This is a genomic window from Symbiopectobacterium sp. (assembly GCF_047692315.1).
Classification (GTDB): domain Bacteria; phylum Pseudomonadota; class Gammaproteobacteria; order Enterobacterales; family Enterobacteriaceae; genus Symbiopectobacterium.
In genome coordinates this window covers 1-43,557 of record NZ_JBLLJS010000022.1, presented here as the reverse complement: position 1 = coordinate 43,557, position 43,557 = coordinate 1, and the positions used below count along the sequence as shown (strand labels likewise).

General features: G+C 52.5%; 33 protein-coding genes and 15 pseudogenes. 30 read left to right on the top strand and 18 right to left on the bottom strand.

Translation table 11 applies throughout. From position 1 onward, the window contains the following. Positions 1-140: 140 nt before the first annotated feature. The 7 genes and pseudogenes from ACMZI0_RS12160 to cysG all read right to left on the bottom strand — a co-directional run. Positions 141-1,447, bottom strand: a pseudogene (locus ACMZI0_RS12160) (M20 family metallopeptidase); the annotation flags it as partial. A 109-nt stretch (positions 1,448-1,556) separates the two neighbouring features. Further along, positions 1,557-2,320: pseudogene (locus ACMZI0_RS12155) on the bottom strand (transporter substrate-binding domain-containing protein). Positions 2,321-2,370: 50 nt separating this feature from the next. After that, positions 2,371-3,132 (bottom strand): ABC transporter ATP-binding protein, encoded by a 762-nt coding sequence (locus tag ACMZI0_RS12150; protein WP_415673148.1) that lies wholly within the window; start codon positions 3,130-3,132, stop codon positions 2,371-2,373. After that, positions 3,129-3,857 (bottom strand): ABC transporter permease, encoded by a 729-nt coding sequence (locus ACMZI0_RS12145; protein WP_415673147.1) that lies wholly within the window; start codon positions 3,855-3,857, stop codon positions 3,129-3,131. The genes ACMZI0_RS12150 and ACMZI0_RS12145 overlap by 4 nt, the downstream gene beginning before the upstream one ends. Then, positions 3,857-4,564, bottom strand: a pseudogene (locus ACMZI0_RS12140) (ABC transporter permease). Before ACMZI0_RS12140 ends, ACMZI0_RS12145 begins: the two are co-directional and overlap by 1 nt. A 343-nt stretch (positions 4,565-4,907) precedes the next feature. After that, positions 4,908-5,138 (bottom strand): hypothetical protein, encoded by a 231-nt coding sequence (locus tag ACMZI0_RS12135; RefSeq protein ID WP_415673146.1) that lies wholly within the window; start codon positions 5,136-5,138, stop codon positions 4,908-4,910. Next, on the bottom strand, positions 5,104-6,318 hold the full coding sequence (gene cysG / locus ACMZI0_RS12130; protein WP_415673145.1) for a siroheme synthase CysG: 1,215 nt from the start codon (positions 6,316-6,318) through the stop codon (positions 5,104-5,106). The genes ACMZI0_RS12135 and cysG overlap by 35 nt, the downstream gene beginning before the upstream one ends. A 47-nt stretch (positions 6,319-6,365) precedes the next feature. Between cysG and ACMZI0_RS12125 the strand changes: the two genes are divergently transcribed. The 9 genes and pseudogenes from ACMZI0_RS12125 to ACMZI0_RS12085 all read left to right on the top strand — a co-directional run bounded on the left by ACMZI0_RS12125 (position 6,366) and on the right by ACMZI0_RS12085 (position 15,284). Further along, entirely contained in the window at positions 6,366-6,611 is a 246-nt protein-coding gene (locus tag ACMZI0_RS12125) for a hypothetical protein (protein ID WP_415673144.1), read from the top strand. A 138-nt stretch (positions 6,612-6,749) separates the two neighbouring features. Beyond that, a pseudogene (locus ACMZI0_RS12120) lies at positions 6,750-7,783 on the top strand (mandelate racemase family protein); the annotation flags it as partial. Between the two features lie 49 nt (positions 7,784-7,832). Then, positions 7,833-9,443 (top strand): ABC transporter substrate-binding protein, encoded by a 1,611-nt coding sequence (locus tag ACMZI0_RS12115; protein WP_415673143.1) that lies wholly within the window; start codon positions 7,833-7,835, stop codon positions 9,441-9,443. Positions 9,444-9,544: 101 nt separating this feature from the next. Beyond that, positions 9,545-10,586: pseudogene (locus tag ACMZI0_RS12110) on the top strand (ABC transporter permease). Beyond that, the gene (locus ACMZI0_RS12105) at positions 10,583-11,488 is read left to right on the top strand and encodes an ABC transporter permease (protein ID WP_415673142.1); all 906 of its coding nucleotides are present in this window, start codon (positions 10,583-10,585) and stop codon (positions 11,486-11,488) included. Before ACMZI0_RS12110 ends, ACMZI0_RS12105 begins: the two are co-directional and overlap by 4 nt. After that, positions 11,460-12,339: pseudogene (locus ACMZI0_RS12100) on the top strand (ABC transporter ATP-binding protein). Before ACMZI0_RS12105 ends, ACMZI0_RS12100 begins: the two are co-directional and overlap by 29 nt. A gap of 33 nt (positions 12,340-12,372) precedes the next feature. After that, a complete protein-coding gene (locus tag ACMZI0_RS12095) occupies positions 12,373-13,155 on the top strand; it encodes an ABC transporter ATP-binding protein (RefSeq protein WP_415673150.1) in 783 nt (260 codons plus the stop codon). Positions 13,156-13,372: 217 nt separating this feature from the next. Further along, complete coding sequence (gene ppiA, locus ACMZI0_RS12090; protein WP_415673141.1) at positions 13,373-13,966, top strand: peptidylprolyl isomerase A; 594 nt, start codon at positions 13,373-13,375, stop codon at positions 13,964-13,966. Between the two features lie 667 nt (positions 13,967-14,633). Further along, the gene (locus ACMZI0_RS12085) at positions 14,634-15,284 is read left to right on the top strand and encodes a lytic polysaccharide monooxygenase (protein WP_415673140.1); all 651 of its coding nucleotides are present in this window, start codon (positions 14,634-14,636) and stop codon (positions 15,282-15,284) included. 58 nt (positions 15,285-15,342) lie between these two features. Here the strand turns inward: ACMZI0_RS12085 and ACMZI0_RS12080 are convergent. After that, positions 15,343-16,444: pseudogene (locus tag ACMZI0_RS12080) on the bottom strand (polysaccharide lyase). A gap of 1,432 nt (positions 16,445-17,876) precedes the next feature. Between ACMZI0_RS12080 and ACMZI0_RS12075 the strand changes: the two are divergent. From ACMZI0_RS12075 to argD, 4 genes and pseudogenes are all read left to right on the top strand, one after another. After that, positions 17,877-18,494, top strand: a pseudogene (locus ACMZI0_RS12075) (lytic polysaccharide monooxygenase auxiliary activity family 9 protein); the annotation flags it as partial. After that, a complete protein-coding gene (locus ACMZI0_RS12070) occupies positions 18,473-18,721 on the top strand; it encodes a carbohydrate-binding protein (RefSeq protein WP_415673139.1) in 249 nt (82 codons plus the stop codon). The pseudogene ACMZI0_RS12075 and the gene ACMZI0_RS12070, both read left to right, overlap by 22 nt. 172 nt (positions 18,722-18,893) lie before the next feature. After that, positions 18,894-19,469, top strand: a complete 576-nt coding sequence (locus tag ACMZI0_RS12065; RefSeq protein ID WP_415673138.1) for an aminodeoxychorismate synthase component II — start codon at positions 18,894-18,896, stop codon at positions 19,467-19,469. 125 nt (positions 19,470-19,594) lie between these two features. Beyond that, entirely contained in the window at positions 19,595-20,818 is a 1,224-nt protein-coding gene (gene argD, locus ACMZI0_RS12060; protein ID WP_415673137.1) for a bifunctional acetylornithine/succinyldiaminopimelate transaminase, read from the top strand. Between the two features lie 65 nt (positions 20,819-20,883). On the opposite strand, the gene crp is transcribed toward argD, so the two are convergent. Beyond that, positions 20,884-21,516 (bottom strand): cAMP-activated global transcriptional regulator CRP, encoded by a 633-nt coding sequence (gene crp / locus ACMZI0_RS12055; protein ID WP_012764006.1) that lies wholly within the window; start codon positions 21,514-21,516, stop codon positions 20,884-20,886. Between the two features lie 316 nt (positions 21,517-21,832). Here crp and ACMZI0_RS12050 point away from each other — a divergent pair, with 316 nt between their 5' ends. Next, on the top strand, positions 21,833-22,240 hold the full coding sequence (locus ACMZI0_RS12050; protein ID WP_415673136.1) for an OsmC family protein: 408 nt from the start codon (positions 21,833-21,835) through the stop codon (positions 22,238-22,240). A gap of 28 nt (positions 22,241-22,268) precedes the next feature. Here ACMZI0_RS12050 and ACMZI0_RS12045 read toward each other — a convergent pair whose 3' ends face one another. The 3 genes and pseudogenes from ACMZI0_RS12045 to ACMZI0_RS12035 all read right to left on the bottom strand — a co-directional run bounded on the left by ACMZI0_RS12045 (position 22,269) and on the right by ACMZI0_RS12035 (position 24,465). After that, a complete protein-coding gene (locus ACMZI0_RS12045) occupies positions 22,269-23,135 on the bottom strand; it encodes a phosphoribulokinase (RefSeq protein WP_415673135.1) in 867 nt (288 codons plus the stop codon). 110 nt (positions 23,136-23,245) lie between these two features. Further along, positions 23,246-23,473, bottom strand: coding sequence for a YheU family protein (locus ACMZI0_RS12040; protein WP_415673134.1), 228 nt, complete (start codon positions 23,471-23,473; stop codon positions 23,246-23,248). Continuing rightward, positions 23,470-24,465: pseudogene (locus ACMZI0_RS12035) on the bottom strand (hydrolase). The gene ACMZI0_RS12040 and the pseudogene ACMZI0_RS12035 overlap by 4 nt, the downstream one beginning before the upstream one ends. Before the next feature lie 32 nt (positions 24,466-24,497). On the opposite strand from ACMZI0_RS12035, the gene ACMZI0_RS12030 reads away from it, so the two are divergent. Together ACMZI0_RS12030 and ACMZI0_RS12025 are read left to right on the top strand one after the other, a co-directional pair. Next, on the top strand, positions 24,498-24,698 hold the full coding sequence (locus tag ACMZI0_RS12030; protein WP_415673133.1) for a hypothetical protein: 201 nt from the start codon (positions 24,498-24,500) through the stop codon (positions 24,696-24,698). A gap of 1 nt (position 24,699) precedes the next feature. After that, a pseudogene (locus ACMZI0_RS12025) lies at positions 24,700-25,230 on the top strand (LysE family translocator). 290 nt (positions 25,231-25,520) lie between these two features. Here the strand turns inward: ACMZI0_RS12025 and ACMZI0_RS12020 are convergent. After that, positions 25,521-27,415: pseudogene (locus ACMZI0_RS12020) on the bottom strand (ABC transporter ATP-binding protein). A gap of 257 nt (positions 27,416-27,672) precedes the next feature. Between ACMZI0_RS12020 and kefG the strand changes: the two are divergent. The 5 genes and pseudogenes from kefG to ACMZI0_RS11995 all read left to right on the top strand — a co-directional run. Then, on the top strand, positions 27,673-28,230 hold the full coding sequence (gene kefG, locus ACMZI0_RS12015) for a glutathione-regulated potassium-efflux system ancillary protein KefG (protein ID WP_415673149.1): 558 nt from the start codon (positions 27,673-27,675) through the stop codon (positions 28,228-28,230). Continuing rightward, on the top strand, positions 28,230-30,044 hold the full coding sequence (gene kefB, locus ACMZI0_RS12010) for a glutathione-regulated potassium-efflux system protein KefB (protein WP_415673132.1): 1,815 nt from the start codon (positions 28,230-28,232) through the stop codon (positions 30,042-30,044). Before kefG ends, kefB begins: the two co-directional genes overlap by 1 nt. A gap of 29 nt (positions 30,045-30,073) precedes the next feature. Continuing rightward, a pseudogene (locus tag ACMZI0_RS12005) lies at positions 30,074-30,272 on the top strand (YheV family putative zinc ribbon protein). Positions 30,273-30,363: 91 nt separating this feature from the next. Next, positions 30,364-30,933: a peptidylprolyl isomerase gene (slyD, locus tag ACMZI0_RS12000; RefSeq protein ID WP_415673131.1), complete on the top strand. Its 570-nt coding sequence runs from the start codon at positions 30,364-30,366 to the stop codon at positions 30,931-30,933. Next, a pseudogene (locus ACMZI0_RS11995) lies at positions 30,833-31,610 on the top strand (methyl-accepting chemotaxis protein); the annotation flags it as partial. The gene slyD and the pseudogene ACMZI0_RS11995, both read left to right, overlap by 101 nt. A gap of 57 nt (positions 31,611-31,667) precedes the next feature. On the opposite strand, the pseudogene ACMZI0_RS11990 reads toward ACMZI0_RS11995, so the two are convergent. The 3 genes and pseudogenes from ACMZI0_RS11990 to ACMZI0_RS11980 all read right to left on the bottom strand — a co-directional run bounded on the left by ACMZI0_RS11990 (position 31,668) and on the right by ACMZI0_RS11980 (position 34,438). Continuing rightward, positions 31,668-32,707 (bottom strand): annotated as a pseudogene (locus ACMZI0_RS11990) (LacI family DNA-binding transcriptional regulator). A gap of 292 nt (positions 32,708-32,999) precedes the next feature. Continuing rightward, positions 33,000-33,935, bottom strand: coding sequence for a dihydrodipicolinate synthase family protein (locus ACMZI0_RS11985; RefSeq protein WP_415673130.1), 936 nt, complete (start codon positions 33,933-33,935; stop codon positions 33,000-33,002). A 284-nt stretch (positions 33,936-34,219) separates the two neighbouring features. Beyond that, positions 34,220-34,438 carry a protein SlyX gene (locus tag ACMZI0_RS11980; protein WP_415673129.1) on the bottom strand — a complete coding sequence of 73 codons (219 nt, stop codon included), beginning with the start codon at positions 34,436-34,438 and terminating at the stop codon, positions 34,220-34,222. A gap of 212 nt (positions 34,439-34,650) precedes the next feature. On the opposite strand from ACMZI0_RS11980, the gene fkpA reads away from it, so the two are divergent. After that, entirely contained in the window at positions 34,651-35,460 is an 810-nt protein-coding gene (fkpA, locus tag ACMZI0_RS11975; protein ID WP_415673128.1) for an FKBP-type peptidyl-prolyl cis-trans isomerase, read from the top strand. Between the two features lie 67 nt (positions 35,461-35,527). Here fkpA and ACMZI0_RS11970 read toward each other — a convergent pair whose 3' ends face one another. Continuing rightward, the gene (locus ACMZI0_RS11970) at positions 35,528-36,160 is read right to left on the bottom strand and encodes a response regulator (RefSeq protein WP_415673127.1); all 633 of its coding nucleotides are present in this window, start codon (positions 36,158-36,160) and stop codon (positions 35,528-35,530) included. Further along, positions 36,157-37,822 (bottom strand): annotated as a pseudogene (eptA, locus tag ACMZI0_RS11965) (phosphoethanolamine transferase EptA). Before eptA ends, ACMZI0_RS11970 begins: the two are co-directional and overlap by 4 nt. A gap of 423 nt (positions 37,823-38,245) precedes the next feature. On the opposite strand from eptA, the gene ACMZI0_RS11960 reads away from it, so the two are divergent. The 8 genes from ACMZI0_RS11960 to ACMZI0_RS11925 all read left to right on the top strand — a co-directional run. Continuing rightward, entirely contained in the window at positions 38,246-38,968 is a 723-nt protein-coding gene (locus ACMZI0_RS11960; RefSeq protein ID WP_415673126.1) for a helix-turn-helix transcriptional regulator, read from the top strand. After that, positions 38,968-39,357, top strand: a complete 390-nt coding sequence (gene tusD, locus ACMZI0_RS11955; protein ID WP_415673125.1) for a sulfurtransferase complex subunit TusD — start codon at positions 38,968-38,970, stop codon at positions 39,355-39,357. Before ACMZI0_RS11960 ends, tusD begins: the two co-directional genes overlap by 1 nt. 9 nt (positions 39,358-39,366) lie before the next feature. Further along, a complete protein-coding gene (tusC, locus tag ACMZI0_RS11950; protein WP_415673124.1) occupies positions 39,367-39,726 on the top strand; it encodes a sulfurtransferase complex subunit TusC in 360 nt (119 codons plus the stop codon). Between the two features lie 18 nt (positions 39,727-39,744). Further along, positions 39,745-40,062, top strand: a complete 318-nt coding sequence (gene tusB, locus ACMZI0_RS11945) for a sulfurtransferase complex subunit TusB (protein WP_415673123.1) — start codon at positions 39,745-39,747, stop codon at positions 40,060-40,062. A 130-nt stretch (positions 40,063-40,192) separates the two neighbouring features. Continuing rightward, positions 40,193-40,567, top strand: coding sequence for a 30S ribosomal protein S12 (gene rpsL, locus ACMZI0_RS11940; protein WP_195315730.1), 375 nt, complete (start codon positions 40,193-40,195; stop codon positions 40,565-40,567). A gap of 96 nt (positions 40,568-40,663) precedes the next feature. Next, a complete protein-coding gene (gene rpsG / locus ACMZI0_RS11935) occupies positions 40,664-41,134 on the top strand; it encodes a 30S ribosomal protein S7 (protein WP_012768096.1) in 471 nt (156 codons plus the stop codon). Between the two features lie 97 nt (positions 41,135-41,231). Then, a complete protein-coding gene (gene fusA, locus ACMZI0_RS11930; protein ID WP_415673122.1) occupies positions 41,232-43,346 on the top strand; it encodes an elongation factor G in 2,115 nt (704 codons plus the stop codon). Between the two features lie 69 nt (positions 43,347-43,415). Continuing rightward, on the top strand, positions 43,416-43,557 hold a 142-nt coding region (locus ACMZI0_RS11925; RefSeq protein ID WP_072161945.1), incomplete at its 3' end, for a GTP-binding protein.

Below are 43,557 nucleotides of genomic sequence, written 5' to 3'. Positions count from 1 at the left end.
ACCTCCAAGCCCATTTTTGTTTATTTTTTATCCATTGATATCAAATCGATAAATTAGCATTAACTCTATGAAATCCCATGAGTTCCCGCTAGATCCCGCCAATTCCCGGAAGTATCAAATAAATCACCTCTCTATACATTGTGCGCTGCTGGCGCTTTGCCCTGCGCGACCAACTGCCAGGAGTGGGCGGGTGTGCCGATGGCGTAGGTGGCGGCACGAATTTGTACGGTAGGTACTACCCAGCTTACCGTGCCGACATCGGTGGAGCCGATAAAGCTAGCGTCCGGGCCGTAAAGCGGATAGATACCTTCATACAGCGATTCATCGGCTTTGGGTTTCATACCAAAGCGCGCGTAGGAGTTGGCTATATCCTCTGCACTCATGGCTGTTTGGAATTTGGCGGCAAAAGCGCGGTCCGCATTATCGAACTGAATGGGGCTCAGCACCAACAGATGTTCGTGCATGCGCTGTTCCAGCGGTGCGTTACCCAGCAAGTTGGCATCGCCGCTGATCACTTCCCAACTCACTTCTGTTTCGGTCATCAGCGCCACACCCTGTGCGATCTTCTTCACGCGTTTAACCAACTGATGCAATTCTGGTAACTGACGTGCTCGTACCAGATAGCGCACGGTGGCGTTGGTCTGAACCACGTTCGGCGCATGGCCGCCGCTGTCGGTAATGGCGTAGTGTACGCGCGCCGATGACGGCATGTGTTCGCGCATATAGTTGACGCCAACGTTCTCAATTCGACCGCATCAAGCGCGCTGCGTCCCAGATGCGGGCTGCTGGCGGCGTGCGAAGCGCGGCCTTTGAAGTAAAAGCTCAGTTCGTTGCAGGCCAGAGAATCCGGGCTGTTGACGCCGGTAAAGGTGGCTGGACGCCAGCAGATAGCAATATCCACATCATCAAACACGCCTGCTTTAACCATAAAGCCTTTGGAGGATCCGCCCTCTTCTGCCGGGCAACCATAGAAACGCACGGTGCCGGGCAGGTGGTGCTGTTGCTGGTAATTTTTTACCGCGGTGGCCGCTTGCAATGCGGCGGTGCCAAGCAAATTGTGCCCACAGCCGTGACCATTGCCGCCCGCATCGATGGGGCAAGGCTCAGCCACGCCCGCTTGCTGGCTCAGACCCGGCAGCGCGTCGTATTCACCCAGCAGGGCAATCACGGGTTTACCGGAACCGAATTCACCCAATAAGGCGGTTGGCATCCCAGCGATGCCGGTTGTCAGGCGAAAGCCTTCCTGCTTGAGCACGGCTTCATGCAGCGCAGCGGAGCGGATTTCTTCATAGTTGAGTTCCGGCACATCCCAGATGCTGTCGCTCAGCGCGGTGAACTGTGGATTTTTGGCGGCAATAAGCTCGCGCAGGGCGGCGACGGTATGCGTATCTATCGATGGCAAGGTGTGTTGTTCTGATGGCGTATGTTGTTCAGATGGCGAAGTCATGAATCAGGCGCTCCTGCTGTTATGGCGATGACTGCGGCGGGGAATGAAGGGAGCGTGGCGTTATTCCGACGCCACGCTCGTGGTTCACGTTAGGTTCGCGAGAGGGCGATCAGAGCGGGGTGGTGTCTATGCCGAACCATTTTTCACTCAGCTTCTTGATGGTACCGTCTGCTTTGGCTTGATCGATGGCTTTATCGAACATGGCCTTCAGATCAGGATCGCTTTTACGCAGTCCGATGGACGAGCCGCTGCCCAAAATGCCGCCGATAAATTGCGGGCCGGCCATAACGATTTCGCCGTTTGATTTATCAGCGGTATTTTTCATGTAAGGCGCAGAACCGATAACCAGATCGACGCAGACTGTACGCCAATGGTTTTGCCTTTCAGCAGCGGGCGCAGTTTTTCCACTTCAGCGATAGCGGCAGCTTCGTCTTTCTCATTGAGCGAGAAGCGGGTGCCCAGATCCGGCAGTGACGCCAGCGGGCTGGATTTCAGAACGGCAAAGGTTTGGCCCGCCTGCGTGTAAGGCTGGCTGAAATCGATCACTTCACGGCGCTTCGGTGTGGCGGACATGCCGGAGATGATGGCGTCAAACTTACCGGCGTTCAGCGCCGGAATGCTGCTGGCAAACGGCTGCACCATGATTTCATATTTGACCTTCATGTTGTCCACAGCACTTTGTACAACTCAATTTCCATGCCATCCAAGCGTGCCATCCGGCTTGGTGAAGTTATACGGGTGGTAAGCCCCTTCAGTGGCGATGCGCACGGTGCTCCAGGTTTTACCGGCTTCTGCGGCAGCGTTGAATGACGTAGAGAGTGCGCCAGCCAGCCAGACAGAGCGCATAGGCGGCGAGAGTTTGGTTTTTATCATCTAGGTATCTCCTGGTGGTTGCCTGTTGTGTTGTTAAGCGTAGCGTTCAGTTACCAACTGGCAATAAACTGACGGAAACGGGCGGATTGGCTGGCGGTAAACATTTGCTCCGGCGTGCCTTGTTCTTCGATCTCGCCCTGATGCAGAAACACCACGCGATTGGATACTTTACGCGCAAAGTCTATTTCATGGGTCACAACCAGCATGGTCATGCCTTCATCGGCCAACTGGCGCATCACGCGCAGTACTTCCCCGGCCAACTCCGGGTCCAGTGCCGACGTGGGTTCATCAAACAACATCACTTTGGGTGACATGGCCAGTGCACGCGCAATGGCGGCACGCTGTTGCTGCCCGCCGGAAAGGTGAGAAGGATAGTAGTGACGTTTATCCGCCAGCCCAACTTTCTGCAGCTGCTCTGCATGTTCTTTGGCATCCTGCGGTGCGCGTTTCAGTACGTGGATCGGCGCTTCAATCACGTTTTCCAGCACAGTTTTGTGCGACCACAGGTTGAAGTTTTGAAACACCATGCCGAGCTGGGTACGGATACGGTCGATCTGTTTCGGGCTGGCCGGACGGTTTTGTCCCTGACGATTCACTTTCATCGCGATGGTTTCGCCGCCCACAATAATCTCGCCCTGATCGGGGATCTCAAGCAAGTTGGTGCAGCGCAGCAGGGTGGATTTGCCTGAGCCGGAGGAACCCAGAATCGAGACAACCTCGCCCTGACTGGCTTCAAACGAGATCCCTTTCAGGACTTCCAGTGAGCTGAAACGCTTGTGAATGTTGCGCAGGCTGATAGCGGCGGTACTCATGATGGGTTTCCTTTCATATTCTTAACTTCAGCCAGCGACTGCGGCGCGCGCAGGTACGGCTTCATACGGTGTTCGACAAAGGCCAGCAAGCGGGTGAGCACCAGATTGATCAGCAGGTAAATCGCCCCCGCCAACAGAAACACTTCCAACGCGCGATAGGTTTCCGCAATCAAGCGTGCTGCAATACCGGTGATTTCCATCAGCGTGATGATGGACGCGAGCGAGGTGGATTTGATCATGGAGATCAGCTCGTTGCCATAGGCGGGCAGCGCCTGGCGGATGGCAAGCGGAAACACGATGCGGGTAAATATTTTCCAGGATGGCATGCCACAGGCGCGTGCCGTTTCAATCTGTCCCGCGGGCACCGATTGCAGGCCACCACGAATGATTTCGCTGGCGTAAGCGCCGGTGCAAAGTGTTAATGACAGCAGCGCGCACCAGTAGGGTTCACGCAGCAGCGGCCACAGGACGCTTTCACGTACCCAACTAAATTGCCCCAGACCATAGTAAATCAGGAACAACTGTACCAGCAGCGGCGTGCCACGGAAGAACAGCACATACAGGCGGGCGACAGATTGCAACAGTCGGTTGCCAGAAAGCTGCATGGCGGCCAGCGTCAAGGCCAAAAAGAAGCCAAGCAGCACCGAGCCCACTGCGAGCTGGGGCGTCAGGGGGACGCCGGGCAGAATTTCCCAAAAGGTTTCGTAGAAAAAATTGGCGTCCATTACCGTCTTACACCTCGCGAATAGTGTGCCTCCGCGCGGCGCATCAGCCAGCCGGAAAAAATCGAAATCACCAGATAAATCATGGCGGCAGCCATGTAGAAATCAAAGGGTTTGCCCGTGGAGCCTGCGCCCGTTTGTGACTGGGTCAGCAGTTCTGCCACGCCAGTTACCGACACGAGCGCCGAGGCTTTCAACACCAGTTGCCAGACGTTACCGAGCGCAGGCATGGCGCAGCAGCAGCGGGATAATAATGCGGCGCAAGCGCAGCAGTGTCGGCATGCCGCAGGCTTTGGCGGCTTCTATCTCACCTTTGGCCACGGGGCGTAGAATTCACCGCGAAACACTTCTGTTTGCTGTGCGCCTGAAGAGATACCGACGGCAATTACCCCGGCGATATAACCGGCAAAGCCGATAAAGCCGTTATGCCCGAACAGGCTTGCCAGCAGCGTCAGTGCAGAGCTGCCGCCAAAGTAGAGCAGGAAAATAATCAGCAGATCGGGAATGCCGCGTGTTACGGTGGTGTAGCACTCCGCCACAACGCGAAGTGGCCGATTGCCGCAAATTTTTGACTAGGCACCGATTGTGCCGATGAGCGCACCTAATAAAAAACCGCCTACTGCCAATGCCATTCCCCTCCCCATCAGCAGCAATCTTCCCCAGCCATTCTCACCAAAACTGATGAGCTGCCAAAATGTCATTTGTTCCACGTATTACTCCAATTTTCTTTTTGCAGGCATAGCTCCGCGCGTGGCCTGAACGCTGCGGGTGGCCCTTGGCTGGGCCCCTTCGCATTGAGCAGAGTACTTAGGATGCAAAGCAATATTCAGGCCATGTTTTTATTATTGTTGAAACGATTAATTATGCATATAAATTGCTTATTAATCAATATTTCATTTTATTGTTTTGGTGACGACTCACAATTTATGGGCAGGGGGCGGCGAAAAATGCCGTAATGGCACTAAATTGGTGCGTTGCGATGCATTAATTTAGTGCAATGATCTGTTTTAGTGCGGGGTGACAGCCAGAATATGTGAGATCACCGGATGCCTGTCACAGTGACTGAAACCAGTTAAGCTTCTCGCGCAGGCCGACAGCCTCACCAATGATTATCAAACTGGGGCTGTCGGCCTGCTGTGCCAGCGAATTTAAGGCAGAGAGCTGACCCGTAAACACTTTTTGCTCTGTTGTGGTGCCTTTTTCTATCAGGGCGACGGGCGTCGTGCCGGGCAGCCCCTGCTCCAGCAATTTATGCTGAATGTGCTCGCCCTGAATCAGCCCCATGCTGAATGTGCTCGCCCTGAATCAGCCCCATATAGAACACCAGCGTCTGTTTTTCTTGCGCCAGACTGACCCAGTCCAAATCACCGTTATGTGTAACGTGCCCGGTAACTAAACGTACCTCTTGCGCGTAGTCTCGATGAGTTAACGGGATACCGCTGTAGGCGGCACAGCCCGAGGCCGCGGTGATACCGGGTACGACCGAAAAGGGGATGCCAGCCTGTTGTAAATGTTCCAGCTCTTCGCCGCCCCGCCCAAAGATCATCGGGTCGCCGCCTTTCAGCCTGACCACACGCTTTCCTTCCGCCGCTTTGTTCTGCAACAACTGGTTGATTTGTTCCTGCGGCAGCGAGTGATAGCCGGATTGTTTACCGACATAGATGCATTCGGCATCGCGCCGTACCAGGTTAAGCATCTCTTCTGATACCAGTCGATCGTAGACCACGACATCCGCCTGCTGAAGCTGTTGCAGTCCTTTTAATGTCATCAACCCAGCGTCGCCCGGCCCAGCCCCCACCAGTGTGACTTCGCTACGATCGTTAAGTGGCGTATTGAACAACGCGTCAGTCAGCGTTTCAGTCTGCATCACGTCATTATTGGCCAGCGATTGCACCAGGCGATCGTGGGAAAACAGTTTTTCCCAAAAACGCCGCCGCTCGCTGCCGTTGGCGTAGTGCCGTTTCACCCGATCGCGCAGCGTACCGGCTAATGTCGCCAGCTTGCCCAGATGCAGTGGTAGCAGGCTTTCCAACTTTTCACGCATCATGCGGGCCAGCACCGGTGCTTTACCGCCGGAAGAGACGGCAATCATCATCAGAGGAGAACGATCGACGGCATGACGGCATAATGAAGCTGGCCAGCACGGGGGTATCGACCACATTGCAAAAGATACGCCGCCCGTGTGGCGCTGTCGTAAATCAACTGGTTCACTACCGCATTGTCGGTCGCGGCGATCACCAGCCAGACATCGTCCAGCAACGAGGGGGGTAAATGGCCGCATCAGCAGCGTCACTTTGCTGTCCCTACCCCATTCGAGGAAACTCGGGCTGAACGTCAGCGCATTGACGGTCAACCTGGCACCCGCATCCAGCAGCAGGCGAGCTTTGTGCTCGGCAACGTCACCGCCCCCCACCAGCAGGCAATGTTTGTCACGTAGCTGGTAGAACAAGGGTAGGTAGTCCATCTCGAATCTCTCTCAGCGTCTTTGATACTTTGCCCAAAGGAAATAGCGTGAGTATGCAAATCGTGTTCCAACCTCCGACCTTTGGCGGTTATGCAGCAAACCAAAAAGCAGCGGCATTATCCTCGCTCATTGTGCGGTTAATCCCAACCGTTGGTGATGTTGTTCACAGGTTTATGGGCATTTGCACAAATATTTGCGCCGGATTTTCTGCATTTGAAAGAAATTGCCTAATGATTCACCAGGTTGTAACACCAATAATTACAAATAATAAAACTATATTTTTATTTAATTAATACATCATTTCTTTTGTGATCGCAGTCTCAGTCTCAGTCTCACTAGCCGAGCAGCGATAGTACAAACCGGGCTCGCCGCTTGCCGTCGAACCGGACGTTTTTTTATCTATGTTATTGAATTTCAAGGTAGGTATTCGCGTGAAAATAGAATCTATTGATGTCACCGTTTTTACGTATCCCACTCGTCGCGTGTCCGACAGTGCGGGACATTCGCATCCAGGAGAAGAGAATCAGGCCAAGATGGCCCTCTTGACGCTCACCACCGACGATGGACATCAGGGCTATGCATTTGCACCACCCGAAGTGGTTCGTCCCCATATCATTAACGCCTTCTTCCGCAAGGTGCTGATCGGGCAGAACCCGTTTGACAGAGAACGCCTGTGGCAAGATCTGGTGCATTGGCAACGCGGCAGCTCTAACCAACTGACCAACTGACCGACCGTGCCATCTCTATCGTGGAATCCGCGCTGTGGGATCTACAAGGTCGCTTCCTTAACATGCCGGTGCACAAACTGCTGGGAGGTTTTCGTGACAAAGTGTCTGCTTACGGCAGCACCATGTGTGGCGATGAGCTGGAAGGCGGCCTCTCAACGCCGGAAGAGTACGGCCAGTTTGCCGAGAAACTGGTGGCGCGCGGCTATAAGGCGATCAAGCTGCATACCTGGATGCCGCCGGTATCCTTCGCCCCCAGCCCACAGATGGATGTTAAAGCCTGCGCTGCCGTGCGTGAAGCAGTAGGTCCGGATATTTGTCTGATGCTGGATGGTTACCACTGGTACAGCCGCAGCGATGCGCTTTACATTGGCCGTGAACTGCAAAAGCTGGACTTCACCTGGTTTGAAGAGCCGATGGAAGAGCAGAGTATGGCCTCCTATAGCTGGCTGACCAAGAGTCTGGATATCGACGTCATCGGTCCTGAAAGCCTGTCAGGCAAATACTTCAGCCGTGCCGACTGGGTGAAAGAGGGTGCCTGTGACATTCTGTGCGCGGGTGTGCAGGGCGTGGGCGGTCTTTCTCCAACCATGAAAGTAGCCGCATTGGCCGAAGCCTTTGGTATGGATTGCGAAATCCACGGTAACGGTGCACCGAATCTGAACGTGGTTGGTGCGATCAAAAACTGCCGCTGGTATGAACGCGGCCTGCTGCATCCCTTCCTGAACTATGAAGAACCCTTACAAAATATACGTTTCATCTTCCATTCTTCACACCTGGAGAAGTCTAATGAAAGCACGAGCAATAATCCGTACCCTGCTACTGAGCTGTTTCTGTATGGCCGCAACACCGGCCTTGCTGTCTGCAAAAACCCCCGACGATCAGCTGATCGTCGGGATGAACATGAATAACATGCTGTCCCTCGATCCCGCCGCCATGACCGGCAACGGGGTCGTCGGCATTATCGTTAACCTTTACGACTCGCTGGTCGAACTCGATCCTGAAAACCTGAGCCGCGTGCTGCCCTCGCTGGCAAAAAGCTGGGAGATCAGTCCAGACAACAACCTGATTACGTTCCATTTGGTGGATAACGCCAAATTCCACTCCGGCAACCCGGTCACTGCCCATGATTTTGCCTGGTCGATGAAGCGGTTGCTGACCTTGAATATGGCGCAGGCCACCACCTGGAAATCCTACGGCTTTACGGCGGAGAACGTCGAAAAACTGATCCGCGCCAAAGATGACAAAACGGTGGAGATCGAACTGCCCAAACCGAACGATCCTAAACTGGTTATCTATTCCCTTGCCACACTCGGCAGCGGATCGGTGCTGGATAGCAAGACCGTGATGAAGCATGAGAAAAACGGTGACTGGGGTAACGGCTGGTTGACCACCAACGAAGCCGGTTCAGGTCCGTTCAAGCTTGACGTGTGGCAGGCGAAAGACGTGTTGCGCGTTAACCGTGCCGATGGCTACTGGCGTGGTGATGCCAAAATGCGCCGGGTGATCTTCCGTCATATGACCGAATCTCAGGCGCTGCGTCTGATGATTGAAAAAGGGGATATCGATGTGGCGACCGGTATGTCAGTGCCGGACATCAATGCCCTGAAAGCAAACCCGGATGTGAAAGTCGAAGAGGTGAAGAAAGGCACGCTCTACTACGTTGCCATGAGTCTGAAGAACCCTGAATTTGCCAAACCAAAAGTGCGGGAAGCGGTGCGCTATCTCATTGACTATGATGGTATCAATAACACGGTAATGCCGGGCTACGGCTTCTATCACCAGCGCCCGATTCAGGCGGAAATGGACGCCACGTTGCCAAACCCCGGTTACAAGCTGGACGTGCCGAAGGCGAAGGCGCTGCTGGCGGAAGCGGGCTATCCGAACGGTTTTGAAACCACGCTGCGCGTACTGTCCGATCAGCCTTTCCTCAACCTGGCTACCTCGGTGCAATCCACACTGGCGCAGGCCGGTATTCGCTCCAAGATCATTTCCGGCACCGGCAATCAGGTTTACGGCGCGATGCGCGATCGTAAATTCGACATGCTGGTCGTGCGTGGCGGCGGTGGGGTCGATCCTCATCCGCATTCCAGCCTGCGCTCCGTGGTGTACAACCCGGATAACAGCGATGAAGCCAAACTCACCAACTTCCAGGGGTGGAGAACCTCTTTCTACGATGCGCGGCTGAACGAGATGATCGATCAGGCGCTGCTGGAGAAAGATCCCGCCAGACAGAAGCAACGCTATGCCGAGATACAGGACCGCTATGAAGCACTCTATCCCGCCATCATTCCGGTTTCGCAGATGGTTGATTCCGTGGTGCAACGCAAAGATGTTGTCGACTTTGTGTCACATCCATCATCGACCACCCGTTTGTATCTGGTGCACAAGCAACGCTGAAGCCTGAGTAAAGCGTGAGTGGCGCCTTCATCCTACGAGGTAAGTCACGGCATCAGCGGCGCTGAAAGTGGCGGTGCAGGTGCCGGACGGGGAGAAAGAACATGGTTTTCTCTGATTGGCTCAAACCGGGGGCGTTACCCTATCGCGTGGCAAAGCGGTTGTTACAGGTTGCCTTCACGCTGTTTGGGTTATTGATTCTGACCTTCATCATCGGTCGGGTGATGCCGATCGATCCGGTATTGGCAATTGTGGGTCAGGATGCTGACCAAAGTACCTATCAGCAGGTCTATCAGCAGTTAGGCTTGGATAAGCCGCTGTATGTTCAATTCGGTATCTACTTCAATTCACTGCTGCACGGCGATTTGGGCAACGCGATGCTCACTGGTCGGCCGGTAGTGGATGACATTATCCGCGTGTTCCCTGCTACGGTTGAACTGGCAACGATGGCGATTATCGTCGGTGCCGGGCTGGGCGTGCCGCTCGGCGTGATGGCGGCGGCACGGTGCGGCAAGCTGGCAGACTATATCGTGCGCTTTATCAGTCTGGCGGGTTACTCCACGCCGATTTTCTGGGTCGGCATGATGGGCCTGTTGGTGTTTTACGCCTGGCTCAACTGGGTCGGTGGCGCGGGGCGCGTTGATATGGCGTGGGACGGCATGGTGGAGAACCGCACCGGCTTACTGCTGGTGGGATTCCTTGCTGGCGTGCGAGTGGGCGGTGTTCTTCAGTGCGTTGAATCACCTGGTGCTGCCTGCCACCATTCTTGGCTTCCATTCACTGGCGTACATCAGTCGTATGACGCGCAGCTTTATGCTGGCGCAACTGTCGCAAGAGTACATCATCACTGCTCGGGTCAAGGGATTGTCAGAGTTTCGGGTGATTTGGGCGCACGCGTTTCGCAATATTCTGGTGCAACTGCTGACGGTGGTGGCGCTGGCGTATGGCTCACTGCTGGAAGGTGCGGTGTTGATAGAAACTGTGTTCTCCTGGCCGGGTTTCGGCTCCTATCTGACGGGCAGCCTGCTGCTGGGGGATATGAATGCAGTGATGGGCTGTGTGCTGTTGGTTGGGTTGATTTTTGTCACCCTTAACCTGCTCTCCGACATGTTGTATCAAATCTTCGATCCGAGGACCCGCGCATGAGTATGTCTTCTGAACCGGTAATAGGCTCGTCGCCGGAAGCAAAAAATGGGCGAGTGCAGTTGCGTGGTGCGCGCCTGTTCAATTTCCTGCGCCTGCTCGCGAAAAACCCACTGACGACCATTGGCTCGCTGATTGTGCTGTCGCTGATTGTCATTGCCATTTTTGCCCCCTGGCTAGCAACGCATGATCCATTGGCACAAGATCTGGCGAATGCTCTGCAAGCGCCGGGGGTAGCCCATTGGTTCGGCACCGATGAATTCGGGCGCGATGTGTATAGTCGTCTGGTATATGGCTCGCGCATCACGCTTTACATTGTGGCGCTGGTGTCGGTGACCGTTGGCCCCATTGGATTGATGCTCGGCGTGGTTGCCGATTACTACGGCGGCATTGTCGATACCATCCTGATGCGTATCACTGATATCTTTATCTCTTTTCCCAGCCTGGTGCTGGCGCTGGCGTTTGTTGCTGCATTGGGGCCGGGATTAGAGCATGTGGTGATTGCCATTACCCTCACGGCCTGGCCACCTATCGCGCGTCTGGCCCGCGCTGAAACGCTGTCGTTACGTCAGGAGGATTTTGTCTCTGCCGTGAAGCTGCAAGGCGCATCGTCGCTGCGCATTCTGGTGCATCACATTGTGCCGCTTTGTCTGCCTTCGGTGATCATCCGTATCACCATGAACATGGCGGGCATTATTCTGACGGCCGCGGGGCTTGGATTCCTTGGGCTTGGCGCGCAGCCGACCGATCCAGAATGGGGAGCCATGATCTCTGCCGGTCGTCGCTACATGATGGAATGTTGGTGGTTAGTCACCATCCCTGGGTTGGCTATTCTGATGAACAGCCTGGCGTTTAACTTTCTCGGAGACGGCCTACGTGACATCCTCGATCCCCGCACAGAATAAGGGTGCAACTCAGAGCGCGCCGCTGCTGGAGGTGGAAAACCTCAAGGTGAGCTATCGTTAACCACGGCGCAGTGACGGATGCTGTGCGCGGCGTCTCCTTTAACCTGGGTTGTGAAAAGCTGGCAATCGTGGGTGAATCCGGCTCGGGTAAATCAACGGTCGGGCGTGAGCTGCTGCATCTGCACCCGCGCAGCGTACGGGTGACCGCCGACAGGCTGCGCTTCGGCCAGACCGATCTGCTCAATGTGTCTGAAGCGCAGATGCGCCAGATCCGCGGTAAGCGAATTTCCATGATCATGCAGGATCCAAAATATTCGCTGAATCCGGTGGTGTGCGTCGGCAATCTGATTGCCGAAGCCTATCTGGCGCACCACAAAGTGCCACCGCGCGTGGCGAAAGAAAAAGTCATGGCCATGCTGGAGGTCGTGCGTATTCGCCAGCCGGAGCGCGTGTACGCACTCTATCCGCATGAAGTATCCGGCGGGCAGGGACAGCGCATCATGATCACCATGATGTTGATCACTGAGCCGGAGATCGTGATCGCCGACGAGCCGACCTCGGCGCTCGATGTGTCGGTGTGTTTGCAGGTGCTGTCGATGCTGGATGATTTGGTGTCGGAGAGTGGATTGGGGCTGATCTTTATCAGCCATGATATCAATTTGGTGCGCAGCTTCTGCGACCGGGTGCTGGTGATGTACGCCGGACGTGTCGTGGAATCCATTGCGGCGAGGGATCTGGATAACGCGCAGCATCCCTACACGCGCGGACTGCTGAATGCGTTGCCGGACATCGATCATCCTCGTGTGCGACTGCCGGTAATGCAGCGCGATCCCGCCTGGCTGAGTGAATAAGGAGCGACAATGGGCACACAAAATACGGCCGCGATGATCGAGGTGAAAAACCTCAACCTCTCCTTTGGTCAGGGCAGCCAGCACAATCAGGTGCTGTTTGATGTCAATCTGGCGGTACGCGGCGGGGAGATCTTTGGCTTGGTGGGGGAATCCGGCTCGGGCAAAACCACGGTTCTGAAATGCCTGGCGGGGTTGTTCAATCACTGTCAGGGGGAATTGCACATTGATGGCCAGCCGCTGGCGCACCGTATCGATCGCGCGCGCTCGCGCTGTAGTCAGGTGCAGATGGTGTTTCAGGATCCTTACGGATCGCTGCACCCACGCCATACGGTTGAGACCATATTGGAAGAACCGCTGCTGATCCACCGCTTTGAACAGCGCGACCGGCGTATTAATGCCTTATTGGAGAAAGTGGGGCTAGGGCCGCAGTTTCGCCGCCGCTACCCGCACCAGCTCTCCGGCGGGCAGCGGCAACGTGTCGCCATCGCGCGCGCGCTAATTCTTGAGCCGCGGGTGCTGTTGCTGGATGAACCCACTTCGGCACTGGATGTGTCGGTACAGGCAGAAATCCTCAACTTGCTGGCAGAGCTGCAACAACAGGACAACCTGACCTACCTGATGGTGACGCACGATCTGGGGGTGATTGCTCATTTATGTCATCGAGTGGCGGTGATGCAGTATGGCCGCATACTAGAAACACTGGATACGGCGGAACTGACGCGTTCGACGGAGAAAACGACCTATACCACTATGTTGATGGATGCCAGTCGACAATATAGCCGTGATTTGGCCGTGCGTTCGGAGAGAATGGGCTAGCACCTAAGGTAATAACCGCATGATGTGCTGACAAGACGGGTAATTTACCCGTCTTTTTTTACGATCGTCGCCGATACCGCAATGGTATACTATACCTAATGGTCGTGACTTTGTGGGATACCCGTACGTAAAAAAAAAGTAAAAGGGTAGCGTTAAGGAGTGCGGGTATTTACAATCGTTACGCTTTCTTGTAGCCCCCGATCAAAAAGGAATTCTCATGTTCAAACGTACTCTGGTTGCTGCGGCGGCCCTGGTTTCACTGACAATGTTTTCATCTTCGGTCATGATGTCATCAGCGATCGCGGCCCCGGCAGCCACCACCACGCGCGTATTGTTGACCACGTCTGAAGGCAACATCGAGTTAGCGCTGGATAATCAAAAGGCTCCGGTGTCAGTGAAGAATTTTGTCGAGTACGTTAATAGTGGCTTTTACAATGGCACCACTTTTCACCGAGTGATTCCGGGCTTTATGGTTCAGGGTGGCGGCTTTGTGGATGAAATGAAGCAAAAAGCCACCAATCCGCCGATCAAAAACGAAGCGGACAACGGCTTGCGTAACCTGCGCGGCACCATCGCTATGGCGCGTACCGCTGAAAAAGACAGCGCCACCAGCCAGTTCTTTATTAACGTGGCGGACAATGCCTTCCTCGATCACGGCCAGCGCGATTTTGGTTATGCGGTATTCGGTAAAGTGGTGAAGGGGATGGACGTCGCCGACAAAATCTCTCAGGTGCAAACCACCAACGTTGGCCCCTACCAGAATGTGCCGAGCAAACCGATTGTGATTAAATCGGCGAAAGTGCTGCCGTAAACCTCGTTGAGAATTTCTGGTGATAACATCAAGGCCACATTGCGTGGCCTTGATGGTTTCTACAGGGATATACGTTATATTATTAATTTGGTGCTATGGCTGATTATTATTTGTCGTGATAATGATTTTCATGCTTTCTTATTTCTATGTGGATTAGGAAATGTCGCACACACATTTCGAATGCCTGTTAATGGCTTTATTAATTGATAATCATGATGTTATGTATTTTTTTATATAATGTGTACATTTTAAAGACATCAGTTATGCTTAATCAAGAAAATGATGTCTGAGTCAGTAGCCCACTATTGGCTGATTTACTATAATTAATATACGATGTCTTTATTATCTTTTTCACACCACGAAAATCCTTATCATTCACCAGCTAATATTATTATTTTATATGTGTTTAATGCTAATTTTAAGGTAAAGAATTGTTTGTGACTTAAGGCGCTTCGCCTGTAAATTGTATTTTATATTAATGGCTAATAGCGGCTTATTAAGCCATCTTGGCTGAGTGGTATTGTTTTAAATAAACACGGATTTTAGATGTCCTATTGATGTAATTCATCTATGGAGCGGTAAACTGAGCCATAAAGTATTGTTATTTACATATGGCTACATACTTATTCTCACTCAGTTATTTATCATGATGAAAATGGAGTAAGAAATGAAAAGATACCTACTTCTGCTCAGTATGTTGCTTGGTTGTGCTCAAGTAATGGCTGAAGCACAAAATACAAATTTTGATAATAATCCACCACCGCCGCCTTTAGAAATTATGCCAGCATATGGTTTCACTGATACGCTGCCGAGTCGTGCCAACTTATGTCGTAGTATCATTCCGGCTGCACAGAGAAATACGGGATGTGGCGCTGTACAATGGGAACCTCAATCTATCGAAGGTCCCCAGGGTTTCCCAGGGCAGGGCCCCGCAGATGGTCAGATTGCCAGTGGGGGAAATCCCAGATTCCCTGAAATGAATCAACAAACGGCCACTCGTTGGGTTCGAACCCCTGTGCGGGCAGGCAATGCGACATTCAGATGGACATTGACGCAAACGCATCTCACGCGCGCATGGCAGGTATTTATCACTCATCAAAACTGGAACCCAAACGCTCCCTTGACTCGTGCCAGCTTCGATTTGGTGCCATTCTGCCAGCAGGTATTTGTGCCGCCTTTACCTCGACCAACGAGCCCGTTTGATATGAATTGTGTTATTCCTCCCCGTACGGGCTATCAGGTCTTGTTAGCTGTGTGGACCATTGGCGATACGCCTAATGCTTTCTATCAGGTACTGGATGTGAATTTTGGTTCTTGAGATAGCGTCAAGAGTAGAAATCAAGGCCACGCAATGTGGCCTTGATTTTGTTTATTGGTTAGTTACAGGCTGCCTCCGTCAGCACAGCCAGACCTTTGCCCTGGCCCGCGAACTGTGCCAGTTTCGCTTTCACGCATTGTGCGCTGACCGGGCAGTGACGGGAAGGTGCCGGTAGACGTCCAATCCTCAGCGTTAACGTAAGCTTTGGAATCGCTGGTCCAAGTGATGTTATAGGTGGCGTTCTGAGAAGCACTGGTGACGTTGTTGTCACGCAGAACCCAGGTACCGAAATTGGAACCGTCATAGCGCGATGTCACTGGGTTAACGGCATTTTCGAACCAGTTGTGTTCGATCAGCGCGAGCCCTTTCTGGCGCACATTTATCCCTGAACTGGTAATACCGGAATAGAGGTTGTTGTAGGCGTGCACTTGCCCCCCTCGTTGCAACGGCAAGCGGGCGTTCACATCGCTGTAGACGTTGTGGTGGTAGGTCAGGTTACGACCCGTATCGCTGCTGCTAGAGCCGCTTAATCCCACTTTTTTGATACCGTGAATGTAGTTATAGGAAACGGTAACGTTAGTCGATGCTTTCTTGATATCGACGGCCGACTCAAATGTGGTATCGCCATCCGGTGTGCCGGGACACTCGTAGTTCTTGGCATAGATCTCGTTATGGTCAACCCAGACGTTCGGCGTGTTATCTACGCGGATAGCATCGCCGTCACTCGCACCGCCCGGCATGTAGCCGAAACGCATATTACGAATCACCACATCGGAAGATTTCACTAACCAGATACCAAAGTTGGCTGAAGAGCCGTTGGTGCCAAGGATAGTTATCCCTTTGGTAAACTCCTTGATTTCTACACCGCGTACGGGCTTGCTCCATTGGCTGCAAATATCGGCAGCGGCAGCGTTAATCAGTTTATCTTCGTTGCCGTCATAGGTGATAACCAGCGGATACGCACCGGTTTTCACCTTCTTTGCTGTTGCTGTCCACGCGAGCGGCTTCAATAATATCCTGCATGGAATGTGCGGTTTTTTTACGGCACCAGAGATATCGCCGCCGTCGGTGGTCGCATAGCCACCGGTATTCGCGGCAAATGCGCCTTGTACGGTTAATGTCAGCAGTCCTGCGGTAAGTGAGAGTAAAACGTGTTTCATTCCTGTCGTCTCCTAGGGGAGGTATGGTTTTGCTCCGGCATAATGATCCCTATGCCGATGGTAGGGCATATAGTCGTTTCAATAAAAATGAAAAGAAATTTTACTATGTTGCGATGTCATTTAAGAAAAAAATCAGGGAAAAAAAATAAAAGGTAATTATTGAAGGTGAAATGATCACTCGCTATTTTAATTATTTTTACAGGATGTTCTGATTTTAATGAAAAATAAAAATTAATTATGATTCCTGAGGTTATTTTTTATGGCGTGTTCGTACCCTGATATAGGGCTAATGGCTTCGTTTAATTTGGCTACTGGCACAATACTCAATAAATTTTTATCAATATGTCTGCAATTTTAACTCTAAAAATTCAATGTAAGTCACATTTTCATGTATGTTAATGGATATTAGAAATAGAGGTATAAAACATTAATAATTAGTGCGATCATTAATTTTATTGCTAAGTGATTTTTATTGCATTATTCTCTTTTAAAATTGAATTATTAACTCACTGTTTTTTTGAAAAATAAATTTTTTTCTTTAGGATTTTGATGACATGGAATGATTTATTTTTTCTTTTATTAAAAACAATTGCTTATGGATGATTTCATGGTCCGAGTTAATGTGTTTTCCCGCAGGCTTACAATACCGAAAAGAAAAATAAATCATTTTTAAAAAAATGAGCTAATATTATCATTGTGCTTTTCTATTAATGTTTTTTACTAAAGATACTAATTGTTAGTCAGCCAGCCATTATCAACACTTAGTGTTTTTGTTAATGGTTACTTGTCTGCAAACTTTGTTCCGCTTTGAATTTTTTAATCCCACCAGAGTGCATTCGTTAATTTTTTATATACCTTCTGATTTACTATTTTTTCTGTAGGAAAAAGGAGGTCTTATGTATTGTATTGTATTGTATTGTTTTTGAAGGTTAATTCTTAGCTGAATAATTTGATCTCGGATTATATTTGAGCTTGAGTGCTTTTGTACTTTTCGCTTTGTTCTCAATATGCTTTCGAATTTTCTATTCTATTTATTTGGTTTAAATTGATCTGAATAATGACGCGAATAAAAATACATGCATCGCTATAGTTAGCTATAGCGTTTAGTGAATTTTATTTATCAATATATCGTTATTTTATAAATAATGAGAGGTGAGTTATGGATAAAAAGAATCCGCATGGCCATCACGGTCCTGAAAAAGAGGGTTGTAGCGATCACACGCCGCCTAATGAACATCACTGTCCCCCAGACGATGGTTGCGGTTATCATACGCCTCCTGATGAATATCACGAGCCCAAAAAGGACTGCTGCGATTATTATCTGTCGCCTAATGGGTATCTTGGCCCTGTTGTTGATCCTTGTGATCTGCACTAGCCGCCTGACAGCCATTATTGTGAACCTGTCGGTGCTCCTTGCTACCAGGGGCCAGTAATAACGCCTGTCCATGGCTGGCTTTCCTCTCCACAAAGCCGAACCGCTTTCGCCGAAAGCCGAACCGCTTTCGCCGTAAGCAGGGGTTGGTTACCCAATGGGTGGCCTGCAAGTGAAATGGAAGGGATGAAGAACTTCCCTCGTTTTACTAACGGAAACAGCTCTGCAGACATTCTATGGTTCCCCGGTGAAGGGGGCCCGTATCCGGATTCAATCCACATATTCCCGGGGGTCGCATCGCCAGTACCGGATGGTCTCATCTTTAGTGGGGGCCAAACGCAGACTAATCGTGACATCGTAAACCTCACCGATTCTGAGTTGCAGATGAGGCACGGGGTGACTTGGCCCAGAACCCAAGTCCAGAATGGCCAATATTTGTCGATTAGTTGGAATCATACGGTGGTGCATGCCACCCGCGGTTACCGTTATTTCATTACCAGAAATGGCTGGAATCCAAATCGAAGGGCTATACGAGCGGATTTTGAAGAGGTGCCTTTTGCCAGCATTATAAATCGGAATCTGCCTTTTAACGTTATGCCAACGCAAACGATTAGGTTACCGACAGGTAGAACGGGTCATCATATCATTCTCTCGGTATGGCTGGTGGCAGACACTGGCGCTGGTTTTATTCTGCCTTTGATGTTAATTTCGGTGGCAGTAATGAAGGCGGTGGTGGTACACAGAACCCGGCACCGTGGTCTCCTAATAGCGTATTCTATCCTGTGGGTGTTTATGTGACACATAATGGGGGCATCTATCGTTGCAGGAGTGCCCACACATCCAATAGCGGTTGGGCTCCTGGTGTGGCTTTCACTCTCTGGACTTATGTCAGGCCAATCAGTTAAATAGCGTTATTCCAACCTAAACCTTCAAATCGGGCACATAGGTGCCCGGTTTTTTTCTGATAAAATCATTGAGGTAATTTACTGAAAAATAATAGAAAAAAGTTATCCATTGCCTAACCACATACAAGCACAGTAGCCTATAGCATATCTTTTTGGCTTAGATGCGTCCCTCATGCTCCTACTTATCGATAACTACGACTCCTTCACCTACAACCTCTACCAGTATTTTTGTGAACTGGGCACGGAGGTGCTAGTTAAACGCAACGATGCACTGACGCTGGTGGAGATTGAAATGCTGGCACCGACACATCTGGTGATCTCTCCTGGCCCCCACACGCCGGATGACGCGGGCATTTCTCTGGCGGCGATTCGCCATTTTGCTGGTAAGTTGCCCATTCTTGGCGTGTGCCTCGGCCATCAGGCGATGGGGCAGGCGTTTGGTGCGCGCGTGGTGCGGGCGCGGCAGGTGATGCACGGTAAAACCTCACTGATACAGCATACCGGAAACGGCGTTTTTAGCGGGCTGGCGCTGCCTTTAACCGTGACGCGCTACCACTCTCTGGTGATCGACCCCGCCTCTTTGCCCGCCGAGTTCGACGTCACGGCCTGGACGGAGCGCGAAGGTGAGCATGATGAAATCATGGGAATACGTCATCGTACCTTGCCACTCGAAGGGGTGCAGTTTCATCCTGAAAGTATTCTGAGTGAGCAAGGGCATCAACTGTTGCAGAACTTCCTTAATACCTGAAGTTATCAGCACCGGTTGCGATAAAACGGACTGTCATAACGCGCTATTTTGTAACCCTGTGTATTGATTTTTTATGCATATTTGATGATTATATTTTCACTTTAAGCGGTGTGGATGGGAAGCAAATGACAACAGATTCAAAGGCGGTAACGCGGGCGACGCATGACAAGGTGATTCTACCAGTTTACGCACCGGCGCAATTTGTGCCTGTTAAAGGCAAGGGCAGCCGGGTGTGGGATCAGCAAGGCCGCGAATATATCGACTTTTCGGGTGGCATTGCAGTAACTGCGTTGGGCCATTGCCACCCGGCACTGGTGGCGGCGCTGAAACAGCAGGGCGAAACGCTGTGGCACACCAGCAATATCTTCACGAATGAGCCTGCGCTGCGTTTGGCCAGCAAACTGATTGACGCCACCTTTGCTGAGCGCGTGTTCTTTGTCAACTCAGGGGCGGAAGCCAACGAAGCCGCTTTCAAGCTGGCTCGTCACTATGCCATTAAACGTCATAGCCCGTATAAAACCAAAATCATTGCGTTCTACAATGCGTTTCACGGCCGCACATTGTTCACTGCCTCGGTCGGTGGTCAGGCGAAATACGCCGATGGCTTCGGGCCAAAACCGGCAGATATCGTGCATGTGCCGTTCAACGATCTGGCAGCGGTAAAAGCGGTGATGGATGACCATACCTGCGCCGTAGTGCTGGAACCGATTCAGGGCGAGGGCGGTATTACGCCTGCCACCCCCGAGTTCCTGAAAGGCGTGCGTGAGCTATGCAATCAGCATCATGCATTGCTGGTGTTTGATGAAGTGCAAAGTGGTATGGGGCGTTCCGGCAAGCTGTTTACCTATATGCACTATGGCGTAACGCCGGATATTCTCACCACGGCAAAAGCACTGGGTGGCGGCTTCCCCATCAGCGCGATGCTCACTACCGAAGAGGTCGCCTCTGTGATGACCGTCGGTGTGCACGGCACCACCTACGGTGGTAATCCGCTGGCCTGTGCGGTGGCCGGGGCTGCGTTGGACACGATCAACACGCCACAAGTGCTTTCCGGTGTACAAGCGCGCCATGAGCGCTTTGTCTCCATTCTTCAGGCAATTAATGAAGAACACGGCATTTTTGAGCAGATTCGCGGTATGGGCCTGCTGATTGGTGCGGAACTGAAGCCGAAATGGCACGGCCAGGCTGGCAAGTTCCTCGCCGCAGCGGCGGAGCAAGGCGTGATGGTGTTGGTCGCCGGGCCTAACGCGATTCGTTTTGTGCCGTCGCTGGTGATTGAACTGGAAGATATCGATCAGGGCATGGCGCGGTTCGCGCGGGCGGTCGAAGCCGTGGTGAAAGCAGAGTAGTGTAGACTCGTCAAAGCACGTTGCGCAGCGCGCAACGTGCTTTGATCAGAACCGCAGTGGTGAAATCAGCGCGTACCGTATACCACGATGGTTTTGCCGTGCGCCGAGATCAGATTCTGATCTTCCAGCATTTTCAAAATACGGCCTACCGTTTCGCGGGAACAGCCAACAATCTGACCGATCTCCTGACGCGTGATCTTGATTTGCATCCCATCCGGGTGCGTCATGGCATCGGGCTGCTTCGCCAAGTTCAACAGCGTCTGCGCGATACGGCCCGTTACATCCAGGAAGGCCAGGTTGCCCACTTTCTGAGACGTCACCTGGAGGCGACGCGCCATCTGCGAGGAGAGACGCATCAGAATATCCGGGTTGACCTGGATCAGCTGACGGAATTTTTTATAGGAGATTTCAGCGACTTCGCAGGCAGTTTTTGCCCGCACCCATGCGCTGCGTTCCTGACCCTCTTCGAACAGGCCCAGTTCTCCAATAAAATCCCCCTGGTTGAGGTAGGAGAGGATCATTTCCTTGCCTTCTTCATCCTTGATCAGCACAGCAACGGAGCCTTTCACGATGTAGTAAAGCGTTTCTGCCTTTTCACCTTGGTGAATTAGTGTGCTCTTCGATGGATACTTGTGAATATGACAATGAGAAAGGAACCATTCGAGAGTCGGGTCTGTCTGCGGTTTGCCGAGAACCATTCGCTGTTATCCTCTGTTGTAATTCACTGCGCAAATTACAGGGTTCAGAGCTCCCTGTACGGCGTATTAACGTGCTAGTAGTAAAAATTCCGTGTTGGCGGACTGACGTCAGGGAATATACTGGCCTCTGTATGGCGACGTCACGACCCGTTCTGACCGTCAGTATAAAACTGATGGAACGGATTCTATTCCTGTTTGTAACACAGCTTGACGAGCCTGTCTCGTGTTGTCTCGCTTCAGCATGATTAAGCTCTAGTTATCGGCGATTTTTATATATAACAGTGAGTAGTTCTCAAATAAATTTGAGGAGTTGTGGATGCAAGTGCGCGTAAAATGGGTCGAAGACCTGACCTTTCTCGGTGAGTCGTCATCAGGATATCAGATTCTGATGGATGGTAATGCCGGAGACAAAGCTCCCAGCCCGATGGAGATGGTTTTAATGGCGGCGGGAGGCTGTAGCGCCATTGATGTGGTATCTATTTTGCGAAAAGGTCACAATAACATCACAGGGTGTGAAGTCAAACTCTCCTCCACGCGCCGTGAAGAAGCGCCGCGTCTGTTTACGCATATCAACCTGCACTTTGTCGTCACGGGTGTGGGGTTGACGGATAAGGTGATTGAGCGAGCGGTGTCGCTGTCGGCGGAAAAGTATCGTTCAGTGGCGCTAATGTTAGAAAAGGCGGTTAAGGTAACCCACAGCCACGAAATCATCACCAGCGCATAACGTTTCTGGCGGGCTGTACTTCCTGTTCTCAGCCCGCGCTACGTCCTTCTGCCAGCCGTTTTACCAACGGTGCCATGATCAGTTCCATGGCCAACCTCATTTTCCCACCCGGCACGACCAACGTATTGATATGTGAAATAAACGAGCCTTGCAGCATGGCCAGCAGGTAAGGATAGTCAATATCCTCGACGCCCTGAAAATGGATCACCACAAAGCTTTCATCCGGCGAGGGTATTGCTTTGGCCGCAAAAGGGTTGGAGGTATCGATGGTTGGCACGCGCTGGAAGTTGATATGCGTGCGAGAAAACTGTGGCGTAATGTAGGTGATGTAATCTTCCATGGAGCGCACCACGGAATCCATCACGGCTTCACGCGAGTGACCACGTTCGTTGATATCGCGGACCAGCTTTTGAATCCATTCCAGATTGACAATAGGTACCACGCCGACCAGCAGGTCAACGTGCTGGGCCACATCGTGCTGAGCGGTAACGACCGCACCGTGCAGCCCCTCATAAAACAGCATGTCGGTGGGATGCTGCATCGGCTCCCACGGAGTAAAGGTGCCGGGTACCTGGTTGTAAGGGATGGCTTCATCATAGGTATGCAGATATTTGCGCATTTTCCCCGTGCCGTTGCGGCCATATTCGATAAATGACTGCTCAAGCAGGCTGAAGTCGTTGGCCTCGGGACCGAAGTAGCTGATATGACGGCCCAGATCTTTTGCTTTGCGGATCGCCATGTCCATTTCAGGTCGGGTATAACGGTGAAAGCTGTCGCCTTCCAGCGAAGCGGCTTTTATCTGTAGCTGCTGGAAGATCTTTCTGAATGCCAGGCTGGTGGTGGTGCCTGCTCCACTGGAGCCTGTAACGGCAATGATCGGGTGTTGTTGCGACATGCGGTTTCACTCCGTCGGATTAGGCGTTTGAGTAACACGGATCTCACTGTATAGCAGACCCTGTGACGCAAGACGACCCCCTACTCATCAGGAAACGGCGATTTATCACGTTACGAGGCGTTTTCGTGAAACTGCGTGCGCGGCATAATATTCAGCGTTTCATGCAGTTCGGACCACACCAGAACCACGTCGCCGGAGGCGAGCTGGCGGCGTATATCCCCGACTTTCTCCTCAAGTGAGCGCTCCTGCTCGCCATAGTCAGTGCCTTCGCGCAGCACAAACGATTCGATAATATTTTGCAGCGTATCGGTATCAAGCTGCTGCCAGGGAATAATCATGTTGTTGCCTCCGCGGTACTCGCAGATAAAAAGGGGGCGAACCAGGCCGGGATACGTTGTTCCAGCCACATTTCCGGTTTCAGTAATGAACCGCCGACAAACCCAACGTGCCCGCCGTGCGGCGTCAGTTGGTATTCCATGGTTGCGGGCAGGAGTGTGATATCCGGGATCACTTCTGGCGTCATGAAAGGATCGTCTTGTGCATGGATGATTAATGTCGGTGTGCGGATCGTGGGCAGTAACGTCAGCGCACTGCATTGATGGTAGTAGTCGGCAGCATCCTGAAAATCATGAATACGGGCGGTGATCGCATCATCAAACTTACGCAACCCCTTGATGCGTTGCAACTGAGCCGGGGCAATCGGTAACGAACCTAGATAGCGCGCCAGCTTGCGTCGGGCATTCTGCTTCAGTTGTTCCACCAGATAGCGCTGATAAATACGGGAAAACCCTTGCTCAAGCCTGCGGCTACAGGCGTCGAGATGAAACGGCGCGGAGACAATGGCGGCGGCGGATAACAGCCGGGCTTCTTCCCGTTTAGCCAGCAGGCAAGCCAGCATATTGCCGCCCAGAGAGATGCCGATGGCAGCGGTCGGCGCTGCGCCTAACGTATCCTGCATCCAGCGCAGCAGATAGCTGCCGTCGTCCGTCTCACCAGAATGGTAGATGCGATTAAGGCGGTTGGGGCGGCCGCTACAGCCGCGAAAATGCATAATCACGGCCAGCCAGCCTTGCTCACGGCACGCTTACAACAAGCCATGCGCATAGGGGCTGTGAAAGCTGCCTTCCAGACCGTGAAACAGCACCACACGGGGTTTGTGGCGCGCTCCTTGCGGCGCTTCACTCCATGCCAGATCGACAAAGTCGCCGTCAGGCAGATCGAGTTGTTGCCACACTGGCTACAAGCACGCGTGACGGCGAATCAGGCGCGGCAACAGCGTTTGCACATGCGGGTTATCAGCCTCGCGTAACGGGCGAAATGTTGAGGACAGCATGGGAATCAAAACGACCTCGGGAAATAGTTGTGCGATATTCATCACACTGCGCTAACCTGCTTGCGCCGCTCAGCGAGCAGCGCTTTGCAACAGACAGGTTAACGTTCAGTCAGGTCAATAAATCATACCGTAACGGTGGGGACAAGGGGCAGTCAAAACGTGGAACAGGGCTTATTTTTATCGATGTTGGGTTTTCTCTGAGTGGCGGCGATTACGCCTGGCCCCAATAACATGCTGCTGACGATATCCGGTGCCAACTTCGGCTTTATGCGATCGCTGTGACTGATGGTAGGCATTATGCTCGGTATGCAGAGCATAATGCTGCTGGTGGCATTTGGCGTAGGCGGCATGATTCTGCTCTATCCTTCGTTGCACCTGATACTTAAAGTACTTGGCAGTCTCTACTTGCTGTGGCTGGCGTGGAAAATTGCGACTGCAGCCTATGAGCGGCTGGAAACCAGCGCGCCGCCGTCGCAACCGCTGCGATTGTATCAAGGCTGGTTGCTTCAATTCCTGAATCCCAAGGCCTGGCTGATGGCGCTGGGCTCGGTAGCGAGTTTCAGTCTGACGGGCAGCGGCTATAACCACTCGGTGTTGCTGATAAGTTTTGGCATTGTGCTGGTTAATCTAATTTCTGGTGTTATCTGGCTGGGCTTCGGCACGGCGATTGGCCGCTTGTTGCGTAGCCGCAGAGCATGGGTGATTTTTAACGTCTCCATGGGCGTGCTTACGGCAGCCTGTGTGCTGCTGATTTGGCATTAGCGGGCTTCTTTTTCTTTGTGAGTATTGCGAAGGTTTCGTGCGCGCAAACCATCATCTTTATCTGCAACTGTTGCAGTGTGCGCCCGACACGGGGCGGCTCAATCGCCGTCGCCCCGTGTCCCCTGGCTTGTCGCGAGAAATCACGCCGCTGCGCAGGCTTTCGCGACATCCATGTCGCTCATCCGGCGGCCACGCCCACCTCAGCGTAATTTTTTACGCGCAGGAAATGCAAAAAACCAAAAGACGAAAACTAAACCAGTGTCATCGTTTTTTTTCTGAGAATCTCCCCGCTATACCTCATTCGGCATCTGTTCTAGTTGCTCCTGCGCCTCCAGCCAGGCCATTTCCGCTTCTTCCTGTTCGCCCTTGAGTTTGGCCTGCAGTTGCAGGCATTCCGTCAGTTCGGCTTTGCGGCTTTGATCGTACAGTTCGCTGTCAGATAAACGCGTTTCGACTTTCGCCAACGCTTCGGAAAGTTTCTCCATCTGCTGCTAATACTGAGCGATCTTTTTACGCAACGGTTGGGTTTGGGTGCGCAGTTCCGCTTCACGCCGTTTTTGATCTTTACGTGCCTGAGCATTGTTGGCTGATGCGGGCTTATCGGTGGATTCAGCCGCGCTGTTTTGGCGCTGTACGTCCGTCAGCCATTGCTGGTAATCCTCCAGATCGCCATCAAACGGCTCCACTTTGCGATCGTGTACCAGGTAGAGATCGTCCGTGGTCGATCGGATCAGATGCCGATCGTGTGAGACCACCACCAGTGCGCCTTCGAAGTCGATCAGCGCTTCTGTCAACGCCTGACGCATATCCAGATCGAGGTGGTTAGTCGGTTCATCGAGCAGCAGGTTGGGGCTCTGCCAGACGATCAGTGCCAGTACCAAACGGGCTTTTTCACCGCCCGAGAAACGCTCGGTTACTTCTGTCACCTTGTCGCCCTGAAAACCAAAGCCGCCGAGATAATCGCGTAGCTGCTGCTCGGTTTCCCGTTCTGCCAGGCGTGTCAGATGTTGCAGTGGTGATTCATCCGCACGCAGAAACTCAAGCTGATGCTGGGCGAAATAGCCGGGCTTAACGCCCTTTGCCAGCCCAATTTCACCGTGCAACGGGGCCAGTTAACCCGCTAACATATTGATCGTAATAGATTTACCGGCGCCATTGTGTCCCAGCAGGCCAATGCGTGAGCCCGGCACCAGATTGAGCTTGATGGATTCCAGAATCAGCTTGTCACCGTAACCCGCGCTGACCTTCTCCATGCGCAGCAGCGGGTTTGGCAAAGATTCCGGCGCTCGGAAACTGAAGCGAAATGGGTTATCGACGTGTGTCGGGGCAATAAGCTCCATGCGCTCCAGCATCTTGATGCGACTTTGCGCCTGCTTGGCTTTGGTGGCTTGTGCGCGAAAAGTGTTGCAAGTGCGCCACGCGCTCTTGCTGATGTTCATACAGCGCTTGTTGCTGCGCCAAACGCGTGGCGCGCTGACGTTCAAACGACGAGTAGTTGCCGGTGTATTCGAACAGCGTCTCTTGCTCGATGTGCAGGATCTTGTTGACGATAGGATCGAGAAAGTCGCGATCGTGCGAGATCAGCACCAGCGTGCCCGGATAGCTTTTCAGCCACTTTTCCAGCCAGATCACTACATCCAGATCGAGGTGGTTGGTCGGTTCATCGAGCAGCAGCAGATCGGATCGGCAAATCAGCGCCTGTGCCAGGTTAAGGCGCATACGCCATCCCCCGGAAAAATCACGTACCGGCTGCTGCAATTGGGTCTGGGTAAAGCCAAGACCATCTAGCAGGCTGGCGGCGCGCGCAGGAATGCTCCAGGCTTGAATGGCATCCAGCTTACCGTGCGCGCGGGCGATGGCGTTACCATCGTTAATATCATTTGCGTGCTGAAGTTCAGCTTCTAACTGGCGAAATTCACGATCGCCGTCAATAACATAGTCAATGGCAGGCACATCCAGCGCAGGCGTTTCCTGATTGACCCAGGCCAACGCCCAGTTACTCGGAAACTTGGCGCTACCGCCGTCGGCGCCGATCTCGCCCTTTAGCAACGAGAGCAGCGTAGACCTTGCCGCAGCCATTTTTACCGACTAACCCGACCTTCTGGCCAGGGTTGATGGTGGCGGTGGCGTTATCAAGCAAGACGCGCACGCCGCGCCGAATTTGCAAAGCGGAGAAAACAATCATAAAGCGTCACATGTTCAGAGTATGTTAAATTATACCCGTCATACTTCACGTTACAGGTGTGCTGGCTGCCTTGTTCACCAGAATTACTTACCGGAGTAAGCGTATCGGGGGAGACTCTATTGCCGCCTTCCTGCAACGCGCATTATTTAGGGTGTTTCGCGAGTATCTCGGGACAGCGAACGTCCTGTTTGTCGTATCGTTATCGCGCAGCATGTTAGCGGAAAACCTCGCTCATGACGACGCTTTGGAGGGGAATGATGTCGCAGCCACCGAAGATTTTGCTGCTGTATGCCCATCCGGAATCGCAAGACTCGGTGGCAAACCGCGTATTGTTACAACCGGCGCACCAGTTAGCTCATGTTACCGTACACGATCTGTACGCCCACTATCCGGACTTTTTTCTTGATATTCATTACGAGCAACAACTGCTGCGCGAACATCAGGTGATTGTGTTTCAGCATCCGCTCTATACCTACAGTTGCCCAGCGCTGCTAAAGGAGTGGTTTGACCGCGTGCTGTCGAGCGGGTTTGCCAATGGGATTGGCGGCAACGCGCTGGCTGGCAAATATTGGCATTCGGTAATCACCACCGGTGAACCGGAGGAGAGTTATCACCTGGAGGGGAATAACCATTACACCATGGAGGAAGTGCTGCGTCCGTTTGAAATGACGGCGGCCATGTGTCGTATGCATTGGTTGCCACCACTGATGGTGTATTGGGCTCGTCGATTACCCGCCGATGTGCTGGCAAGCTATGCCGAGGCGTATGGCGAATGGCTTGCTTCCCCGTTACCCAACGTAGTAGAGGGTGAGTGATGGAGAGTTCCCCTCTGTTGAGTGCTGGCATTCTGTTTTTGTTTGTCGCCGTGCTGATGGTGCCCATCGCCAGCCGGTTGGGTATTGGTGCGGTATTGGGGTATTTGATTGCCGGGATCGCCATTGGCCCTTGGGGACTGGGCTTTATCCGCGATGTTGATGCCATCCTGCACTTCTCCGAATTGGGCGTGGTGTTCCTGATGTTTATCATCGGGCTGGAACTGAATCCGCAAAAATTGTGGACATTGCGGCGTTCCATTTTCGGTATCGGTGCCGCACAGGTTGGGCTTAGCGCCGCGGCCCTTGGTAGTGTGCTCTATCTGACTGGCTTTTCCTGGCAGTCGGCGCTGATTGGTGGCATTGGGCTGGCGATGTCTTCCACTGCGATGGCATTGCAACTGATGCGTGAGAAAGGCATGAACCGCAGTGAATCCGGTCAGTTGGGTTTCTCGGTGCTGCTGTTTCAGGATTTGGCGATCATCCCCGCCTTGGCGCTGGTGCCTGTGCTGGCCGGTGTGCAGGGTGAAGTGACGGACTGGAAAGACGTTGCCATCAAGGTTGCTGCGTTTATCGGGATGTTGATCGGCGGGCGTTATCTGGTGCGCCCGTTGTTTCGCTTTATCGCGGCCTCGGGGGTGCGCGAGGTGTTTACCGCAGCAGCGCTGCTGCTGGTACTCGGCTCCGCGGTCTTTATGGATGCGCTGGGATTCTCCATGGCGTTGGGCACCTTTATCGCAGGCGTGTTGCTGGCGGAGAGTGAATATCGCCACGAACTGGAAATCTCCATCGAACCTTTTAAGGGGCTGCTGCTCGGGCTGTTTTTTATCTCCGTCGGTATGGCGCTCGATCTTGGCGTACTGTTTACCCATATCTACGAGGTACTGCTGGGGGTACTGCTCCTGGTCGTGGTGAAAGGGGCTGTGCTGTATGTGCTGGCGCGCGTGAACCGGATGCGACGCTCTGAACGGCTTCAGTTCGCTGGGGTGCTGAGCCAAGGCGGGGAATTTGCGTTTGTGCTGTTTTCTGCGGCAGCGGCGCACAAGGTATTACAGGGCGAACAGCTTCCGTTACTGCTGGTAACGGTCACGCTTTCCATGATGACCACACCACTGCTTATGCAGGGCATCGACCGTATTCTGGAACGCCGTTATAACGCCACCGAGGAGCCGGACGAAAAACCCTATGTGGAAGATGATGAACCGCAGGTGATTGTGATTGGGTTTGGCCGTTTCGGGCAGGTAATCGGACGTTTGCTGATGGCGAATAAAATGCGCATCACGGTACTGGAGCGTGATATCAGCGCCGTCAGCCTGATGCGTAGCTATGGCTACAAAGTATACTATGGGGATGCCACTGAGTTGGAACTGCTGCGAGCGGCGGGGGCTGAGCAGGCGCGCGCGATTGTCATTACCTGTAATGAGCCGGAAGATACCATGGCTATCGTGCACCTGTGCCAAAAGCATTTTCCCAATCTGGAAATTCTGGCGCGGGCGCGCGGGCGTGTAGAAGCCCATGAGTTGTTGCAGTCTGGTGTGAAACATTTCTCGCGTGAAACCTTCTCCAGTGCGTTGGATCTGGGGCGCAAGACGTTGATGTCGGTGGGGATGCATCCTCATCAGGCGTATCGCGCACAGCAGCATTTTCGGCGTTTGGACATGCGCATGCTGCGCGAATTGATGCCGATACGTCAGGGGGATGGCGATGTGGCGCAGATTTCACGCGTCAAGGAAGCGCGACGTGAACTGGAAGACATTTTCCAACGCGAAATGCAGCATGAACGCCGCCGTCTGGATGACTGGGATGAATACGAATAGCACGTGTCGCGTGCAGCGAGGAAGGCAAGATGCAACGTAAACGGTTTATCGCGGGTGCCGTGTGTCCCCAATGCCAGGCGCAGGATACGCTGGCCGTGGGGCAGGAAGAGCAGGTGGATGTGGTCATCTGCATCAAGTGCGGTTATCACCAGCGCCAGTCAGACCCCCCCACCCGCTGCGCTGGAACGGCAAGGTGAGAACATCATCGGTATCTTTGATCCGGATTGATCGTTGGGTCATTTTTTTATCCCAGACGGTACATAGGGATTTTTTTCAGCTACAATTTGCGCCAGTTTGCTTTCCAACGGTTGGAGATGTCATGAAAAAAGTAGCAAAAAATCTGGTGGTCAGCCTGGCCTACCAGGTACGTACAGAAGAAGATGGTGTATTGGTTGATGAGTCTCCGGTGAGTGCGCCGTTGGACTACCTGCACGGTCACGGTTCTCTGATTTCTGGTCTGGAAAAAGCGCTTGAAGGCCGCGAAATCGGTGAGAAATTTGACGTTAGCGTTGCTTCTAACGACGCTTATGGCGAATACGATGAAAACCTGGTGCAACGCGTGCCGAAAGACGTCTTTATGGGCGTTGATGAGCTGCAAGTGGGCATGCGTTTTCTGGCTGACACCGATCAAGGTCAGGTACCGGTTGAAATCACCGAAGTGGAAGATGACCACGTGGTGGTTGACGGTAACCACATGCTGGCAGGCCAAAATCTGAAGTTCAATGTGGAAGTGGTTGCTATCCGTGAAGCGACGGAAGAAGAGATTGCCCACGGCCACGTTCACGGCGAACACGATCACCACCATGAGCACGGTAAAGGCGGCCGCGATGGTGGAAACCTCCTCCAGCATGGAGGAGTTGACCGCCACCGTGACCAACAACGCACATAACGCGCGGCATGCCGGACAACTAGCGCGTCAGGCATCGGGGAACGCTAACCGCGGCGGTGAGATCATTAAGCAGGTGGTGACAACGATGTCGGACATTACCGGCAGCTCGCGGAAAATCGCGGATATCACGTCGGTCATCAACAGCATTGCTTTTCAAACCAACATACTGGCGTTAAACGCTGCGGTGGAAGCCGCGCGTGCCGGAGAGCAAGGGCGCGGGTTTGCCGTCGTCGCCAGCGAAGTGCGTAATTTGGCACAGCGCAGTTCACAAGCGGCCAGAGAAATTGAAGCCCTGATTACAGAATCAGTGACTCGGGTGGATGAAGGTTCTGTGCTGGTAGAGAAAGCGGGTAGCGCCAATTGACATTGTGATGTCAATTGGCGCCGTTGATCACATCATGAACGATATTTCAGTAGTGTCGGACGAGCAAAGTCGTGGCATTGCGCAAATTGGTGATGCGGTGACGGACATGGATCGTACCATTCAGGAAAATGCGGCAATGGTCAGTGATTCCACGGCGGCGGCATTATCCTTGGAAGCGCAGGTTGCGCGTCTTGCCTCGCTGATTGCGGTATTCCGTTTGCCAGGAAACGAGGTGTGTGAGCCGAGGGTTGTACAACGGCCAAGCGGTCTTGCTGCTTTGCCGGTAACGGTGGCACAAGGGGGATGGGTGTAGCGTAGCGTTAAAAGAGTATATTAGCGGGCTGGTCAGGCCCGCTAATGCATAAGATGCTTACCGGAGTGGCGCGCTGGAACTGCGTGGAATAAGGCTTGGCATAACGCGCCGAATGGTATCGACAGGTTCGGTGCCAGCCAGCAGCAATTCAACAGCAATAGATGCGACGTGGTCGAACGGAATATGTACCGAAGAGAGCGGAACCGGCAAACGGGCGGACAGTGGAATATCGTTATAGCCTACCAGTGATAAATCCTGACCTATCGCCAGCCCCAGTCGATGGGCCGCCGCCATAACGCCGAAGGCCAAATCGTCGTTGATGGCGAAAATGGCCGTTGGCCTGCGTGCTCCGCTCAGCAGCGCCATCCCTTCACTTTCCCCTGACTCAATGCTAAAACCGGATTCCCGAATCCAGGCGGGATTGGGGGTTAGCCCGGCTTCACGCATCGCGCGTTGAAAACCTTCCCGGCGATAAGTCGCCCCGGAGGAAAAGCTGGGGCCCGCTACCATACCGATATCACGGTGGCCGAGATCAATTAGGTGGCGGGTTGCCAGATATCCGCCCTGTTCATCGTCACCAATTGCGGAGCGGCTTACACCGTCGGTACGTAGCGCCAGAACGTGCGCTACATTTTGCTGACGCAACTCCGCCGGTAAATGGTCGTCCAGTCGGCTGGTGGCCAGGATCAGTCCGTCGACGCGCCGATCGAGCAGGGAGGCTGCCGCCTGCTTTTCTTGTACCGGATCGTCGCCACAGGTGGCAACAATGGCGAAATAACCGTAGCGCTCAGCTGCACGACAGATGGCTTCATACAGCAATGCCATTACCATATCGCTCAGGCGCGGCACCAGCACGCCGATGGTGCCTGTGCCGCCACGGCGCAGGCTCGAGGCCATAATGTCGCGTCGGTAATCCAATTCGCAACCTGACGTACGCGTTCGGCGGCTTTGCTGCGTGAAGGGGGTAACCGTTCATCCAGTACGCGGGAAACGGTGGAAACGCTCACCCCGGCTGCCGTGGCGACATCCTGCAAGGTGATGGGTTTGCTTCCCAACTTACGGCTTGGGCCGTTGGGCGGAAAGGTATTCTGGTCCATGTAATCCCTTGATTTTTATTTTTAAAAAAAAGGCACAGTGTGTTGCCAATGGCATCCGTGCGGCGTTTACGAATTTATTATGTAATGGTTCCAGGGCTTTGGCTACACCTCGGAATTTTAAATCTGCACCGCGGCAGGAAAATCAGGGATTACCGTGCGAAAGCAGGCAATAAAGCACAATATGAGAGCTTAACACGTGAGAAAAGACGGACGCAATTCTGATCGCGAATACGCCCGCCTTTCATACAGTGAGGGCGGGCGTACGGATCATGTCGGTGTCGGCGTGCGGCCATTAGCCAACGAATGGCAGCTCAGCAGCGCGAATAGCCGCTTTGATTTCCTCTTCTGCACCGGGTTCTAGTGGCAGCAGCGGGGAACGTACCGTCGCATGTTCCAGAATGCCGCGTGCAACCAGTGCGTGCTTTAGCGCCACCGTACCTTCCATGTGTGAACCACGGTGGTACACGCTCTTAGTTACAGGCAGCAGGCGGTCATGGATCTCACGGGCCTTTTTATAATCCTTCGCCTTGCCTGCTTTGATCATTTCCACCAGCAATTCCGGCGCAATGTTGCCGTAGCCTACTAGGAAACCGTCTACGTCAAAGGCGGTCGACAGCAGATATTCGTCGTGGCAGCTCAGGATTTGCAGATCCGGGCGCTCACGGCGGATTACCGGGATCTCAGTGTCCCAGCGACGCATATTACGCACGCCGTTCTTCATGGCAAACACGCCGGGCTGAGCAGAAATTTCCAGCAACGTTTCCAGGTTATAGGTGCACTTGGTGGCATCCGGGTACTGGAACAGGATCAGCGGCAGACCGCTTTCTTCGTACACCTGACGGTATTTATCCTGCGGTGCCCCTTTCTGATAGCCAAAACGCAACCAGCCATGAGAAGGATACAACAGGCCCGCAGATGCCCCGGCGCTGACGGCACGTTTGGCTTCTTCGGCTGCTACCTCGGTACCTTCGAGCGTGATGCCTGCGATGATAGGAATAGCACCGTTCACGGATTCCGCGAAGGCTTCAATCACTTTCATCTGCTCACTTTGAGACATAAATGTGCCTTCCCCAGCGTGGCCCAATACGGTCAGACTTTTGACACCGTCGATGCTGGCAAGCCAGGCCCCCAGTTTTTTACAAGCGGCGTAATCCACGGAACCATCGCGGTTGAACGGAGTGATGGGGGCAGGATTCAGGCCACGTAAATCGATATTAATTTTGGTCATGATGTTCTCTTTTTAATGTCATCGGGAAGAATGAAAGAACGAATAATAATGTTATCATTATCATTATCATTATCATTATCATTTTTGGTTTTTCTTAACGGACTGTCAAGAGAGATTTGTTATGAGCGATTTTGGCTAACGGCGTAAGGTGGGTTGGTTATATTATTAAAATCAATTTGTTGGTTGGGTTTTATGCGCATGGGCAATCATTAAAACGGCCTGATGTGATGTGAAAAATGTGATCTGACGCAACCGTAGAGCCACGGATGCGCCAGTGTTGTCGGCTAATAATGTGGCGGTGGCGTCTCTTCGGATTGTGAGGCGACAAGAGAAGGGGAGGTTGCTTTCAGCTTTTCCACCAGCAGGCGCAGGTGCTCGCGTATCTTTGCCATTTCCAACTCATGCTGGACGACCGTCTGATTCAACTCATCGATGGTGAGCTCCTGAAAAGCCAGTTTGCTTTCAAGCATTTCAATGCGTTGCTCGAGATGCGAATGGGGCATTGCGATTCCTCTGTATTTTGTCTTGTCTAGCCGAATATTCGGAACCTCCGGACATCGACGAGGTCGGAGAATGGGCCTATGAATAATTCAGGGAATTTTATCAAAGGATTGTTGTGTGTGTCGTTGTGTTGTCTCGATACGCACAGTTATAGTAGTCGTGCATTTACGATTAATATTTCTGGAGCCTGTCGTTCCAGACCGGGAGATAATAGATGAGATCACTATTTAAAGTAACGCTGTTAGCGACGACGATGGCACTGACGCTGAATGCCAACCTGGTAATGGCAGCAGATGCGGCCAAAGCGTCCGATGCGGCCCCAGCGGCAAAATTCAAGAGCGATGAGGATGCCGCCGCTTATGCGCTGGGTGCTTCCTTGGGCCGTTACATGGATAATTCCCTGAAAGAGCAGGAAAAGCTGGGCATCACGCTGAATAAAGATCAACTGATTGCCGGCGTTCAGGACGCGTTCGCTGATAAGAGCAAACTGAGCGACGAAGAGATTGAGAAAACCCTGCAAGGTTTCGAAACGCGCGTGAAAACGGCAGTAGAAGCGAAAATGAAGCAGGATGCCAAAGAGAGCGCTGAAAAAGGCACCAAATTCCGTGATGCGTTTGCCAAAGAAAAAGGCGTGAAGAAAACGGAATCTGGCCTGCTGTATCTGGTAGAAAAAGAGGGTACGGGCGCAGCACCGAAAGAGAGCGATACCGTTGTCGTTAACTACAAAGGCACGCTGGTTGACGGTAGCGAGTTCGATAACTCTTACAAACGTGGCGAACCGCTCTCCTTCCGTCTTGACGGCGTTATCCCGGGCTGGACCGAAGGGCTGAAGCAGGTCAAAAAAGGTGGGAAAATCAAATTGGTTATTCCGCCTGAGTTAGCTTACGGCGAAAACGGCGTTCCGGGCATTCCGGCGAACTCTACGCTGGTGTTTGAAGTGGAACTGCTGGATATCAAGGCGGACGCTGATGTTAAACCGGCTGCCAAAGCAGAAAAACCTGCAGCAGAAAAAAGCGCTAAATAATTAGCGTTATATTGCTTCAGTAGTCATTCAGCCGTGGGGTAACCTGCGGCTTTTTTATGGCGCCTATTCAGGAAAGCAGAGGCGGGAAGGTGACCTCCGCCAGTGCGCCGCTGCCGTCACGCAAGTTGCTGAGCTGCAATGTGCCATGATGCAACTGCGCCACGCGGGTGACGATGCTCAATTCAAGTCCAATGCCGCCGTAGCGGGTGTCCATGCGAACAAATGCTTTGCTTAATTCGCCAACTTTGCTTTCATCAATGCCCGGTCCCTGGTCGCGTATCTGCAAGGTGATTTGCGGATTGGCGGTAAGCCGCACGGTAATGATGCTCGCGGGCGGGTTGTAGCGGTGAGCGTTTTCGATCAGATTACGCAGCAGCAGTTCCGTCAGTGCAAACGGTTTGACCAGATAGTCATCGGCACCGGAATCCAATCCGCTGACGCGATCGTCGATGGTATCGCGGGCCGTCAGGATCAACACCGGTATGTGCTGATGGTGTTTGCGCCAGCGAGCCAGCAGTTGCAGGCCATCACCATCGGGCAAGCCTAAATCCAAAACCACCAGACTGTACTGTGCGCTGTTTAACAGCGCATCCGCTTGTTTGGCTCCGCCCGCGCAATCACAGGCGTATCCCTCCTGGCTGAGCGCCAGTAACAATCCTTCTTGCAATAAGGCATCATCTTCTACAATCAACAATCTCATGCAGTTCGATCCCGGCATCCCTTGAGGATATCCAATTCAGGCTGATATTCGCTGGTAGTAACATTAAGAATTCCCAGTATGGTGTGAAACAGATTGTCTTGCGAATAACTTTGCGTTTGCGCACGTTGTCGCAAACACGTCTCCTGCACAGCGAATTGTTGTTCGTAGCCGTGCGACAGCCACATCAGCATCGGGATATGTGTTTGCTGTGAAGGGGCGACGGCATAGGGCATGCTGTGCAGGTAAACGCCATCTTCTCCCAATGATTCTCCATGATCGGAGAGATAAACCAATGCGGTGTTGAACTTATCCTTATGGGTTTTCAGAAGATCGATGGCTTTGTTTAACGTGTTATCCAGATACAGTAGCGTGTTGTCATAGGTGTTGGTTAACGCTTCCCGAGAACAGTTCTGAATCTGGTTGGTATCGCAGGTCGGTGTAAAGTGTTTGAACGCATCCGGGTAGCGTTTGTAATAGGCCGGTCCGTGGCTGCCAATCATATGCAGGACGATAATGGCATCGCCACTCAATTGATTAATATGATCTTCTACCTCGGTAAACAGTGCCTCATCGTAACATTCTCCCCCGTTGCACAAACCGGGCGCTGCGATTTTGGGAATGTCTGTGTTAGGGATGCGATCGCAGACGCCTTTGCATCCGCCGTCGTTTTCCTGCCACAGAACATTGATGCCCGAACGTTGAACAATATCCAACAGCCCTTCCTGATGGCTGGCCAGTGCGGCATCGTATTGCGTGCGCGGCATATTAGAAAACATGCAGGGAACTGAAACGCCCGTTGAGGTCCCGCACGACCGCGTGTTGGGGAAATAGATGAAGTTGGCTTTTTTCAACTGCGGATTGGTTTCTTTGCTGTATCCTCCCAGCGAGAAGTTTTCGGCGCGAGCGGTTTCCCCTACCACTAGAATAACCAGGTTTTTCTTATCATTAGCGCCGGCAGTGCGTGGCCCTTGATGCGCATCCAGACCGATCTGCACCAGCGGCTGGTTAGCCAGCGCCTGATGTTTAAAGTAGGAAAGATTCGCTGCGATCACATTGCTGGGGGTAATAGATTTAACCAACCCCTTGTTATTTCGCATTAATAACGCGTAATCTTTGTAAAATACGGCGGCGACGAGCAGTATTGTCAGCAGTGACAGTGCGATAATCAGAAATCGCTGACCAAGACTGATTATCGTAAATGCCGTAGGTTTTATTTTTACCCACAAAGCGAACCCGGCAGGCAAGATGCCGAGCAGCAATATCCAAAGCGCAAGCTGCGGCGTTAACAGATCGACAGATTCCGACACATTGGTTTCCATCAGATTCTGTATCATGGTGCGATCGATAATAATGCTGTAGTTCAGCATGAAATATTGCACTATTGCACTATTGCACTGAAGCGCCCGCGACCAGCAGTGCAGCAATGGCCCATTGCCGCAGATAGGGAATCGCGAACAGTGTAAAGACGATATTCAGCACGGCGAAAATGGCCAACGGCATGCTAAGGAAAAAAGGCAGCGTTGCGCGCTGGCTGAAATCCAGCAGATGCAGCGTTTGACGATAGTAGGCAACATTTTGTACCAGCGTGACAAAGGCGGAGAAAAACAGCACGTAGCCGATGCTTGTCCACTGGGGGCGAGAAAGGGTAAAGCGAATTTTCATGGCTATCTCAATGAATAAATACAAAATGAGTGATAGCGCGTGACGGTAAGATAATAAAATTAAGCCAACCTTAAGACGGCGTTCAGATGTCGTGTAAAAGGGAGCCACACCGTGAAATGCGGGGACGGGAGAAGGGACATTTGGTAGACTATGCCCAAAATAATTCGAGTTGCAGGAAGGCGGCAAGAGAGTGAGTCCCGATGAGCTTACTCCGGTAAGTGATTCGGGTGACAAATCTGCCGGGAGCAGATTTGAACGCCGCTTGCGGCGGCCTCGTTAGAGCTGAGGCCCAGAAATGGGCCGAATAACGAGCGCAGCCAACACACCTGCGACTTGAAGTATGACGGGTAATGTCCTGTTAATACTGAGCGCCTAAACCATTAGGGCTATTAAAAATAGATGATGTCGAGGATGGTGTCAGCCATGTCAAATTCGCTTGTGTCTGGCGAATCATATGAACTTGATTTGCTGGAGGAACGGCCGTTTAACCCAACGGACCATGAGATCCTGAAATCGTACGAAGCGGTGGTGGATGGTCTGGCAATGCTGATCGGTGAGCATTGTGAAATCGTTCTGCACTCGTTGGAAGATCTCAAATGTTCGGCAGTGCGCATTGCTAACGGTGAACATACCGGGCGCAAAATCGGTTCGCCGATTACCGATCTGGCACTGCGCATGCTGCATGACATGGCGGGAGAGGACAGTAGCGTTTCCAAGGCCTACTTCACGCGTGCCAAGAGCGGTGTGCTGATGAAATCGGTCACCATTGCTATTTGTAATCGCGAGCAGCGTGTGATTGGCCTGCTGTGCATCAACATGAACCTTGATGTGCCTTTTTCCCAGATTGTACAGACCTTTATTCCGCCGGAAACCCATGAAGTGGCCTCCTCGGTCAACTTTGCTTCCTCCGTGGACGACCTCGTTGCGCAGACGCTCGAGTTTTCTATCGAAGAGGTGAATGCGGATCGCAACGTTTCTAACAATGCCAAGAACCGGCAAATTGTGCTGAACCTCTATGAAAAAGGCATTTTCGATATCAAGGATGCGATCAATCAGGTGGCTGAACGTTTGAATATTTCCAAGCACACCGTTTATCTCTACATCCGCCAGTTCAAGAACGGTGATTTCAGCGGGCACGATCGCTGATGTTGCGCTATTGCCTCTTGGTGACAGGCCCGGCATACGGTACGCAGCAGGCGAGTAGCGCACTGCTGTTTGCCCGGGTGCTGATTGCGCAAGGGCACTGTCTTGAAAGCGTCTTTTTTTATCGGGAAGGGGTGTTAAACGCCAATCAGTTGACCTCCCCGGCCAATGACGAGTTTGATTTGACGCGCGCCTGGCAGCAACTAGGCACAACGCACCAGGTGGCGCTGAATGTCTGTGTGGCTGCCGCGCTGCGTCGTGGGGTCACGGATAGCGAACAGGCGACACTGCTCAAATTGCCTGCATCCAATCTGCAACCCGGATTTTCACTGAGCGGCTTGGGTGAACTGGCCCAAGCCGTGTTGACGTGCGATCGCGTCGTTCAATTTTAAGGAGCGATAATGAAACGTGTCGCTTTCTTGTTTACCCATGCGCCGCACGGTGATGCCTCCGGGCGAGAAGGGCTGGATGCATTGCTGGCAACGTCTGCGCTGACCGATGATATTGGCGTCTTTTTTATCGGTGACGGCGTGCTGCAACTGTTGCCCGGTCAGCAGCCTGACAACATCCTGATGCGTAACTATATTGCCACGTTTGGCGTGTTGCCGTTGTACGATATCGAGCGTTGCTATCTATGTGCAGCGTCTGCCGAGCAGCGTGGCCTGGCCGCAGACACTGCATGGGTGATCGATGTTGAACCGCTCACGCCGGATGTCCTGCGTACTACACTTGCCCACTATGATACTGTCATCACGTTTTAATCGGAGAGTGTTACGCTTATGCAGCCTGTAACCCAGCCTACGAAAACCCGCTTGCATGCGCTTTCCCGTTCGCCGTATCAAACCGATATTGATGCCATGCTGCGTTGCGTTATGCCACAGGATGCGCTGCTGCTCTTGCAAGACGGTGTCATTGCGGCGCTGGGACAGGGGAATGTGGCGACGCGCCTGCTGGCGTTGGGCATTCCTGTCTATGCTTTGCGAGAAGATGTGGAGGCTCGCGGGTTGGTTGAACAAATTTCGACCGCTATTCCGCTGGTCGACTATACTGAATTTGTCCGGCTGACCGCCCAACACGCAGTGCAACTGGCGTGGTGATGCTGAAATTTTGACTATTTCTTGACTCCTTTCACCGCCAGCCCTAAAATTCTGCGTTCCCATATTTTACTCTGTCGAATATGGGGTGATTTATCATGTGTTTACGAAGCAAAAAAACCAGGAGTTTTTAATGGCAACAATTAACCAGCTGGTTCGCAAGCCGCGCTCACTGAAGGTTGCAAAAAGCAACGTTCCTGCGCTGGAAGCGTGCCCGCAAAAACGTGGTGTATGTACTCGCGTATATACCACCACTCCGAAAAAACCAAACTCTGCACTGCGTAAAGTATGCCGTGTGCGTTTGACTAACGGTTTTGAAGTGACTTCCTACATCGGTGGTGAAGGTCACAACCTGCAGGAGCACTCCGTGATCCTGATCCGTGGCGGTCGTGTTAAAGACCTCCCGGGTGTGCGTTACCATACCGTACGTGGTGCACTGGACTGCTCTGGTGTTAAAGATCGTAAGCAGAGCCGTTCCAAGTACGGCGTTAAGCGTCCCAAGGCTTAATGGTTCTCCGTTAAGTAAGGCCAAACGTTTTAACTTAAATGTCAAACTAAACTCGTAGAGTTTTGGACAATCCTGAATTAACAACGGAGTATTTCCATGCCACGTCGTCGCGTCATTGGTCAACGTAAAATTCTGCCGGATCCTAAGTTCGGATCTGAATTACTGGCCAAATTTGTAAACATTCTGATGGTAGACGGTAAAAAATCTACTGCAGAAGCAATCGTCTATACCGCGCTGGAAACCCTGGCTCAGCGTTCTGGTAAAAGCGAACTGGAAGCTTTCGAAGTCGCTCTGGACAACGTTCGTCCGACTGTCGAAGTTAAGTCCCGCCGTGTAGGTGGTTCAACTTATCAGGTTCCGGTTGAAGTCCGTCCGGTCCGTCGTAATGCTCTGGCAATGCGTTGGATCGTAGAAGCTGCTCGTAAACGCGGTGATAAATCGATGGCTCTGCGCCTGGCGAACGAACTTTCTGATGCAGCAGACAACAAAGGTACTGCTGTTAAGAAACGTGAAGACGTTCACCGCATGGCCGAAGCCAACAAGGCGTTCGCTCACTACCGCTGGTAATCCCCGCGGGCTAACCAGGCGGGCGTGCTTTGCGGCCCGCCCGTTTGTGTTAACTAATGATTTGAACGTCCGAAGATATAGAAGATAGAGGAAACAGATGGCTCGTACAACACCCATTGCACGCTACCGTAATATCGGTATCAGTGCACACATCGACGCCGGTAAAACCACCACCACAGAACGTATTCTGTTCTACACAGGTGTAAACCACAAAATCGGTGAAGTTCACGACGGCGCCGCCACGATGGACTGGATGGAGCAGGAGCAAGAGCGTGGGATTACCATCACCTCCGCTGCGACTACTGCGTTCTGGTCTGGTATGGCGAAGCAGTTTGAGCCGCACCGCGTAAACATCATCGACACCCCGGGACACGTTGACTTCACTATCGAAGTAGAACGTTCCATGCGTGTTCTTGATGGTGCTGTCATGGTTTACTGTGCTGTTGGTGGTGTTCAGCCGCAGTCTGAAACCGTATGGCGTCAGGCTAACAAATACAAGGTTCCACGCATCGCGTTCGTTAACAAAATGGACCGTATGGGCGCGAACTTCCTGAAGGTCGTTGGTCAGATCAAAACCCGTCTGGGCGCGAACCCGGTTCCGTTGCAGTTGGCGATTGGTGCTGAAGAAGGTTTCACCGGTGTTGTTGACCTGGTGAAAATGAAAGCGATCAACTGGAACGAAGCCGATCAGGGCGTCACCTTCGAATACGAAGATATCCCGGCTGACATGCAGGAACTGGCTGACGAATGGCACCAGAACCTGATCGAATCCGCTGCGGAAGCTTCCGAAGAGCTGATGGAAAAATACCTGGGCGGTGAAGAACTGGCTGAAGAAGAGATCAAAAAGGCTCTGCGTCAGCGCGTTCTGAACAACGAAATCATCCTGGTAACCTGTGGTTCAGCCTTTAAGAACAAAGGCGTGCAGGCGATGCTGGATGCCGTTGTTGATTATCTGCCGTCTCCGGTTGATGTACCGGCGATCAACGGTATCCTGGATGACGGTAAAGACACGCCGGCTGAACGTCACGCAAGCGATGACGAGCCGTTCTCTGCGCTGGCATTCAAAATTGCTACTGACCCGTTTGTGGGTAACCTGACGTTCTTCCGCGTGTACTCCGGTGTGGTTAACTCCGGTGATACCGTGCTGAACTCCGTGAAAGCGGCGCGTGAGCGTTTTGGCCGTATCGTTCAGATGCATGCCAACAAACGTGAAGAGATCAAAGAAGTTCGCGCAGGTGACATCGCGGCAGCGATCGGTCTGAAAGATGTGACCACAGGTGATACCCTGTGCGATCCGGATTCTCCGATCATCCTGGAACGTATGGAGTTCCCGGAGCCGGTTATCTCTATCGCCGTTGAACCGAAAACCAAAGCTGACCAGGAAAAAATGGGTCTGGCTCTGGGCCGTCTGGCGAAAGAAGACCCGTCCTTCCGCGTATGGACTGACGAAGAATCTAACCAGACCATCATCGCTGGTATGGGTGAGCTGCACCTCGACATCATCGTTGACCGTATGAAGCGTGAGTTCAACGTTGAAGCGAACGTCGGTAAACCTCAGGTTGCTTACCGTGAAGCGATTCGCGCGAAAGTTACCGATATCGAAGGTAAACACGCCAAGCAGTCTGGTGGTCGTGGTCAGTACGGTCACGTGGTTATCGACCTGTATCCGTTGGAGCCGGGCTCAAACCCGAAAGGTTACGAGTTCATCAACGACATCAAGGGTGGTGTAATTCCTGGCGAATACATCCCTGCCGTTGATAAAGGCATCCAGGAACAGCTGAAAGCGGGCCCGCTGGCGGGTTACCCGGTGGTCGATCTCGGCGTGCGTCTGCACTTCGGTTCTTACCATGACGTTGACTCCTCTGAACTGGCGTTTAAACTGGCTGCTTCTATCGCCTTTAAAGATGGCTTCAAGAAAGCAAAACCTGTTCTGCTTGAGCCTATCATGAAGGTTGAAGTTGAAACGCCGGAAGAGAACACCGGTGACGTTATCGGTGACCTTAGCCGCCGTCGTGGTATGCTGCGTGGTCAGGAGTCCAACGTGACTGGCGTTGTGATTCATGCTGAAGTTCCGCTGTCTGAAATGTTCGGATACGCAACTCAACTGCGTTCTCTGACCAAAGGCCGTGCTTCTTACTCCATGGAGTTCCTGAAGTACGATGATGCGCCGAACAACGTTGCTCAGGCCGTTATTGAAGCTCGTGGTAAGTAATTACCAAGCCTAATACAATTGATCCCATGCCCTCTCCATTGGGAGGGTATTTGAGTAAGGAATATAGCCGTGTCTAAAGAAAAATTTGAACGTACAAAACCCCACGTTAACGTCGGTACTATCGGCCACGTTGACCATGGTAAAACCACGCTGACCGCAGCAATCACCACCGTTCTGGCAAAAACCTACGGCGGTAACGCTCGCGCATTCG

Bases quoted from the DNA above. Each gene is read 5' to 3' on its own strand.
- kefG (WP_415673149.1), top strand. From the start codon at position 27,673: ATGTCGCAGCCACCGAAGATTTTGCTGCTGTATGCCCATCCGGAATCG.
- slyD (WP_415673131.1), top strand. From the start codon at position 30,364: ATGAAAAAAGTAGCAAAAAATCTGGTGGTCAGCCTGGCCTACCAGGTA.
- fusA (WP_415673122.1), top strand. From the start codon at position 41,232: ATGGCTCGTACAACACCCATTGCACGCTACCGTAATATCGGTATCAGT.
- ACMZI0_RS11970 (WP_415673127.1), bottom strand. From the start codon at position 36,160: ATGAGATTGTTGATTGTAGAAGATGATGCCTTATTGCAAGAAGGATTG.
- ACMZI0_RS12150 (WP_415673148.1), bottom strand. From the start codon at position 3,132: ATGAGTACCGCCGCTATCAGCCTGCGCAACATTCACAAGCGTTTCAGC.
- ACMZI0_RS12135 (WP_415673146.1), bottom strand. From the start codon at position 5,138: ATGGGGCTGATTCAGGGCGAGCACATTCAGCATAAATTGCTGGAGCAG.
- ACMZI0_RS12070 (WP_415673139.1), top strand. From the start codon at position 18,473: ATGGCTGGTGGCAGACACTGGCGCTGGTTTTATTCTGCCTTTGATGTT.
- ACMZI0_RS12050 (WP_415673136.1), top strand. From the start codon at position 21,833: ATGCAAGTGCGCGTAAAATGGGTCGAAGACCTGACCTTTCTCGGTGAG.
- ACMZI0_RS11980 (WP_415673129.1), bottom strand. From the start codon at position 34,438: ATGCCCCATTCGCATCTCGAGCAACGCATTGAAATGCTTGAAAGCAAA.
- argD (WP_415673137.1), top strand. From the start codon at position 19,595: ATGACAACAGATTCAAAGGCGGTAACGCGGGCGACGCATGACAAGGTG.
- fkpA (WP_415673128.1), top strand. From the start codon at position 34,651: ATGAGATCACTATTTAAAGTAACGCTGTTAGCGACGACGATGGCACTG.
- ACMZI0_RS12085 (WP_415673140.1), top strand. From the start codon at position 14,634: ATGAAAAGATACCTACTTCTGCTCAGTATGTTGCTTGGTTGTGCTCAA.
- kefB (WP_415673132.1), top strand. From the start codon at position 28,230: ATGGAGAGTTCCCCTCTGTTGAGTGCTGGCATTCTGTTTTTGTTTGTC.
- ACMZI0_RS12105 (WP_415673142.1), top strand. From the start codon at position 10,583: ATGAGTATGTCTTCTGAACCGGTAATAGGCTCGTCGCCGGAAGCAAAA.
- ACMZI0_RS12145 (WP_415673147.1), bottom strand. From the start codon at position 3,857: ATGGACGCCAATTTTTTCTACGAAACCTTTTGGGAAATTCTGCCCGGC.
- rpsL (WP_195315730.1), top strand. From the start codon at position 40,193: ATGGCAACAATTAACCAGCTGGTTCGCAAGCCGCGCTCACTGAAGGTT.
- ACMZI0_RS12095 (WP_415673150.1), top strand. From the start codon at position 12,373: ATGATCGAGGTGAAAAACCTCAACCTCTCCTTTGGTCAGGGCAGCCAG.
- tusD (WP_415673125.1), top strand. From the start codon at position 38,968: ATGTTGCGCTATTGCCTCTTGGTGACAGGCCCGGCATACGGTACGCAG.
- ACMZI0_RS12045 (WP_415673135.1), bottom strand. From the start codon at position 23,135: ATGTCGCAACAACACCCGATCATTGCCGTTACAGGCTCCAGTGGAGCA.
- tusB (WP_415673123.1), top strand. From the start codon at position 39,745: ATGCAGCCTGTAACCCAGCCTACGAAAACCCGCTTGCATGCGCTTTCC.
- ACMZI0_RS12065 (WP_415673138.1), top strand. From the start codon at position 18,894: ATGCTCCTACTTATCGATAACTACGACTCCTTCACCTACAACCTCTAC.
- ACMZI0_RS11985 (WP_415673130.1), bottom strand. From the start codon at position 33,935: ATGACCAAAATTAATATCGATTTACGTGGCCTGAATCCTGCCCCCATC.
- ACMZI0_RS12115 (WP_415673143.1), top strand. From the start codon at position 7,833: ATGAAAGCACGAGCAATAATCCGTACCCTGCTACTGAGCTGTTTCTGT.
- ppiA (WP_415673141.1), top strand. From the start codon at position 13,373: ATGTTCAAACGTACTCTGGTTGCTGCGGCGGCCCTGGTTTCACTGACA.
- cysG (WP_415673145.1), bottom strand. From the start codon at position 6,318: ATGGACTACCTACCCTTGTTCTACCAGCTACGTGACAAACATTGCCTG.
- rpsG (WP_012768096.1), top strand. From the start codon at position 40,664: ATGCCACGTCGTCGCGTCATTGGTCAACGTAAAATTCTGCCGGATCCT.
- tusC (WP_415673124.1), top strand. From the start codon at position 39,367: ATGAAACGTGTCGCTTTCTTGTTTACCCATGCGCCGCACGGTGATGCC.
- ACMZI0_RS12040 (WP_415673134.1), bottom strand. From the start codon at position 23,473: ATGATTATTCCCTGGCAGCAGCTTGATACCGATACGCTGCAAAATATT.
- crp (WP_012764006.1), bottom strand. From the start codon at position 21,516: ATGGTTCTCGGCAAACCGCAGACAGACCCGACTCTCGAATGGTTCCTT.
- ACMZI0_RS11960 (WP_415673126.1), top strand. From the start codon at position 38,246: ATGTCAAATTCGCTTGTGTCTGGCGAATCATATGAACTTGATTTGCTG.